Source organism: Pseudomonas sp. TMP9, assembly GCF_037943105.1.
In the GTDB taxonomy this organism is placed as follows: Bacteria; Pseudomonadota; Gammaproteobacteria; order Pseudomonadales; family Pseudomonadaceae; genus Aquipseudomonas.
In genome coordinates this window covers 2,832,478-2,888,912 of sequence record NZ_CP149803.1, presented here as the reverse complement: position 1 = coordinate 2,888,912, position 56,435 = coordinate 2,832,478, and the positions used below count along the sequence as shown (strand labels likewise).

Here is a 56,435-nt window from a genome sequence, read left to right as displayed (position 1 = left end):
TGGCAAAGTTGCGCTTGCAGTCAAAGGGCCATTATTAAAGTTTTATCGAACAATTTTTAAGCACCGTACTGGTGCAGATGGGGCTTAGCGTAACGCTCAACTAACACTTATCGGCGCAAGGTATGGCGGGCTTGAGTACCGTTGGGCAGTTATCAAGCGGCAGGTTTGGTTGCACTGCGGGCAGGTCACCTGCAAGTAAATACGCACTCAAGCTTAGTTGCCCAGCACCTTTAGCGGATCGCATCTGCGGTGTTTAGGTATGCAAAAGACCTATAGCAACAAACCCGGCACAAGGCCGGGTTTGTTGTGGGTTACGCAGTGTACTCAGGCGGCGTAGTTTTTCGCTACGAAATCCCAGTTAACCAGGTTCCAGAACGCCTCAACATACTTCGGACGCACGTTGCGGTAGTCGATGTAGTAGGCGTGTTCCCAGACGTCGCAGGTCAGTAGCGGGGTGTCGCCACTGGTCAGCGGGCAGCCGGCACCGATGGTGCTGGCCAGAGCCAGAGAGCCGTCAGCTTTCTTCACCAGCCAGCCCCAGCCGGAACCGAAGGTGCCGATGGTGACTTTGCTGAATTCTTCCTTGAACTTATCGAAGGAACCGAAGGCTGCATTAATTGCATCAGCCACCGCGCCAGTTGGTTGGCCGCCGGCATTAGGTGCCAGGCAGTTCCAATAGAAGGTGTGGTTCCAGACTTGGGCGGCGTTGTTGAAGATACCACCGCTGGAGGTCTTGACGATCTCTTCCAGGGTTTTACCTTCGAACTCGGTACCAGGGACCAGGTTGTTCAGGTTCACGACATAGGTGTTGTGGTGCTTGTCGTGGTGAAATTCCAAGGTTTCCTTGGAAATATGCGGCTGCAGGGCGTCATGAGCGTAAGGCAGCGGCGGTAATTCGAAAGCCATGGTTTATCTCCTAATCAGGTTTGGTGCGGTGTGCGCGAAGCCGATCACGGGCGGCTGTCTAAGCGGCGTGAGTTATCTCTATTCGCCGCAAGCGCTGAATCATAGCACCGGCACTGCGCCTTAAACACGCGGCAACTGTGTGGAGAACCGCTCTCGTGAGCGGCTTTGCTCTCGCCGTGGCGCTGTTTTAGAGCATTGCGGGGTTGCTGACTAACTGCCAAGCAATGCTAAACATCATCAGCGCCACCCCTAGATCGATAAAGCGCCAGGTGCTCGGACGTGCCAACCAAGGCGCAAGCCAAGCCGCACCCAGCGCCAGAGCGGAAAACCATATTAATGAAGCACTGGCGGCCCCCAAGGCGTAAGCGCCCGGGACCTTTTGCTGGGCGCCGAGTGAGCCGATTAGCAGCACGGTGTCGAGGTACACGTGCGGGTTGAGCAGGGTCACGGCCAAGGCGGCCAGCAGCACCGCACGGCGTGAACGCGGGCCGCTCTCGCTGAGTTGATTTAGCGCCTGCGGACGGCTGGCGCGCAGCAGTGCCTGAGCACCGTACCAGAGTAAAAAAGCCGCGCCGCCCCAGCGCGCCACCCCTAGCAAAAATGGGCTCTGCGCCAATACGGCGGCCAGGCCGAACACGCCAGCGGTAACCAGTAAGGCATCGCAGATCACGCAGAGCATGGCCACCGGCAGGTGATGCTCACGGCGCAGGCTTTGCGCCAAGACGAAGGCGTTTTGCGCGCCGAGGGCGATGATCAGTCCAGCGGCGATGAGTGAGCCGTTGCTATAGCTTTGCCACATGCTGATTACTCCGCGCCATCGGCCAGTTGCTGCAGTACCGCCAGTGCGCACGGACCATCGGTGTGGGCGACAAACAGGTGGTCGTGGTAATAGCCGGCGATCACATTGCAACTTATCCCCGCATTCGCCAGCGCACCTGCCACCGCGGCCGTAAGGCCCACGGCCGCCAGCGCCGAGTGCACTTCCAGGGTCAGCCAGGCGGCTACATAGTCGATTTCGAGTTGCAGGTGCTCGGCCTGATGATGCGGCAGGATCACGGTCAAACCTTCGCGCTCCTGAAAGCTACCCAGCGGCTGTACGCCTTGCAGTTGGGTCGCGTCGGTCAGGCTACAAAATACATAGGCACCCTCGTTCAGGGTCGGGGTCATGCTGCGTATTAAGGTGGTCAGTGACGTTTCGCCGGCCATGTGGGTGCTCCTGATTGCTGGAGAGAATGTGGCGATTTTGTGGCGCTAGGCTGTATAAGAGAAACCAATAGTGCTGATCCCTCATTAGGAAAACTGATTTGCTCGACTACAAATTATTGGCGGCCTTGGCCGCAGTTGTGGAGCAGGCAGGCTTCGAGCGTGCGGCGCAGGTGCTAGGTTTGTCGCAGTCTGCGGTGTCGCAACGGATCAAACTGCTGGAAGCACGTGTCGGTCAGCCGGTTTTGGTGCGCGCCCTACCGCCCGTACCGACGGAAATCGGCCGACGCTTACTCAACCACGTGCAGCAGGTGCGTTTGCTGGAGCGTGATATCCAAGCGCAGGTGCCGGGGCTGGATGAGGGCGGTCCGCCTGAACGCCTGCGTATCGCCTTGAATGCCGACAGCCTGGCCACCTGGTGGGCGCAGGCCGTGGGTGATTTTTGTACGGCGCAGGGCTTGCTGCTGGAGCTGGTGGTTGAGGATCAGGATGTCGGCCTTAAACGCATGCGTGCCGGTGAAGTGGCCGCCTGTGTCTGTGCCAGCGAGCGTCCAGTGGCCGGTGCACGGGCATTGTTGTTGGGCAGCATGCGTTATCGCGCCTTGGCCAGTCCGGCGTTTATTGCACGATATTTTCCCAGGGGAGTTACGGCGGCTGGGCTGGCCCAAGCGCCGGCCATTGTCTTTGGTCCGGATGATTTATTGCAGCATCGCTACTTGTCGGGGCTGGCGGCGGAGGGCGGGTTTGCCTATCACCTGTGTCCATCGTCCGAAGGGTTTGTGCGTTTAGCCGAGGCGGGTTTGGGGTGGGGCTTGATGCCTGAGTTACAGGTGAAGGCGGAGTTGGCGGCGGGGCGGTTGTGCGAGCTGCTACCTGAGCGGCCGTTGGATGTTCCGTTGTATTGGCATTACTGGCGCAATGGTGGCGAACTACTATGTGCACTGACCCAGCACGTACATCATCATGCGGCCACTTGGTTGGTGGCCGCAGCGCGATAAAGGTTTACAGCCGGAAGTGCGCTAAGAGTTGTTGCTGGCTGTCAGCGACACGTTGCAGGTGCTCACCACATTCTCGGGTATGCGCGGCGTTCTGACGGTTGTCAGCGGTCATGGCGTTGAGCTGGTGCATATGCTGGTTGACCTCCTGAGTGGTAGACGCCTGTTGCTCGGCAGCCGCGGCGATCTGGAAGGCCAAGCCATGCAGGGTCTGCAGCGATTCGTCGAGGTGGCTGAGGGAACCGAGCACCGCCTGGGTTTCATCTTCCAATGCGCGGGCCTGATCGGTAGAGCCTTGCATGCTCGCCAATGCCTGGTTAGAAGAGTCGCCGAGGGTGCCGATGATCTGCACGATTTCCTCGGTGGCGGTGCGCGTACGCATGGACAGGCTGCGCACCTCATCGGCGACCACCGCGAAGCCGCGGCCTTGTTCGCCAGCCCTTGCGGCCTCGATGGCGGCGTTCAGCGCGAGCAAGTTGGTCTGCTCGGCAATCCCCTGAATTACCACAAGCACCGAGGCGATCTGCTGGCTGTTGCCGGCGAGCGTCTGCACCACCTGGTCTGCCTCGCGCAAGTCTTCAAGCAATTGGTCCTGGCGGCCAATCATGCGCTGCAAGGTAGTCTGCATCGTGCTGAAGGCACCGCGTGCGTTCTCGCTGCTGTCGGCGCTCTGGCTGGCGTTGGTAGCGATTTTCTGCACCGTGGCGGCCATCTCATCGACCGCGCTGACCACCATTTCTAGGGCTTCCTGCTGCTGATCGAGGCGGCTGCTGGTTTGCCCGGCGGCGTCGAGAATATCGCCGCTGGCCTGTTCGACAGCACTGCTGGCTTGGCGAAGTTGTTCGATGACCACGCGCCACGCATTGGCCATGCCATGCAGTGCCAACATCAGGCCGTTAGCCGAGTTCACGTGTGCCGGCAGTTGCAGTTCGCCTGCCGTCAAACGCTCGGCTAAGGCCGCCATAGCGCTGGGCTCGCCGCCCAATGGGCGCATTACGCTGCGACTGACCAGCCAGGTAGCGAACACGATGCCCGCCACGGTCAGCACACCGAGGAGCAGCACTTGCCACATGAGTTCACGTACCGGGGCGAGTGCCTGTGCCTGATCCATTTCGGCTATCAGCGCCCATTGCTGACCATCGAACTCAAGTGGCACAAAGGCCTTCAGCGCGGGCTGATTGTCGAGTCCAGCTTCAGCCAGGCGTCCTTGCTTATTCTGCAGGGCGAGGGTAACAGCTTCGCCTGACAGGGCACTTGCTTGCTTAGCGGTGCGCAGAACCTGATGCTGGGCAAACCGAACGGAGTCGGAGCGCAGCAGGTTGTCGGCGCCCACCAGATAGGTTTCCCCTGCTTCTCCCAGACCTTGGCGGGTGTGCATTACCCTGTTGAGTGACGCTATAGGGAGCTCAAGCATTAAAAGCGCAATCAGCTCATCTTCGCTGATCACAGGGCTTAATAGAAACTGACTGGGTTCACCGGTTTGCGGGTTAATTGTCAGGTCGCTGATGGCGCTCTTTCTGGTGTCCAAGCCGGCGCTGGCCATGCGACCCATCGGCTGATCCCGCCAGTTACCTTGGCGCAAGTCCTGCTGATAGTCATCGCCGCGCAGAACGCTGAAGATAACCTTGCCCTCTGGTGAAATCAGCTTGAGGTCTCGGTAGTTGTAGGTCTGGATAAAGTTTTTGAAGATCGGCTGGTCATAGTTGGCCGCACTGATGAGGGCTACTTCGTTCAGGCCGCTGTAGCTCGTCCCCAGATTGTTAGCCAGGGTGCTGAGTTGGTCACGGCGTCCTTGCAAATTATCCAGCAGCTGTCTTTGTTTGATATTTGCAACGGCCTCAAGGGCGTTTAGTGTTTGTTCCTGCAGAGCTTGGCTGGCATGGAAGTAGACCGTGACAGCCATTGCCAGTACAGGAACGATTCCAATAAACAAATAGCTCAGGGCAAGCTTGAGGCGTAACGGCATGTCTGGTGTCTCCGCGGAGAGAGGGGTTACGGTTCGGCTGATGTTAAGCATTCAGCAAGAAGCGTGCGAGTTAATTGACGATTTGTAAATTAAATCGAGCGAGCAGCTATGTGACAGGCAGCACTAGGGTGTGCTGACTGTCAGGACAGAGATGGGCTGGCGTGGTGACTTTTGATCGGCGCCAGCCTGGAGCATCGCCAGGCATGCCTGCGTTGAAATAGAGCACACAGGGCTTGTCAGTCCCAGCGGGGTGACGCGGTCTACTTGATGGAAATAGTGGTTGAACCCGGCAGTTTTTCCACACAGCGCACACCGAACAGTTTGCTGGGGGTGAAATATCCGCCAGGGCCGCTGTAGTTCAGGAGGTGCTGCACGGCCAACAAAGTCCCATGGACGGTCACGTCGTAGCCGTTGGCGGTTTCAAGTCGAGCCGTTTTAACCACGCCTGCGGCATTGCGCGCCTCGCCCCACAGCCAGGTGCGCTGGCGGGCTCGAGTGGTTTCATTGGGGCCGGTGACACGCTTTTCGACCAGGCGTTTTAGCCAGTTTTGCACCGCCTCTAAACCCAGCAGGGCGCGCAGCGGGTCGATCAGGCGCATGACAATCGCAGCCACCGTCGGCGTTGGCAGGTACACCTCAATATTATCAATGCCGGTTGAGTGGTAGGCCGTCGACACATCGCCCCAAGGAATGGTGACGGCTGTTTTTTCGCCACGTCCAAAGTTGATGGTGCGACGTTTATAGCCCAGCGGTACATCGGTGATGATTCCGGCGCGGCGTACTTTGCCGCCAAATTTGAGGCCTTCTACTGAGGTTTTTGCGGTGCCTGGGGATAATCCACTGCCGGTGTCAAAGCCCAACGCTAAATGGGTGGCGTCGGGCAGCGCCTGATGCAGACAAGCGGCGAGGCAATCGCTGGGGATCACATCAAAGCCGACGCCAGGGCATACCACCACGCCCTTTTCGCGCGCCTGTTGATCACGCTGGTGAGCGGCTTCAAACACGCTGATCTCGCCAGTGATGTCGACGTAATGGGTGTTGCTGGCCAGGCAGGCATCAATCATCGGGGCACTGGTGGCCGAGAATGGCCCGGCGCAATGGGCAACCACGGCAACATCCGCCAAAGCTTCCATCGCACGCTGTGGTTGGTGGATATCGAATATCCGGCACTCCAGGCCAAGCAAGCTGCCGAGGGCATGCACCGCTGCCGGGTTACGCCCGGCCAGAATAGGCGTCAAGCCTTGACGCTTAGCCTCAGCGGCCAGCAGGTGGCCGGTGTAGCCGTTGGCGCCGTAGATCATCCAATGAGTGGCCATCCGCGGCTCCTTTAGTCAATGAGTGTGAAGGCACAGCTTAGCTGCTGTGCGCGTTTACCGTCGGCTTATCACTGGGCGTGCACAGTCGCTGTTGTGGCCTGCAGTGCCACGGCGGCGTTCAGTGCAGGCTGCTAGAGTGGCTTGGGATTAAGGCAGAGGGGCAGTAATGAAAATTCTGGTAACCGGCGCGAGCGGTTTTATTGGTGGGCGTTTTGCCAGCTTTGCTTTGGAGCAGGGCTTGAGCGTTAGGGTCAACGGGCGGCGCGCTGAAGGTGTTGAGCATCTGGTGGCGCGTGGTGCGGAGTTTATTCAGGGTGACTTAGCCGATCCGCAGCTTGCGCAGCAGTTGTGCCGTGATGTCGAGGCTGTGGTGCATTGCGCGGGTGCCGTCGGGGTATGGGGCCGTTATGAGCACTTTTATCAGGCCAACGTCAGTGTCACCGAAAACGTGGTGGATGCCTGCCTTAAACAGAAGGTACGGCGGCTGGTGCACCTGTCTTCACCCTCGGTGTACTTCGATGGCCAGGCGCATGTGGGCTTGCGTGAAGAGCAGTTGCCCAAGCGCTTTTCCGATCACTACGGCAAAACCAAGTTTCTAGCCGAGCAGCAGGTGTTTGCCGCCGAAGAGTTCGGCCTAGAAGTGCTGGCGCTGCGTCCACGGTTCGTCACTGGCGCGGGCGACACCAGCATCTTTCCACGTTTGATCAATATGCAGCGCAAAGGTCGTTTGTCGATTATCGGCAATGGCCTGAATAAGGTCGACTTCACCAGTGTGCACAACCTCAACCAAGCGTTGATGAGTGGCCTCTTGGCAACAGGACCGGCGCTTGGTCAGGTCTACAACATCAGCAATGGCGAACCTGTGCCGCTGTGGGATGTGATCAATTACGTGATGCGTAAACTTGACCTGCCGCCCGTGACCCGCCACATGCCCTATGGGCTGGCCTATGCAGCCGCTGCGTTAAATGAAGGTGTGTGCAAGCTGTTGCCGGGTCGGCCAGAACCCACGCTATTTCGCTTGGGTGTAGCGGTAATGGCCAAAGATTTTTCCTTGGACATTAGCCGCGCCCAGCAGTATCTGGACTACCAGCCCAAAACCAGCCTGTGGACTGCGCTGGATGAATTTTGCGCCTGGTGGCAGGCGCAGCATCCGCATTGATCAGGCATAGACGCGCTGGCCACGATACATCCGTACCGACTCGCTGGCTGGCCGCGGTGCGGGGTCTTCCACCAGCAGCGGATGCCCAGCTTGCATGCGCGGTACTGCACCGGCCTGAGCGAAGGGGCGGTCACTGCACTGGGCCAGCAATTGCCCCAGTTGCCGTGTTTGCTCATTGCTTGAGTTGAGGCAGGCGCTGAGCATGCAAGTGACCGCATCCGGCTGGCTTAAGCGGATGTCGATCGCTAGTTCCTCACGCAGTCGGCGGCGCAGGCTCATCATGCAATCCAACACTTCTCTGTTCAGTTCCATGGTGTTCCCCGCGAGTACAAGTGGACAGGGTGTCATTCATCCCCAACAGCCCGGCATAGTTTTATCTGAACGCGCCGTGTTTACGGCGGCCACAGTGGGCCTGCCGCACAGATCTGTTAGCAAAGTGCGTACCAGCTCGCAATTCGCGCGATTGTGCGGGTTAGAGCGCTTCGCGGCCTGCGCCGTGCCCTTCGTCGGTGCGTTTTGCCCACGCTTGGCGCAACACTGAAGCGCAGCGCGCGAACCGTTATACTGCGCGGCAATTTGCGAACCCTGTGCTTTCTTGAAGGTTGAATCATGCGTAACGATGCCAACGACGAACTCGATCACGTCCCCAGTCTGCGTGCGGAACAGCGCGATCATGATGACTTTGCGCCTGATCATCCGGAGCCTGCGCGTGGCAACGGCTATGGCCGCCCTCCGGCCACTGCAACAGCTAAAACAGCCAGCACTGGACCCCTCTGGGCTTTGGTTGGGGCGTTAATGATTGCCTTGGGCGGTCTGGGTTGGTGGAGCGTGCAGCAAGTGAGCCTGATGGAGCAGCAGTTGGTTGCGACGCAAGAAAGCTTCGCCCGTATTAGCGAGGAAGCGGCAGGCCGTATTCAGGATATTTCCGGCAAGGTAGTGGCCACTGAGTCGTCGGTGACCACTGGCAGCGAGGCGCTAAAGCTGCAAGTCAAACAGCTGGAAAGCAAACTGGCTGAGCTGAGCAAGCAACAGCAGGGCGCAACGGCTAAGCAGTCTGAGCAGGCCAAGCGTTTGGAGCAGTTGGCCGTGCAGCTGAAGGGGCAGGCGGGAGGGGGTGAAAAGCTTGAAGCCAGTGTTAAAAAGCTCAGCGCCGAGCAAACCGCGCTAAAAACTGAACAGGCTTCCTTGAAAAGCGCTCAGGCCGGTCAGGCTAAGTTGGATGAGAAAATTACTGGCTTGAGTGGCGATATTGCCGCCCTGCAGAAGCTCGGTAATCCAAACCAGGCCATTTCTCGTCTGGAGCAGGACCTGCTGGTACTCAAAGGCGACCTGGAAACCCGTTCGGCATCCAATAGCATCGCTGAGTTCGACGCCTTCCGCGCGCAGATGACCCGCAACATCAATGGTCTGCAAGCGCAGGTGCAAAATCTGCAGCAGCAACTCGACGCCCGTTGAGCTAGGCGCCCTCGCATAACTTCCTCGTGGCGCGATGGGGGTCACTAGCGCCCAGCTGCATGCGATCAGTCCCCTCTCCCACCGGTGGAAGAGGGTCAGGAAGTGGGTGCTTTTTCATCCCGTCTGCCATAAATCGCGGCGCGTTTGCGGCTTAATCTTCAGCTTTGCAGCGTTGGATAGTCGAGGTAACCGACCGGGCCTTTGCCGTAGAAGCTTTCAGGCCGCGGCGTATTCAGCTCGGCATCCTGTGCCAAACGGGCGGGCAGATCTGGGTTGGCGATAAATGGAATGCCGAATGCCACAGCATCGGCCTTACCGCTTTGCAGCCACTCATTGGCCTGGGTCTTGGTGAAACGCTCGTTGGCGATAAACATGCCGCCAAAGGCTTGCTTCAGGCTTGGCGACAGGCTGTCGTCAGCCTCTTTCTCGCGGGCGCAGATAAAGGCGATACCGCGCTTACCCAGCTCACGGGCGACGTAGGTAAAGGTCTCAGTGCGGTCAGCGTCGCCCATATCATGGGAGTCAGCGCGTGGCGCCAAATGCATGCCTACGCGGCCAGCACCCCACACCTCGATTGCGGCATCGGTCACTTCCAGCAGCAGGCGTGCACGGTTTGCCAGGCTGCCGCCATACCGGTCAGTGCGCTGGTTGGTGCTGCTTTGCAGGAATTGGTCGAGCAAGTAGCCGTTGGCACCGTGGATTTCTACACCATCGAAGCCGGCTGCTTTGGCGTTTTCCGCGCCCTGACGATAGGCGTCAACGATGTCAGCAATTTCTTCAGTTTCCAGCGCGCGCGGGGTCACGTAATCCTTCATCGGCCGGATCAAGCTGACGTGCCCGGCAGGCTGGAGGGCGCTCGGAGCCACCGGCAGTTGGCCATTCAAATAAACCGGGTCGGAAATACGGCCCACATGCCAGAGTTGCAAGACGATCTTGCTGCCGGCGGCATGCACCGCTTGGGTGATGGTGCTCCAGCCACGCACCTGTTCAGCCGACCAAATGCCGGGGGTGTCCGGGTAGCCGACACCCATTGGCGTGACGGCCGTGGCTTCGCTGATGATCAGCCCGGCGCTGGCGCGTTGCACGTAATACTCAGCCATCATCGCGTTGGGCACACGGCCTTCATCGGCACGGCAGCGAGTCAACGGGGCCATGATGATGCGGTTGTTCAGTTCAAGTTCACCGATTTTAATCGGGTCAAAAAGTGTGGCCATCAATAAGTCTCCTTGGTGTCTGGGGCGCGCCAAACGCGTTAAAGCGTTTGGCCGGTATGCCTGAGGAAGGCCTGGATTGCTCGTGCCCGCCTCATTTCAAGGGCTGAACCTTATATCGATCGTTGGCGATATACAGATTGTTCGAGGCGATAGTCATCATCGGTCATGCTGATGTGTAAGCTGTGGTGATGAACTACCTCGCACATTTACACCTTGGCGGTGACGCGCCGGCGCAACTACTGGGCAGCCTGTATGGCGATTTCGTCAAAGGGCCGCTGGTTGGGCAGTGGCCAGCGGATATCGAAGCGGCCATCCGCCTGCATCGGCGCATTGATGTATTTACTGACAGTCACCCGCTGCAGGCTCAGTCGCGGGCGCGCTTCCCCAGCGAACGGCGGCGTTATGCCGGGATTTTATTGGATGTATTTTTTGATCACTGCCTGGCGTGTAATTGGGCTGACTATGCCGCTATCCCTTTGGCGAGTTTTACTGATCGGGTTTATCAGGTCGTCAATAACGAGCCGCGGTTACCTGAACGCTTGGCATTTATCGCACCACGCATGGCTGCCCAAGATTGGCTAGGCAGTTATCGCGAATTTGCTGTGTTGGCGCAGGTGATCGAGGCAATTGATCGACGCCTGTCGCGCTCCGGTTTATTGGCGGGCGGTATAGCTGAGCTGGAGCGCCTTTATCAGCCACTGCTGGAAGACTTTCGCCAGTTCTACCCCGAGCTACAGGGCTTTGTCGCCCGCGAGCGCGGCTTGGCCGATTGTTAGGCGGCCTTGCCGTTAAGGCCAGCGGATTGCTCGGCGTCAGCTGCGCCGAACAGCGCCTCACGGATTGACTGCTGGGCTGCGCGCGCTAACGCATTGCGATTTAAGTCAGTGCTGGCAATCGGTGTGAGCAACTGAATTTGCACCTCGCCGATGTCACTGCCGAGCAGGCGCAGCAGGTGCGAGAGCATGTCGTCATCACCAATAAACGGCGCCACGCTGCACGGCTGGCCGTTACGCAGGTAGCGGATAGCCACCGGTTGCACCGCAACGCCGCACTCGATAGCGCTACTTAGCAGGCGACCGTGGAAGGTGCGCAGGCCAAGGCCGTCAGTGGTGGTACCTTCGGGAAATATCAGCACGTTGCACCCTTGCTGCAAGTGCCGGCCGAGTTGTTGATTGAGCAGGTTGCTGTCGGCCGAACCACGGCGGATAAACAGGGTGCCGGCCTTGAGCGCCAACCAGCCGGCCACCGGCCAAGTGCGCACCTCCGCCTTGGACAGAAAGGACAGCGGGGTGAGCATGCCGAGTAGCGGAATATCGGTCCATGACACATGGTTGCTGACCCACAGCATCGACTGACGGGGTAATTGCCCCTGCACGCTCAGGCGAAACGGCAGCGCGGCAGCTAGGCGTGCGAGAAACCAACGAGTCAGACGCTGACGGGTTGGCATCAGGTCATGCCGTACCCACCGTTCGAGCAACGTGATGCCGGCGGCCAGGAGCGTGCCGAAGCTGATCACGGCTATTAGGCGAAACAGGCGTATGTACAAACGCAGCTTCTTCATCGGTGGCTCCCGCATGCAAAGACAAAAACGCCGGCACTGTCTACAGCGTGCCGGCGACAAGAGCAACCCAATATGCTTAGCGGCGCTGCTTGGTAACAGGTGCGCCTGCCCTACACGGCGGCTTTGAAATGCCTGGCGTAGCGCGGGCAAAGCTCGTCGCGCTTGAGCAGGATAAATACGTCAGCCACTTGGAAGTCCTGATCCCAGCAAGGCTCACCACAAATTTTGGCGCCCAAGCGCATATAGGCCTTGAGCAGCGGCGGCATTTCGGCGATCACATTGCTCGGCACATCCAGCGTCGGCAGCGGCGTTTTTGGCTCGGCGCGCAGGTGTTCGGTGCACAAATAGCGTTCGCGCAGGCGCTGCATAATTACCTGAGCCTGGACACCGCCGTCCTGCATGGAGATGCTGGCGCAGCCCATTAGGTAGCGGTAGCCGCCTTCGTTAAGCACCTCGGCCAGTTCGCCCCAGAGTACGGCGATAGTCGCACCATTGCGGTAGGCCGCGTCGACACAGGTGCGGCCGATTTCCAGCACGGGGCCTTCGAGGTGTGGCAGGCCGTGCAGGCTGAATTCTTCTTCGCTGTAAAAGCGCCCAATACCTTTAGCTGCGTGATGGTCGAGCAGACGTGTGGTAGCCACCAGTTCACCGCTATTGAGGTCACGTACACCGATATGCTGGCAGTGAACATCGTAGTCATCCATGTCCAAGCCGAACTCGGCACCCTTAAGCTTGGCATCGAACTCGGCGCTAAAAACACGAAAGCGTAAGGTTTGAGCTTCACGCAGGGCCGCCGCGCCCAGTAAACGCTCAGCGTGCAGGCGACGTGCTGGAGTTGTGCGGTCGCGGGTGATTGCCAGTTGGGTCATGCCGTCATCTCCGTTAGCCGATTTTTGCCTTGCAGTCGGTCGATCTTGTTGGGCAAGCTCAGGCTAGGTAACGCCGATGTCACTTCCATAAAGGTTTAGTGATGCTTGTGTGACACTGAATGTATTAACCCGCTAAAGGAGTCATCCATGCCCTGGCAGCAGTTATTGAGCCCGCAGGCGCGTCTGCCGGTTGTTGGTTTGGAGGCGTGGTACGCCAGCCTGCTTGAGCGCATCGGCAACCCTGCACCGCTGCAGTTGGCGTTGCTTGGCGGGCGCTTGGCGGCGACGCCTGGGCTGGCCTTTCTTGCCGGTTATCAGGGCGCACTGCGCGCACTTTGGCCCTCTGCACCGTGGACATTGGGCGCGTTGTGCGTAACCGAAAATCGCAGCACCCGGCCGGCGGACATGCACATGCGCATGCAGGCGTTGAGCCTCGATGGCCGTAAGGACTTCGTCACCGCCGCCGATGCGGCCGACTGGTTGTTAGTGGCCGCCCGCGAGGAGGCTGTTGGGGCGCCGGTGCAACTGGCGCTGGGTGTGGTGCGCAATGGCGCGCCGGGTGTGCGTGTCGAGACGCTGCCTGCGCTGCCGTTGATGCCTGATGTCAGCCATGGCCGTCTGCATTTGCACGGCGCGCAATGCGAGCGCCTGCCCGGTGATGGCTGGGATGCCTATGTGAAACCCTTCCGCACCCTTGAAGACATCCACGTGCTGGCCGCACTTACGGCTTGGTTGTTCGGCGTGGGGCAAGAGTCGGCCTGGCCGCAGGCGTTGCAATTGCGCCTGCTCGGCCTGCTGGCCGGCTGCGCAGAAGTGGCGCGGCAATGCCCAAGCGCACCCGGTAGCCACCTGATGCTGGCCGGGTTGTTTGCCCAATTCGAGAGTTGCAGTGCCGAGTTGGACAGCGCCTTTGCTTCAGGTGATGCCCACTGGGCGCAGCTGTGGCAACGTGATAAAGGCCTGTTGTCGATGGCGGCTACTGCACGCAGTAAACGTCTACAAAAAGCTCAGGCGCTCCTCGGTATTCACCTGTAGGCCCATCCGTCGCCGGTAAACGTAACGCTCAGCTCGACCCATGCAGGCGTGGTTTGATCCAGATCAGTGAGCCCCGCACCTTGGGCCTTTAAGCTCGCCGGCTTTCGAGAGAGAGCCTGCCATGCGACGCGAGCCCATAGTGCTGTTTGATAACGGCGAGCATCAATGCATGATGTTCGATGACCTGGTCAGCGGGGAGGGCGTGCAGTCCAACCAATTTCTGATCACCGACAATGAGCAATACCTGCTGCTCGATCCGGGCGGCGATCTAACCTACACGCCGCTGTCGCTGGAATTGTCCAAGTACATTCCGGTGCAGGACCTGACCTATATCTTCGCCTCGCACCAAGACCCGGACATCATTGCCTCGCTGGATAAGTGGCTGCTGCACACCCGTGCGCAGGTCATTTGCTCAAAGCTATGGGCGCGTTTTTTGCCGCACCTGACGGCTAACTATTTGGCCCTCAGCCATGGCATCAATACCTTTGACCGGATCATCGCGCTGCCCGATCGCGGTCAGGCATTTGCCTTGGGTAAGTGCACGCTGAAAGCGGTGCCCGCACACTTTCTGCATTCGGTGGGCAACTTCCAACTGTATGACCCAGTCAGCAAAATTTTGTTTTCTGGCGACATGGGTGCCTCGCTGGTCGACGATGCTCACCCCGTAACGGACTTCGTCAACCACGTGCCGAACATGCTCGGTTTTCACCGCCGCTATATGGGCAGCAACAAAATCTGCCGCCTGTGGGCGGCGATGGTCCGCGACATGGATATAGCCATGATCGTGCCGCAGCACGGTCGGCCCTTTGTTGGCGCAGAAATGATCAACGCCTTTTTGTACTGGATCGAGAACCTCGAGTGCGGCATGGATTTGATGGGGCCAGACGACTACCGCTTGCCTAAATAGCTGAGGGTTTAGGGCACTGATCTTTCGCGCCGAATCGCTGGCCAATCAGGCGTGTTCGGCGCTTTTGGTTGCCCTCGGCAGCATGCTAGGGTGCCGCCTTCGATTTCAGCAAAGGCGGTCCCATGTCCTTCACGTTATTGACTGCACGGCGGCTGACGTTGGCGTGCGCATTCGGCTTGGCCAGCGCCGTGGTGCAGGCCGAAAGCTGGCCGCAGACCGACTGGACCCGCCAACTGGCAGCGCCCAGCGCAGCCCTTAGCGAGCTGGAAGCTTACGCCTTCCCAGCCCGTGATGAGGCCACTCGCAAGGGTGTGCGCAGCGATGCCGTGCTGGTGATTCGCGACGGCCAGGTGGTGTATGAGCGCTACGCCGCGCCCACTCATGCCGCCACGCCGCACCTCAGTTGGTCGATGGCCAAGAGCGTACTCGCCACCACCATGGGTGTGGCGTATGGCCAGGGCTTATTCAAGCTGGATGCGCCAGTGGCGGACTATTACCCGCCATTTGCGGCGCACCCCCAGGTCAAGGTCGGTCACCTACTTAACTGGGCGTCGGGTCTGGATTGGCAGGAAGACTATGAATACGCACCGCTGAAATCTTCAGTGGTCGCGATGCTCTATACCCGTGGTCGATCGGATATGGCCGCCTTCACTGCTGCGCACAGCGCCGCGGCTGAGCCGGGTACGCACTTTCGTTATTCCAGCGGGGACAGCAACGTGCTGTCGGCTGCGCTGAAAAGCATGGTCGGCACCGAGGCCTACGCTGATTACCCGTGGACTGCACTGTTCAGCCCTTTAGGCATCACCTCCGCTGTTTGGGAGCGCGATGCAGCGGGCACCTTTGTCGGTTCCTCTTACCTGTACATGACCGCCCGTGACCTGGCCCGCATCGGCCTGCTGATGCAGCGTGACGGGCGTTGGGGCGAGCAGCAATTACTGCCCAAGGCTTGGGTCGACTTCAACCGCACACCCTTTGCCAACTATCAGCCGCAGGCTGACAAACCTAATGCATCCGTGCCGGGTGGCCAGTGGTGGTTGAATGCGGCGGTTGGTGGCGCCCCCAAGCCATGGCCGGATGCCCCGAACAATATGCTAGCGGCCTCTGGGCACTGGGGGCAGGGCTTGTATGTGTTGCCTGATGAGAAGCTGGTGGTCGTGCGCTACGCCGATGATCGCGATGACAGTTTTGATCGTAACCACTTCCTCAAGCTGGTTCTGGCCGCATTGGCCCAAGAGGTACAGCCATGATCCGCCGTCGACCATTTAGCAGCCTACTTTTGCTGATTTTGCTGTTACTCGCCGCCTTGGGATGGCAAAACCGCAGCCACCTGCAAGCGTTCCCAGGCATTGTTGGGGCTTATTCGGCTAAGGAATATTGCTCATGTCGGTATGTGGCCAACAACCCGGCGGACTATTGCCAAGCTTATGTGGTGCAGTATGTTTCGCTCTCCGGTTTTTTTGATGACGCCGCCAATAAGCGCGTAACCGCTCGCGGCCTAGGCAGCACGCAGAGTGCACAGTGGTTGGGGTCGCGCGAGGGTTGTCAGTTGTTGCCGCAAGCGGCGGCCTTACCTGAGCCGTAAGCGTTTTGGCAGGTCTGCCAGGGTGTGCAACGCCGGGTCAGGCGGCTATGGTGGCGCCTCTCAATTCTCCTCGCGAGAGGCGCAATGCCCAGAGTAAGCGATCATGGTTGATAACGTCTTTCCCTGGCGGCGGGGCAACGCCTTAGCGCTGCTGATCGACGGCCCGCAGTTTTATGTGCAGATGTTGGCGCGCATTACTGCGGCCGGGCGGCAGGTCGATCTAGAACTTTATTTAGTTGAAAGTGGGGCCTGCAGCAGCGCCGTGCTCGACGCCCTTTGCAGTGCTGCGCAACGTGGCGTGGTGGTGCGTTGTTTGTTCGATGACTTTGGTGCGCAGGGTTTATCTGCGGCTGACCGGCAACGCCTGCAGGCCGCTGGCGTGCAGGTGCAGTATTACAACCCGGTGCGCTGGAAGCATGGCCTGCGCAACTTCCATCGTGATCACCGCAAACTGTTGCTGGTCGATGAGCAATTCGCCTACGTCGGCGGCACGGGTGCGACGGATGAGTTCTGGCAGCCCGAGCACACCAGCAGCCGTTGGCATGAAGTGATGGTGGAAATCAGCGGGCCGCTGGTGGCCGATTGGCAGCAGTTATTTGAGCGCCAATGGCAAGCAGGGCAAGCCTGGATTGCTTGGCGGCCGCGTATGCCGCTGCGCCTAAAAAAGCTGCCGCTATTACCTGCGCTGGGGCAGGGCTTGGGCCGTGTGGCCTTCGCCGACGCCACGCAACACCGCGATATTTTGCTCTCACTGGTGCGCGCCTTGCGTGGGGCAGAACGCCGTATTTGGCTGGCTACACCGTATTTTTTACCCACTTGGCGTGTGCGCCGTACCCTGCGCAAGGCCGCTAAAAATGGCGTCGAGGTGCGCTTGTTGTTGGCTGGGCATAACACCGACCACCCACCGGTGCGCTTTGCTGGCCAGCGTTATTACACCAGCTTGCTCAAAGCGGGCGTGCGCATCTTCGAATACCAGCCGCGTTTTCTGCATTTGAAGATGGTGCTGGTGGATGACTGGGTCAGCGTCGGCTCGTGTAACTTCGATCACTGGAACTTGCGCTTTAACCTGGACGCCAACCTCGAAGCACTCGACCCAGTATTTAGCGCCAGTGTGGCGGCCAGCTTTCAGGCAGATTTTGCCGTGAGCGAGGAAATTACCCTGGCCGACTGGCGCGCCCGGCCATGGTGGCGACGATTGCGCCAGTCTATTTGGGGCGCGCTTGATCAGTTGCTGGTCAAGTTGCTGGATCGTCGCCTCTAGCACGTTCCATCCGCTGACCTAAATCAGCTCAACCGCCACGGCCGTTGCTTCGCCGCCACCGATGCACAGCGAGGCGATACCGCGCGTGCCGCCGGTATTTTTCAGCGCGTTGATCAACGTCAGGATAATCCGCGAGCCCGTGGAGCCAATCGGATGGCCCTGAGCACACGCGCCGCCGTAGATATTGACTTTGCTGGGGTCGAGGTCGAGTTCGCGGATGGCCAGCATGGTCACCATGGCAAAGGCTTCGTTGATTTCAAACAGATCAACCTGAGCCTTATCCCATCCTGTTTTCTTGATCAGGGTGGTGATTGAACCAATCGGCGCGATGGTGAACTCGCTCGGGTCCTGGCTTTGCGTGGCGTGGGCGACAATTTTTGCCAGCGGCGTGAGGCCACGTTTGCTTGCTTCTTCAGCGGTCATCAGCAGCAAGGCAGACGCGCCATCGGAGATTGAGCTGGCGTTGGCGGCGGTGATGCTACCGTCCTTGCGAAAGGCTGGTTTCAGGTCTGGGATCTTTTGCGGGTTGGCGTTCAGCGGCTGCTCATCATCTTTAACCAGCACATCGCCTTTGCGGCTGCTGACGCTGACCGGCACGATTTCTGCCTCCAGCGCACCGCTGGCAATCGCCGCCTGAGCGCGCTTGAGTGATTCAATGGCGTAGGCGTCCATCTGCTCACGGGTGATGCCGTATTGGTCTGCAGTTTCCTGCGCGAAGGAGCCCATCAGCCGACCGCTGCGCGCATCTTCTAGCCCATCGAGGAACATGTGGTCCTTGATTTCGCCGTGGCCCATACGCAGCCCCGCGCGAGCTTTGCTTATGATGTAAGGCGCGTTGGACATGCTCTCCATGCCGCCGGCAATCATCACGTTGTTGCTGCCCGCCTTGAGCGAATCAAAGGCCAGCATCACCGCTTTCATGCCCGAACCGCAGAGCTTGTTAATGGTGGTGCAACCGGTGGCCGAGGGCAGGCCGGCATTCAGCGAGGCCTGGCGCGCGGGGCCTTGCTTAAGGCCGGCCGGCAGCACGCAGCCCATAATCACTTCCTGCACATCGGCTGGCGCTACACCGCCGCGCTCAACCGCTGCACGAATGGCCGCCGCACCCAAATCAACCGCTGCAACGCTCGACAGGCTGCCTTGAAAACCACCCATCGGCGTGCGTGCGCCGCTGACAATGACGATATCGGACATCGGATAACTCCTTAATGCTGTGGCAAAAAACCGAACAACCCGCGGTGGATTCTACTGTGTGACCAGAAATGGCCAAACAGTCACGCCCAAAATCATTCTTTGGGCTGATTTGAGCGGGCGACGAGGGCTCTAGATTGGCACCACTGATAAAAACCACAAACAGGTATCGCCATGCTGCAGACCCGTCTGATCGCTCCCGCAGAGAATGCTCACCCCGCGCCGCTGTTGATCAAGCGTCTGCTGTTGTCGGGCATCCGTTACGAAAAAACCCGCGAAATCGTCTATCGCGACCAGTTGCGCTACAGCTATGCCACCCTCAATGAGCGTGTCGCGCGTTTGGCCAATGTGCTTACTGAGGCGGGTGTGAAGGCCGGTGATACCGTGGCCGTGATGGAATGGGACAGCCACCGTTACTTGGAATGCATGTTCGCCGTGCCGATGATCGGCGCGGTGCTGCACACCATTAATATCCGGCTTTCGGCTGATCAGATTCTCTACACCATGAATCACGCCGACGATAAGTTCGTGCTGGTTAACAGCGAGTTTGTGCCGCTGTACAAAAGCATCGAGGGCCAGCTGACCACGGTGCAGAAAACCATTCTGCTGACCGATACCGCCGATAAAACCGCCGAGCTGGGCGGCCTGGTCGGCGAGTATGAAACGCTGCTAGCCGCTACCAGCCCGCGTTATGATTTCGCGGATTTTGACGAAAACTCGGTGGCCACTACTTTCTACACCACCGGCACCACCGGTAACCCCAAGGGCGTGTATTTCAGCCACCGTCAATTGGTGCTGCACACCCTGGCTGCTGCCAGCGTGTTGGGTAGCTTGGACAGCATTCGCCTGCTGGGCACCAACGATGTGTACATGCCCATCACCCCAATGTTCCACGTGCACGCCTGGGGCATGCCTTATGTGGCCACTATGTTGGGGGTTAAGCAGGTTTACCCCGGTCGATATGAGCCGGACATGCTCTGCCAGCTGATTAAAGATGAGAAGGTCACCTTCTCCCATTGCGTACCGACCATTTTGCAAATGGTGATGAGTGCGCCGAGTGCCCAAGGCCATGATTTCGGCGGCCTTAAAATGATCATCGGCGGCAGCGCGCTAAACCGCTCGCTGTACGAAGCGGCCAAAGCGCGCAATATCCAGCTAACCGCTGCCTACGGCATGTCAGAAACCTGCCCGCTGATCTCTTGTGCCCATATCAATGATGAGCTGATGGCCGGCAGCGAAGACGAACGCATCACCTATCGCATCAAAGCCGGCGTACCCGTGCCGTTGGTTGAAGCCGCAATCATGTCCGCCGATGGCACCTTGTTACCGGCCGATGGTGAAACCCAAGGTGAGTTGGTGTTGCGTGCGCCATGGCTGACCCAAGGCTACTACCGCGAGCCGGAGAAGGGCGCAGAGCTTTGGGAACACGGCTGGATGCACACCGGTGACGTAGCGACCATCGACGACTTTGGCTTTATCGACATTCGCGACCGTATTAAAGATGTCATCAAAACCGGCGGCGAATGGATCTCTTCTTTGGCACTGGAAGACCTCATCAGCCGTCATCCGGCGGTACGTGAAGTCGCGGTCGTCGGCGTGCCCGATCCGCAGTGGGGCGAGCGGCCGTTTGCGCTGCTCGTCATCCGCGACGGGCAAAGCCTGGACGTCAAAGGCTTAAAGGAACACCTCAAGCCATTTGTTGATCAGGGCAGCATCAATAAGTGGGCGATACCGTCGCAAATCGCGCTTGTTACCGAAGTTCCCAAGACCAGCGTCGGTAAGTTGGATAAGAAACGCATTCGCCTGGATATCGCCCAATGGCAGGCTGCAGGCAGTCCGTTTCTTTCCACCTTGTAAGGTTTTTTGCCTCGGGTGCGGCACACGCTTCGCCCGAGCGTTGGGTCCACGTGCAGTGTTGTGAACACGGCGCAATCAGAGGCTTTCAGCCAGTTTTAGAACGTATCAATGGGGCAGATTACAGTGTGTCGAGGGCGATGCAGTTCGCACCCAGCACCATCTTTTTTAGTGACTGCTCAGTCAAACAAGCGTTTGGCTTGCTAATTGCTCTCTCCAAGCCATTCTTGGCTCTGCCGGTCGTGCAACACAGGCCGAAACCAGCGAGCCAGAGTGCCTGGGGGCCAAAAATCACCCTTTCGAGGGATCAAGCAGAAGTACCCGCTGGCTATAGTCCGTATCGTCCATAACAAAAAAGCACATGGAGTAGCGTCGATGACAAAAGCAAAACAAATCTGGCGCCTGGCAAAACTGCCGTTGGCCGTCAGCCTCGCATCCACCCTCGCCGCACCTGCATTCGGCGTTACTTTTAATATCGGTGAAATCGAAGGCCAGCTCGATTCGGCTATGTCGGTTGGTTCCAGCTGGTCGGTGCGCGGCGCGGATCCAGATCTGATTGGTTCTAACAACGGTGGTGACGGTCTATCTCAAACCACCGATGATTCGCGTCAAAACTTCAAGAAAGGCGAAACCTTCTCGAAGATCTTCAAGGGTATTCATGACCTTGAGCTCAAATATGGCGACACCGGTGTGTTTGTGCGTGGTAAGTACTGGTACGACTTTGAGTTGAAAGACGAAAGCCGTCTGTTCAAAGATATCAGCGATAGCAACCGCAAAGAAGGTGCCCAGGCGTCTGGTGCACAAATTCTTGACGCATTTGTTTACCACAACTACGCCATTGGCGACCAGCCAGGCTCCGTTCGTTTGGGTAAGCAGGTAGTAAGTTGGGGTGAAAGTACCTTTATTCGTAATAGCATTAACGAAATCAATCCGGTTGATGTTTCAGCATTCCGTCGACCTGGTGCTGAGATTAAAGAGGGCTTGATTCCGGTTAATATGTTTTATGTGGCTCAAAGCCTGACCGAAAACCTTTCTATGGAGGCGTTCTACCAGCTTGAGTGGGATCAGACGGTCGTAGACAACTGCGGCACCTTCTTTGCTCAGCCAGACATTATTGCAGATGGCTGCACTGATAACTTAGCTGTACTGAGCAATAACCCAGCTGCTCGTGCCGGTATTAACAATACTGTCACTGCCCTGGGTCGCCGGGACCTTGCAATAACCCAAACTAATGAAGGTGTAGTTGTAAAACGCAGTGGCGACCGTGATGCTCGTGACAGCGGTCAGTTTGGTACGGCTTTCCGTTACTTCTCTCAGGCGCTCGATACAGAATTCGGCGCCTACTTTATGAACTATCACAGCCGTACACCTGCCTTTAGTGCAGCAGGCCCCGGCGCAGATGTTTATGCAATCGCAAATCGTGCGCCATTTACTACCAACGTTAATTTACAACCTTTACGTCCATTGGTTATTGCTGGTAACTCAAATTATTTCCTTGAGTACCCAGAAGATATCCAGCTTTATGGCTTGAGCTTCTCTACGACCCTGCCAACTGGTACATCAATGGCTGGCGAAATTAGCTATCGTCCCAATGCTCCAGTTCTGCTTAATACAACGGATATTCTTTTCGCTGGCGTAAACCCGTTGGGCGGTTTGTTCGGTAATGCCTCTTTGATCGATGGTCAGCCAGGTCAGGAAGTTAACGGCTACAAGCGCAAAGAAATCACTCAATTTCAAACAACGTTTACTCATTTCTTTGATCAGGTAATGGGCGCCAGTCGTCTTACGCTGGTGGGTGAAGTTGGTGTTGTGCATGTAGGTGGCTTAGAGAGCTCCAGCGATACCCGTTACGGCCGCGATCCGATTTATGGCCCAGGTCCGTTGCCAGCTACTCAGGTTGCTGCAAATACATTTATCAACACTTGCAATGCACTCAATGGAAGTACCCTCGGTACTGCGAGCAGAGAGAACCAGTCCAAGTACTGTGAAGACGATGGCTTTGTAACCAATACAGCTTGGGGCTATCGCGCTCGTGCTATCTGGGACTACCCGGATGTATTCGCCGGCATCAACCTTAAGCCAAGCGTTTCCTGGTCGCACGACGTAGACGGTTACGGTCCAAATGGCTTGTTCACTGAAGGTGCTAAGGCCGTAAGCCTAGGTCTGGATGCTGAATACCAGAACACCTACACCGCTAGCCTGGCGTACACCGACTTCTTCGGTGGTAAATACAACACTGCAATTGACCGTGACTTCGTAGCACTTAGCTTCGGCGTGAACTTCTAAGCGGACGAGATTTGAGGACGAATATGACTATGAAAATAACAAAAAGTCTGCTGCAAACCGGTGCCTTGGCCCTTACGTTGCTGGCTAGCAGCGTGATGGCAGCGGTATCGGCGGATGAAGCAGCCAAGCTGGGTACTTCGCTGACGCCAGTGGGCGCTGAGATGGCTGGTAATGCCGATGGCTCGATCCCAGCTTGGACTGGTGGTCTGCCAACCAACGCCGGCGCCGTCGATGCAGCGGGCTTCCTCGCCGATCCATTCCCTAGCGAGCAGCCGCTGTTCACCATCACGGCGCAGAACGTTGATCAGTACGCCAGCAAGCTGACCCCTGGCCAGCTGGCACTGTTCAAGCGTTACCCAGAAACCTACAAAATGCCGGTATTCCCAACGCATCGCTCGGCAAGCATGCCAGCAGAAATCTTGGCCGCTGCGAAAAATAACGCAGTGAACACCAAGCTGGTTGAGGGCGGTAATGGTCTGGAGAACTTCGAGCAAGCCATCCCCTTCCCCATTCCGAAGGACGGCCTGGAAGCCATCTGGAACCACATCACCCGTTACCGTGGCGGCAGCGTAAAGCGTCTGGTGACTCAGGCCACACCGCAAGCGAACGGCTCCTACAGCTTGGTTTACTTCCAAGATGAGTTCACCTTCCGTGGTGCGCTGCAGGACGTGGATAGCAGCAAAGAAAGCAACGTGCTGTTCTACTTCAAGCAACGTGTAACAGCACCTTCGCGTCTGGCGGGTAACGTGCTGCTGGTTCACGAAACCCTTAACCAGGTGAAAGAGCCGCGTCTGGCATGGTTGTACAACGCCGGTCAGCGTCGCGTTCGTCGTGCACCGCAGGTGTCGTATGACGGCCCAGGCACTGCAGCCGATGGTCTGCGTACCTCTGACAACTTCGACATGTTCAACGGTGCTCCAGATCGGTATGACTGGGTACTTAACGGTAAGAAGGAAATCTACATTCCTTACAACAGCTACCGTTTGGACTCGCCGAAGCTGAAATATGACGAGATCGTTAAGGCTGGCCATATCAACCAAGACCTGACCCGTTATGAACTGCACCGTGTATGGCATGTGACCGCCACCCTGAAATCAGGCGAGCGCCACATCTATGCTAAGCGTGACTTCTTCATCGACGAAGACACCTGGCAAGCGGCTCAGATCGACCACTACGACGGTCGCGGTACCCTGTGGCGTGTGGCTGAAGCCCATGCTATGTACTACTACGACAAGCAAGTACCTTGGTACAGCATCGAGACCCTGTATGACCTGCTGTCGGGTCGTTACTTGGCGCTGGGCATGAAGAACGAAGAGAAAAATTCCTACGAGTTCGGCTACCCAGCCAAGGAAAGCGACTACACCCCAGCGGCCCTGCGCCAGGCGGGCGTTCGCTAAACCTGTGTAACGTTGCATAAAAACCGGCCTGCGAAGGCCGGTTTTTTTATGGCTTCAATTCAGGGCGCCTCAAGTGTTAGGCAGTCCATGCGCCGGGTAAGTGGGTGCAAAGCGCAGCCACGCCAAGCTAATGCTCAAATGCGACCCCTGTAGGAGCGAGCTTGCTCGGGAAGCTTTTGTCGTTAGTGCTATTTTTCAAGTGACCTCAGTAAGCCCGTGCCCGCGAAGCATTTGCCATGCCGGATCGCCAGCCATTGGCGGCCATCACTATGCGGTCTATGCATAAGTAATCATTGCCACTTAAGGGCTGAGGCGCATCAATGCTTCAAATACGGGCATCAAGACGCTAGGCTGCGGGGCATTGGTAGTGCCTCTGCCTGACGACTACAAGAAACCGGCTGATGACTGATTTGCCCCCACTTCCTGGCTTAATTGCCGCGCCCAACCTTTTGGGCGGGCACTTCTATCGGCCGCCGTTGCCCGTCAGTTATGTGCCACGCCCAGGGCTATGCGAGCGCTTACTAAGTGGTTTGTCAGGTCGGCTGCTGCTGGTCAGTGCGCCGGCGGGCTTCGGTAAAAGTTCATTAGCCATCGAATTTTGTCAGCATTTACCTGAGCAGTGGCAAAGCCTGTGGTTGGGTTTGAGTTCGCGTGACAGTGATCCCGGGCGCTTTCTGGAACGATTACTCAGCGGCCTGCAACAGTTCTTTCCAGCCGTCGGGCAGGAGGCGCTGGGCTTGTTGCGCTTGCGCCAGCGGCATCAACCGTTCGCCTTCGAGGAGTGGCTTGATGGTTTGATCGATGAGTTGACGCTGCGTCTCGATCCTCTGCAACCGCTGCTGTTGGTGCTGGATGATTACCACTTAGCCCAAGGCGCGGTCCTTGATCGTTGCTTGCAGTCTCTCCTGAGCCATTTGCCAGCTGGCTTAGTGATATTGGTGACCAGTCGCCAGCGCCCGGATTGGCATTTGTCGCGTTTGCGCCTGTCGCGCCAACTGCTGGAGTTGCACGAGCAGGACTTACGCCTTAGCGAACGCGAAAGTACCGAGCTGCTGGCTTTACAGGGTTCGGTGTTGTCCGCTGAGGCGCTGACGGTTCTGCTGCAGCGCAGCGAAGGTTGGGTGGCCGGTTTGCGCTTGTGGTCGCTGGCCGCCAGCGAAATGCAGGAGCCGGGGGAGATCTCGACGCGGGCTCAAGGTGCTGATGGGCTAATCCATGACTACCTGCTGGAAGAGGTGATCGAACGCCAGCCAGCCGAGGTACAAGCCTTTCTCTATGACACCGCTAGCCAAGAACGTTTTTGCGCCGAGCTGTGTGACGCCCTGCGCGACGCCCATGACAGCGCCGCGATCCTTCGTCACCTGCAAGCGCATCAGGTGTTTCTGGTGCCGCTGGATGAGCAAAGCAAATGGTTTCGCTACCACCATCTGTTTTCCGATCTGCTGCGCAGCCGACCGCAACCCTCTGTGGGTTTACATCTGCGCGCGTGTCGCTGGTTCAGTGCCGAAGGTTTGTTGGATGAGGCCATTGAGCAGGCTCTGCGTGCCGGGCAACCGGATGTTGCCGCGAATTTGGTGCAGAACCTTTCTGAAGAACAACTGCTGGCTGAACAGAACGTCGCCACGTTGCTGCGTTGGAAGATGGATTTGCCGGACAGCCTGCTGACCAGCACGCCGCGCTTGATTCTGTTGTACGGCTGGGCCTTGGCCTTGGCTTGCCAGCTTGATGCGGCCGAAGAGCTGCTCGCTAAGCTCGGGCGATTTCTGCCAGCACGCAACCGTGCGGAGCAGGAAGGCCTGTTAGCGCAATGGCTGGCCCTAAATGGGGTGATGGCTCGTGGCCGCGGTGACAGTGCTAAGGCGCAGGCCTATTGCATTGAGGCGCTGAGTTGCTTGCCGCAGGACCGTTATGGTCAGCGCTTGATGTGCTTGTCCAGCCTCGCCAACCTCGCGGTTGTGCAGGGCGACCTGTGGCGCGCCCGAGGGCTGAATCGCGAGGCATTAGAATTAGCGCAACGGGTCGGTAATCCACTGTTTGAGGCTTTGGCTCACTATGATCGAGCGCGGGTTCTGCAGGCTCGGGGCGAAGTGGTGCGGGCGCTGGATGAAGTGCGTCAGGGTCAGCAGTGTCTAGCGGGTCTGTCGGCGCGGCGTCAGTACGCGGTACGGGGTCGATTGACTTTGTATGAAGGCTACTTGCTGAGCCTACGTTTAGAGCCGCAGCAAGCGCGGCACAAGCTGCTGGCCGGGATTGCAGAAGCGCGCGGTTGCCGTGATATCAGTGTGCTGATTGGCTACTGCGTGCTGGCCAGTCTGGAGGGCCGCAGCGGTCATTTACCTGAAGCTTTCGCCCAGCTGGCTGAAGCTGAGCGCTTGATGCACGTCTGGGATATCCCGCCGATCTACTACTTGGCGATGATCACCCTGACAAAATGTGAGCTGTGGCTGCGCCAAGGGCAGGGTGAGTTGGCCGGCGTCTGGTTGAGCCGTCTGCAGGATGCCTATGGCGGCGAGCATGCGGCTGCCGCTCCCGAGTTCCATCCGCAACTGCCGTTGCACATCCAATTGTACCTAGCCGCGTTTGAGCGCTTGCAGGGCGAAGAGGAAGCGGCTGAACGACGTTTGCGAGGTTTGATTCAGTTGGCGCAGAACGCTGGCGGGCAGTTGCTGGGCGCGATAGCGCAGATGAAACTGACGGCCTTGTTGCGCGAAGGTGGGCGGGAACCTGAGGCGAAACAACAGCTGCGCAGTGCTCTACAAGCGTCCGCTGGGGGTGGGTTGCTACCTTTTTACGATGTGTTGAACCGCCAAACCGAATGGCTGCGCGAGCAGTTACTGGCTCAGCCAGCCAGCCCGCTAGTTGAAGCCTTGCAACAGTATTTACCGCGCACAGCGCCAGCGGTGAACCAAGAAGAGCATGCGGTTTTAATTGATGCGCTAAGCACCCGCGAACGCGGTGTGTTGGAGCTGATCGCCCAAGGCTGCTCTAATCAGGAAATCAGCGAGCGGCTGTTTATCTCTTTGCACACCGTGAAAACCCATGCCAGGCACATCAACAGTAAGCTCGGCGTCGAGCGCCGTACTCAGGCTGTGGCACGGGCTAAAACGCTCGGGTTACTGGGCTGATTCATGCGTTATTAAAAGATCAAGTTAGGCGCATAGGGGTTTTGTAAGTTTGTATATGCCTATTAGAGGAACAACCATGACCACCGCCGCAACGCCACCGCCGACCCTTATCCGCGAAACCTTTCCCGTCGGGCCTTTGCAGTGCAACTGCACGATCATCGGTGACCCGGTGACGAAGAAGGCCATTGTGGTTGATCCGGGTGGCAATCCGGAGATGATCATGGCGCGTTTGGACGCCCATGGCCTCAAGGTGGTGAGCATCATCCATACCCACGCCCATCTGGATCATTTTCTCGCTTCCGGTCAGCTGAAGGAGATGACGGGCGCGACCCTACACCTGCATAAAGAGGATCAGTTCCTTTGGGACAATCTAGAAATGCAGTGCGGCATGTTTGGTGTGCCCTATGTGCCGGTGCCTGCGCCAGATCAGTGGTTGAGTGATGATCAGGCACTGGATTGCGGCTGCGGCGTAGCGCTGCATACGCCGGGGCATACGCCAGGCTCGATGAGTTTCTGGTTCCCACACGATAAGCTGTTGATCGCTGGCGATACGCTGTTTAAGGGGGGAATTGGCCGCACTGATTTATGGGGTGGGGATTACTCGACCATTGAGCGCTCGATCAAGCAGCGGCTGTATAGTTTGGATGAAGACGCCACGGTCGTGACCGGGCATGGGGCTGATACGCGGTTGGGTGATGAGATGCGCACTAATCCCTTTATTCGTGCCTAGCCAGCGCTGGGTTTAACGCGTGACGTTGCCCATAAATGAACTTTGCTCAGTTTTACGGTTCGAAAAATCCAGCGTAAGCCTGTATCTAATTGAAAAATAAGGAAGCACGTATGAACCTTTGGCGAAATCTTGCAGTGATAACCCTCGGTCTCGGCGTGCTCGCCGGCTGTACCACTAACCCCTATACCGGTGAGCGTGAAGCGGGCAAGGCGGGTATTTACGGTGGCGTCGGTGCTGTTACCGGCGCCGTGATCGGTGCCGCCACGTCTAGTAAGAAGGATCGCGGCAAAGGCGCCCTGATTGGCGCGGCAGTGGGCGGCGCCGCAGGCGGCGGCTACGGTTATTACGCAGACACTCAAGAAGCCAAACTGCGCCAGACGCTGCAAGGCACGGGCGTGCAGGTGCAGCGCAATGGCGATGACCTCAAGCTGATCATGCCGGGCAACATCACCTTTGCCAGCAATTCAGCAGATATTTCCAGCAGTTTCTACCCAACCCTTAACTCATTGGTCACGGTGTTTAAAGAGTTCAACAAAAATGGTGTCGATATAGTTGGGCATACCGACAGCACGGGCTCTTATGAGTTGAACCAGAACCTCTCCAACCGACGTGCCCAAAGCGTTGCTTCTTACCTGAGCGGCAATGGCGTACCAGCCTCGCGGTTGTCGTCCTATGGCGCCGGTTCGAGCCAAGCGATCGCCAGCAACAGCAGCGAAGCAGGCCGCGCACAGAACCGCCGGGTAGAAATCAACCTGCGTCCGCTGTAACCGCTAAGTATCAAACACGCCGCGTACCCGAAAGGGTGCGCGGCTTTTTTATGCCCAATGGTTGAGCGCTTAGGTTGTTTGCGTTTGCGCTTCTCCACCATTTATGGAGGAGAACGAACACTCACGAAGCTGATCCCATCCGCTGCAGCGGAGATAACTAAGGTCGCGGGTGAGGTGGCCTTTTTACCGCAGAACCGCTTCCGTCAGCGGGCTGGGAAACGCTGTTTCAGTTCATCCAACTGCGCATCTTTATCCAACCAGAGCTGATTGACCCACTGCTGAAATTGCAGGCGGTAGGCATCGTCTTGATCGTAATTGCCGCCAATAAATGCCTTAGGAATTGGCCGCTCCTCGACGCGCACCACCACCTGTTCGATCCTGCCGCACAGCAAGTCCCAGAAGCCCGGTGTGCCTTGTGGGTAGTGGATGGTGACGTTAACTACGCTGTGCAGTTGCTCGCCCATGGCATCCAGAACAAAGGCAATGCCGCCCGCCTTGGGTTTGAGCAGGTGCTTGAAGGGCGACTGCTGCTGGGCATGCTTGGCAGGTGACAGGCGTGTGCCTTCGAGGAAGTTGAACACCGACACCGGATTAGTTTTATAACGCTCGCAGGCTTTGCGCGTGGTGGCCAAGTCTTGACCACGTTTTTCCGGGTGTTTGACCAGGTATTCCTTGCTGAAGCGCTTCATAAAAGGAAACTCCAGCGCCCACCAACACAGGCCAATCACTGGCACCCAGATCAATTCCTGCTTGAGAAAAAACTTGAGAAACGGCGCGCGGCGGTTGAGCTGGTATTGCAGTACCAGAATATCGACCCAGCTCTGGTGGTTGCTGGTGACCAGATAGGAGTGCTGTTTGTCCAGGCTTTGCAGTCCGGCCACATCCCAGCGGGTGCGGCCAACCTGGTTCATCCAGAATTTGTTGGTAGAAATCCAGAACTCCGCGGTCGCATGCATGCCAGCACGCAGCGCGCGCTGCACCTTAGGGATCGGCAGGAGGAACTTCAGCAGGGCGCCGATAAACAGCGGCCAGCAGCAGATTAGGGTATTCAGGGCGAGCAGCAGGCCAGCAATTAGGCCGCGCAGTGGAGCAGGCAGAACATGCAGCATGGGGACTCGTGCCTCAAAAAGTGGGGCTTTGGCCCCGGCTTATCTATATGCCTGCGGTTTTCCACCACAGATCGGTCGGCGCACAGATTACCGCCTGTACCCCCAGCTGCAAACCTTTCAAAGCACGGCTAATCCCGGAGGTTCATGGCATTTCAGTGCTCTTAGCCGGCCATAGCAGTCCCTTGGCCGGCCTTGGTGCGGGTTATTGCGGCAGGTTGGCTGCTTGGATGGCGGTCAGGGCGATGGTGTAGACGATGTCGTCGACTAGTGCCCCGCGTGACAGGTCATTTACCGGCTTACGCAAGCCCTGCAGCATGGGGCCGACGCTGATGCAGTCGGCGCTGCGTTGCACGGCTTTGTAGGTGGTGTTGCCGGTGTTGAGATCGGGGAAGATAAACACCGTAGCGCGTCCGGCCACTGGGCTATTCGGCGCTTTTTGCCGACCGACGCTGGCGATCGCAGCGGCGTCGTATTGCAGCGGGCCATCAAGCAGCAGGTTGGGCTGCAGCGCGCGTGCTAGGCGGGTAGCCTCGCGGACTTTCTCGACCTCTTCGCCAGTGCCAGAGTCGCCCGTGGAGTAGCTGAGCAGCGCCACCCGCGGGATGATGCCAAAGGCGCTGGCCGAGGCCGCGCTTTGCAAGGCTATTTCCGCCAGTTCCACCGCCGTTGGGTCTGGGTTAACGGCGCAGTCGCCATACACCAGGACCTGGTCGGGCAGCAGCATAAAGAACACCGATGACACCAAGTTATACCCCGGAGCGGTTTTGATTAGCTGCAAGGCCGGGCGGATGGTGTTGGCGGTGGTGTTAATCGCACCGGAAACCAGACCGTCAACCTCATCAAGGGCGAGCATCATGGTGCCCAGCACCACCGTATCTTCCAGCTGAGCGGCGGCCATCGGCGCGTTCAGCCCTTTGCCTTTGCGCAGCTCGACCATGGGGCCAACATAGCGTTCACGGATCAGATCTGGGTCAAGAATTTCCAGCCCTTCTGGCAACTCAATGCCCTGCACGCGCGCCACCGCGTAGACGTCTTCTGGTTTGGCCAGCAGTACGCAACGGGCGATACCGCGCGCTTGGCAAATGGCCGCTGCTCTGACGGTGCGGGGTTCGCTGCCCTCTGGTAGGACAATACGTTTATTGGCAGCCTTGGCGCGCTGCACCAATTGATAGCGGAATGCTGGCGGCGACATGCGCAGCTCGCGCGGCCTGCCGCAGCGGGCAAACAGCCACTCATGGTCGATATGGCTGGCGACGAAGTCGGCGACATTTTCTGCGCGCTCTTTGTCGTCGACCGGGATTTCCTTGTTCAGGCGGTTCAGGTTAGTGGCGGTGTCGTAGGAGCCGGTGCTCACCGTCATCACCGGTAAGCCGCTCTGCAACGCACCCCGGCATAGCTCCATGATGCGTGGGTCGGGGGCGAAGTCGCTGCACAGCAACAAGCCCGCCAGCGGCATGCCGTTCATGGCTGCGAGGCTGGCGGCGAGAATGATGTCGTCACGATCCCCCGGCGTCACCACCAGCGTGCCGGGCTTGAGCAGTTGCACGGTGTTGGCCACGGCGCGGGCGCACAGCACGATTTTCAGCATGCGCCGCTGCTCGTATTCGCCGGCATTGAGAATGCGCGCGCCCAGCAGGTCGGCAATGTCGCGGGTGCGCGGGGCGTTCAGCTCCTCCTGCCAGGGGATGCAGCCGAGCAAACGAAAATCATCAGTTTTCAGCAGCGGTGAAAGTTCTTTCAGGCGGTTGGCGAAGGCCTCGATACCATCCTCGCTGCGCACCTTATTAAGGATTACGCCGAGCACTTTTTCATCTTGCGGGCCACCAAACAGCTGGGCCTGGATGTCCACGCGGTCACTCAGCTCACTGAGGCTTTCCTGCTCCGGCGCGGAAACCAGAATCACCTCGGCATCCAGGCTTTTGGCCAGGTGGAAGTTAACCCGCGCGGCATAGCTGGCTTGGCGCGTGGGCACCATGCCCTCAACGATGATCACGTCTTTGCCGGCAGAGGCCTCTTGAAAGAGGCTGATAATTTCCTCCAGCAACTCATCCAACTGACCATCGCCGAGCATGCGCTCAACATGTGCCAGGGCCAACGGTTTGGGCGAATACAGCCCGTGGGTGCGGGCGATCAGCTCACTGGAGCGCTCAGGGCCCATGTCACCTTGATGCGGTTGGGCGATTGGTTTGAAAAAGCCGACCTTAAGGCCTGTCCGCTCCAGAGCGCCAACTAAGCCGAGGCTGATTGAGGTCAGACCGACACCAAAACCGGTAGGGGCAATAAAAAAGGTGTGCATGCAGTCTCCATGTATAGGGTGTCGTTGAGCGTGCAGCCTTTTGGGCTGCTTAGCGCTCAGGCTGCAAGTAGCGCCAGGGTATCGAGGGCAATCTGTCGCTCTTCATTGGTCGGTATAACCAAAACGCGCGGGTGGCCGTGGGCGTTAATCGGCCCAGCCGCGCCGCGCACGGTGCTGGCGTTGGTTGTCTCGTCGAGGCGTAGATTAAATAATTGAAGGTGGCTGACTGTCTTGCTGCGGATCAGCGCTGAGTTTTCGCCAATGCCGCCGGTAAAAATCAGCCCGTCGAGTCGGGGCAGGGCGCAGGTCATGGCCGCGAGAGATTTGGCCAAGCGATAGCAGAACACCTCAATGGCCAGTGTCGCGCCGACATGGCCTTGTTCGCGGGCTTGCTCCAGGGTGCGCATGTCATTGGACAGCGCGGACAGCCCGAGCAAACCGCTCTCTTTATTGAGCAAGGTTTCAATCTGCTCCAGGCTCCAGCCCAGGGTGCGCGCCAGATGGCTGTGCAGGTTAGGGTCGACATCGCCGCTGCGCGTGCCCATCACCACGCCTTCCAGTGGCGTCAGGCCCATGCTGGTGTCGCGGCTCAGGCCATCGACAATCGCACAGGTTGAGCAGCCGTTACCCAAGTGCGCGACCAGCCAGCTGCTGGCATTCAATGCAAGGCCGCTCATCTCAGCGCCGCGTTGGCTGACAAAGCGGTGGCTGGTGCCGTGAAAGCCATAACGGCGCACACCATGTTCACGATAGAGCGGCTCGGGCAGGGCATAGCGGTAAGCGTGTTCGGGCAAGGTTTGGTGGAATGCGGTATCGAACACGGCCACGTGCGGCAGGCTCGGGAACAGACTCATGGCCGCCTCTATGCCCAGCAGGTTGGCCGGGTTATGCAGCGGCGCTAACGGCGCGGTGGCGCGGATGGCGGCGATGGTTGAATGATCCAGCGCGCAGGCGGCGGTGAAATGCTCGCCGCCATGCACCACACGGTGACCAATACCCTGCAGCTGACCGCCAGCCGCTGCCTCAACCAGGGGTAATAACTGGGCGAGGGCGACACTGTGGTCCGCATAAGGCAGCGGTAGGCTGTGTTTGTGGCCATCTTGTTGCCAGTGGACTTGCGCATCAGCATCACCGAGGCGCTCGGCCATACCGCTCAGGGCGAATGGCTCATGGTCTTCGTCAACCAGAGCAAATTTGATCGACGAGCTGCCGCAGTTGATCACCAGAATGTTGCGTGCGGGCATTTACCGCTCCTTAGTTAAGATCATGTTGTGCAGGCTGCATGGCCTTCTCATGGGCTTGATATTCGGCTGCGCACCAGCCGCAGACGAAAGGCTTACCTCGCTGCGCGTTGCGTTGTTTGGCGTTCAATACCCAGGCACGATTCTGCCAGGGCGGTTGGTGGCGAAGGTGCTGCGTATGGCCGCAGGACAATACTGCCACCCAATCGCCGTGTTCATCCTGACGAAAATCAAGCAGCCGGGCTGGCCGTCCGTCTGTGCTCGGTTCGCTTTCGCGCGTGCCCTTGGGTAAACTTGCCCGCTCTTTATTTCCAAGCAAAAGGTCCTGCCCCATGCTGATCGCCGCCAATAAGGCCGTCTCCATCGACTATACCCTGACTAACGATGCCGGTGAGGTGATCGATAGTTCCGCAGGCGGCGCGCCGCTGGTTTTTCTTCACGGTGCTGGAAACATCATCGGTGGCCTGGAAAAAGCCCTGTTGGGCAAGCAGGTTGGCGACGAAATGGACGTTTCCATCGAGCCTGAAGATGCCTATGGCGAGTACAGCGCCGAACTGGTCACGACCCTTAGCCGTTCAATGTTTGAAGGCGTGGATGAACTGGAAGTTGGCATGCAGTTTCATGCCTCGGGTCCAGACGGTGGTATGCAAATTGTCACTATCCGTGAGTTGGACGGTGATGATGTAATTGTTGACGGTAACCATCCGCTAGCCGGCCAGCGCCTGCACTTTAAAATCAAAATTGTTGACGTGCGTGATGCCAGTGAAGAAGAAGTGGCCCATGGGCATATTCATGGCGAAGGCGGTCACCATCATTAAGCAATAACCGTGTGTCGTAGCCGCGAGTCGACTTATGGTCGTATCTACTGCTGGCTCGACTGCTAAGCTGAAACAGTAGAAAGGCGCCTTCAACTAGGCGCTTTTTTTGTGACCCGCCATCCTTGGCGGTCACCTTGCGGGCCGTCGCGGTGCGACGTTAAAAATGGCTCCTGGCCATTTTTTGTCCGTTACACGTAACCTGTGTGTTCTCAAGGAGTTAACGATGAGTGCCTTTCACGACCTCAACCTGCGTGCACTGGATGGCCAAGAGTTGCCGCTGGCTCCTTTTAAGGGGCAGGTGGTGTTGGTGGTCAATGTGGCCTCCAAGTGCGGTTTGACGCCTCAATACGCCGGCTTAGAAGCGCTTTATCAGCAGTACAAAGACCAAGGCTTCAACGTATTGGGCTTGCCGTGCAACCAGTTTGCCGCGCAGGAACCGGACAGCGAGCAGGCCATAGCTGAGTTCTGCAGCCTTAATTACGGCGTCACGTTTGCGCTGGGCAGCAAGCTTGAAGTCAACGGGCCGGATCGTCACCCCTTGTACCGTCTACTGGCCGGCGAGGGGGCTGAGTTTCCGGGTGATATCACTTGGAATTTCGAGAAATTCTTGGTCGGCCCGGATGGTCGCGTGCTGGCGCGATTCTCCCCGCGCACCACGCCGGATGATCCAGCTCTGATCCAGGCGATCGAGAAAGCCCTGGCTTAAGGCCATTTACGCCAAGGCTGCGGACAAAGTGCGGTGAATGCTTGTTCGCAGGCTGGCTTGCCGGCTTAATCGGGCGACCTGCAGAGGACGCCCCCCATGACTCAGTTTGTTTCCGATAACGCCATAGCCTCCACCCCACCTGCCGCCCTGCGCGAACTGATCGAAAGTCGCCGCGCGGTGCGACGCTTTACTGCCGAAGCAGTGCCCGATGACGTGGTGCGCGACTGCTTGGAACTGGCCGTCTTAGCGCCTAACTCTTGCAACCTGCAGCCCTGGAGTTTTCAGGTAATTCGCGATCCGGCGTTGTTAGCGTTATTGCACCCCATCTGCATGAGCCAGAATGCCGCCAAAGCCCCGTTGATTATTGCTGTGCTGGCGCGCCCGGATACGTGGCAGCAGGCCTGCCAAAACGTCATTAAATATTGGCCGGAACCTGAAGTGCCGGCGCGCATTCGCAGTTTCTACAGCAAGACCGCACCGTTCCAATACAACCAAGGGCCATTCGGTTTGCTCGGTTTGTTCAAGCGCCAGTTGCTGCGCGTGGCCGCCTGGCGTAAGCCGCTGATGCGTGCGCCGAACAGCCGCGCGCAGATGCGTATCTGGGCGGTGAAGTCCACGGCACTGGCCGCGCAAAATCTGATGTTGGCCTTCCAAAGCCATGGTTATGCCACGTGCCCCATGGAAGGTTTTGATGAAGTGCGTTTGCGCAAGACGCTGAGTATTCCGCGCCAGGCCTTACCGATCATGCTGCTGGCGGTAGGCAAACAGGATGAGAAGGGCGTGTACAACCCGCGTCTGCGCTTTCCGCTGGAGCAGCACGTGACGTGGTTGTAGTCGTTGCTTAACGGTTATAACGCCGTATCGCCGACGCGCAGCAGATACGGGCCGGGCTCTTAGAGCAAGCCGGCTTTTTTCCAAGCCAGATAACTGCTCACCAACTGCGGCCCCAGCTCACTGGGGCGTGCATCCAGTACCGGTACTTTGTGGGCAATTAAGCGCTCATGCAGGCCGGCGCGGGCGTTGAGGTAGTCCAAGGTGCCGCAGTAATCCAAGGCGCTGGATAAATCCTCTACGGGGGTATGCCGCAGCGTATCGAGCACTTCTTCACGTAGGCTGGCGACCAGCACGCGGTGCTGGCGGCTTAGGCGTTTGGCCGCGCCGAGTAGGGCGTGATCGTCCTCATCGCGCAGGTTGGTCACAAGCACCACCAGCGCGCGGCGGCGTTGACGGCTGAGCAACTGCTCAACGGCCGCGCTGAAGTCAGCCGGTTGTTGCGTGCTGCGTAAGTCGTACAGGGCGTTGAGCAGCACATTCAGCTGCGCCTGGCCTTTAACCGGCGCGATAAAGCGTGGTTGTTCGCTGGCAAAGGTTGCCAAACCCACCGCGTCACCTTGGCGCAACGCCACATAGCTGAGCAGCAAGCACGCATTCAGGGCGTGGTCGAAGTGCGACAGCTCGCCGTCTTGGCTGCGCATGCGTCGGCCGCAGTCGAGCAAGAAGATAATCTGTTGGTCGCGCTCATCTTGATACTCGCGGGCAATCGGTGTGCGCTTGCGCGCCGTGGCTTTCCAGTCGATTTGCCGCATGGTGTCGCCGTCACGAAATTCGCGCAGTTGGTGAAACTCCTGACCGAGCCCGCGACGTTGCTGCTGGCGCACACCGAGTTGGCTGATCCAGTCATCCACGGCCATCAATTGCGCGCCATATAAACGCGCGAAGTCCGGATAGACGCGGGTGTCACCTGTCAGCGGCAGATAACGCCGCGCCCGCCAAAGGCCCATGGGGCTTGGCAGGCTGATTTCACACTGGGTAAATTGGAAGTGCCCACGTTGCAGCGGCCTTACCCGGTAGCTGATCTTGGTCTGTTCGCCGGGGCGTAAATCAGCCAGCAGGGGCAGATGCTCAAACGCCATCTCGCCCGGTAGATGGTCGAATACCTCAACCTGTACTGAGCGCAAGTAACTGTGTTGCAGGGTTAAGCGCACGTCGCTCCAGCGTCCCAGCGGCAGGTTGCCGGGCAACTGCCGCTGGATATGCGGTGATGTGAGCTGGCGCACGCGTACGCCGTCGATCACTGTCAGGCCGAGCAATACCAGCAGCAAACCCCAGTACATCGATGTGAAACTGCGCGGTACGTTGACGCCTAAGGCGCTGCAGATGCCTAGCGCTGTGCCAAAGACGAACAGACCCGCGAGCAGCGCCAGTAACGCGCGTGAGGGTTTCATGCCGTAGCGCCTTTCAATGCGTGCTTCATAAGCGCGGTGCCGGAACCTGGCTGAGCAGCTGTTGCAGCACTTGATCAACCGACAGCCCTTCGATATCCAGTTCCGGTGACAGGCGCACGCGGTGACGTAGCACGGCCAAGGCGCAGCCTTTAATGTCGTCCGGGACCACGAATTCGCCGCCGCGCAGCAGGGCGCGAGCACGGCCACAACGCACTAAGGCAATCGAGGCGCGTGGCCCGGCACCGATAGCCAGACCAGGCCAGGTTCGGGTGGCGCGGGCCAGGCGCACAGCGTAATCAAGCACTTGCTCGTCGATCGGCAGGTCACTGGCAATTTTCTGCAATGCCAATACATCGCGTGCTTGCAGCAACGTGCGCAGCGGGGTGACTTCGAGCATGTCAGCTTTACTGGAGCGCGCTACCTGGCGAACCATATTCAGCTCTTCATTCTGCTCGGGGTAGTCCATGCGCAGCTTGAGCATAAAGCGGTCAAGCTCAGCCTCGGGCAGCGGGTAAGTGCCTTCCTGCTCGATCGGGTTCTGCGTGGCCAGTACCATAAACGGCAGTGGCACATTGAGCGCGCGACCTTCTAGGGTCACTTGCCGCTCTTGCATCACTTCCAGCAGCGCTGCCTGGGTTTTAGCCGGGGCACGATTGATTTCATCCGCCAGGAGCAGGTTGGTGAACACGGGGCCCTTGCGCAGTTTGAATTGCTCGCTCTGCAAGTCGTACACCGCATGGCCGGTAACGTCGCTGGGCATTAAGTCCGGGGTGAATTGGATGCGTGAAAAATCGCCGCCAAAGCAGCGCGCCAAGGCACGCACCAACAAGGTTTTACCTAAGCCTGGAACCCCTTCGATGAGTACATGGCCGCCGGCGATCAATGCGCTGAGCACGTCATCGACCACGGCGGGTTGGCCGATCAGGGCTTTCTGCAATTCAGCGCGCAGTGTCTGAGCCATCTTGCTGGCGCGTTGGCGCTGAACATTCGGGTTGGCCACGGCGGCGGCTGGAGCGGCGGGCGCTTCGGGCGCAGGCGCAGGCACAATAACCGGCGCTTCAGGGGCAACGTGCTCGGCGCCTAAGGCAGTCGGCTCGAGTGCGTTATCTGGCTGTTCGGGTGTGTGTTCGCTCATAGGGCATTCCTGAGGGTTTGCAGGTTGGCGACCTGGCGGGTGAAGTCGGCGGCGGTCAGTCGTTGTGTAGGCGACGGCCGCATGGCTTGGCTGATAACGCGAGTAGGCTGGCGGGTCAGGCGGCTAAGGATCTGCCACTGCTCAGCCACGGCGAGGCGCTCGAAGCCGGGATGACGATGGCGGGCGCGACGCTGGATGTCCTGTTGCAAGCCTTGCAGCAGGCCGTGCTGGCCGTTATGGCGCAGGAGGAAGTCCGCACTGCCGCGCAGGTGTTCCTGCAACTGCCGGCGATGTCGGCTGGCAGGCAGCAGCAAGGGGCCCTGACGCATACCCAAATGCCAGAGGCCGAAGGCTAACAGCAGCGCCAGAGCAACCAGCGCGTGTGGGAAGTGTTCAAGCAACTGGCTTAACAGGTCATCGCGGTCAGCGCGGAAGAGCAAGGTGACGTTGCTGTCTTGGGTCATGTACCAGAGCAGCCAGGCGTTGTCGTATTCGCCAATACCTTGGTTCTGCCAGATCCAGCTGTCGCTGACCACGCTGATTAGGCCGTCGCCATGGTAAAGCTGCAGCAGATGGGTAGCTGCATCGCTGTTGGCCCAAGCATGGGCGCGATTCTCGACATCATAGAGGTGAAAGTCGGTGTCGAAGTTGAAGTAGGCCGGCGCGTCTTCGTTTTCTAGGTAGAGTTGGGTCAACTCTGGGTAAGCGCTGCCCTCATCAGCGGCAGGCGCATCTAACTCTGGCTCGGTCGGCTGCTCGGCGGAGGCGTGTTTGTCCGGCGCTGCGCTGGCGTCCTTATCGAGTGTTTCGCTCTCGTATTGCTGGATGCCCAGTGAGTCGAGCAGCAGGTCGCCGCTTTTGCCGTCTTGTTCATCCCACAACCGCTCGGCGACGAATAACAGATGACCGCCTTTGGCCGCCCAGGCCAATAGACGCTCAGCTTGCTTGGGCGTCATTCGGTTACGGTCACCCAGCAGCAGCAACGTTTGCCCGGCGCTCGGCAGGTCTTTGAGGACGGCCAGACCATCAGCGCGCTGCACGTTTAAGCCCTGCTTGCGCAGGAACTGCTCCGCCGCTAAGTAAGGGTTGGCGCGCGCTTCAGGAGTCGGGCCGTGTGCAATGGTTTCTTCATAGGGCGTGAGCATGCTGAGCAGGTAGATGCCGATCAAAGCAAAAATCAGCAGCAGGCTTGCGCCGAGTGCAAATTGCAAGCGCCGGCTCATGCCTGTGGCCCTTGTTCAAATAACTGTCGCCAGGCATTACACAGCCCTTGCTTGAGCGCGGGCGGCGGCAGCGTGTGGCCATAGGCGAGGTTCTGCCAATGCCGGGTTAACACCTGACTGAAGTGGTTGAGTTGCTTTTGCTGCAGCGTTTGCACCAGGTGCAGCACTTCAGCTTCGGTGTGCGCGCTTGTTAACGGCAGGCGTTGTTCATGCAGCAGGTGGCTGAGCAGTGCGCGATACAGCAGGCTAAGGGCTGCTCGCGGTTGTTCATCCCAGAGCCGTTCAACGTCACCGGGAATATCCGCAGGTAGACTTTGCGGCGCAACGTACAGACCAAACAGTTGTGGCGGTGGTGGCTGCCGGTCTGTGTGCGGCAAGCGCAGGCGCCCGGCAAAGGCACTGAACCAGTCGCGATAGCGCCACAGCAACCAGGCGATGAGGCTGAATAACGCCGCCCACAGCAACACTTCAAAAAATAGGGCTACGGCGTCGATGCTTTTCCACAGTTCGGTGAATTTGAATAAGTGTTGGAGCAGCTCTGCCAAGGCTTTGCCGTCCTCCTCGCTGGGCGCTTTGGGCTCGTCACCAAGGCGCCAGCGGGTCAGTGTTTCGCGGTGCTCGAAGGGCGGTTGATCGAGCAGTTGGGTGATACCTTGCTGCGCTTTGGAACTGCTCAGAGGTTGCTTGAGTAGGCGCTCGGCCTCTGGACCCATAGGGTCTTCAAGCGGCACAGCGCCATGGCTGGTGGCAGCCATGGCGTTGCTGGGGAGCTGCATAAGCAGCAGTGCGCAGCCGAGCAGCAATGCGTAAGCCACACCATTCAGTCGTTGGCGCAGGCGGCGAAATACCAGCTCGATATCCCACGCTTCCAGCGCCGTGCGCCGATTTAGGTACAGGGTGAAGCCGCAAGCCACGTAAATAGGCCCCCAGAGAATCAGCAACACCACATAGAGAAAGTTGGACAGGTGCTCCAGCCACAACCAGTCACCGCTGGCTGCATCAATCAGGCTTTCCCAGCTCCAGTTCAGCTCAATTTGGGCCGGTAACAGCAGGTAGAACAGGCTGATGATGCCGAACCACAGCGCCATTTCTAGGTGCACGCCAACGATGGTCAGCCAGCTGGCGCCGCCCGCATCGCGTTGGCCGAGCACAATCAGGCGCTGGCTGCGGACCTTGCCAGACAGACCTTCGAGTTGTTGCACGGGCAGGTCGAAGCTGCGCGTCGGGCTCAGCCGGCGCCACGTCAAGCTGGCCAATAGCTGTGGTTTGAGCAAGCCGGGCAGGGCTTTCAGCGCGTGCTTAAGGCTCGGTGTATCGCCAAATAAAGCGTGCGAGAGGATATACAGCGGCAGGCGTTCATAGGCCGGCTTGAGCCACCAGAAAATCAGCAGGGCGATGCTTGGGTAATCCCACAGCAGCAGGCTTAACAGGGCGAAAATGGGCACGGTCACCAGTGCCCAACTGAGCATCAACAGGCCGGCTTGTTGTTTGGCTAACAGCACGCCGAGGTCAACGGCTTCCCAGGCACTGCGCGGGCGAATCACCACGCTGGCGTCAGTCAGGCGCATGCGCACCTCGACCCGCTAACAGCAGATACGCCATGACCAGCAGCCAGAGTGCAGCGCCGACTGCATATTTGACGTGATGGCTGGCCAGGCTCATGGATGACCAGTAAGCCTCGATAAAGGCAGCCAACAGCAGAAACACAATGACGCCGCCGACTAACCGCACGCTGGTGGCGGCAGCGACCCGCAACGCTTCGCCGCGCGGCAGGCGGCCGGGCACCAACAGCGCCCAGCCAAGTTTCAGCCCCGCCGCGCCGGCCAGCGCAATGGCGGTGAGTTCGAATGCGCCATGCCCCACGACAAAAGACCAAAACGTTTCGCCGTAACCGATCTGCGTCAGATGGCCAGCCACAGCGCCAATCATCAACCCATTAAACAGCAAGAAGAACAGGCTGCCCAGGCCGAACAGCAGGCCGCTGGCAAAGGTCTGAAAGGCAATGCCGATGTTGTTCATGATGTAGTAGCCAAACATCATCCAATCATCGCCGGAATCGCGCTCACTGAAACGGCCGATGCGCCTAGCGTCGGGGTCGTACATCTTTTCCATCTCAGCGACTTGGTCCGGGCCCATCACCCCGTAGACCAGATCGGGGAAGTGGAACACCAGCGTGCCCATCAGCAGTAGGCTGCCGAAAAACAGCAAGCCGGCGGCGGCTACAAAACGCCATTCAGCCCTGACCAACCGCGGAAAACCAGCGAGGATAAAGCCCAGCAGTTGGCCGCCCAATGGGCTGCGGTGACGGTAGAACTGCTGATGTCCGCGCATGGCCAGTAGCTGCAACTGCTCGACGAGAAGGCTGCTATAACCCCGGCTCTGCGCCAGCGCAAGATGCTGGCACAGGCGCCGATATGCACTGTCAAAGTGTTTACATTGCTGACTGTCCGCTTTGCCGCGCTCAAGCGCTTCAATCTGCGCGCTGAACGCCTGCCAATCAGTCTTATGCTGACGTTCAAACAGGCTCTGTTTCATGTTGGGCCTAAAAGACCACGGGCGATGCCGTGGATCTGCTCTTCGGCCTGGGCGGCGGGCACATTTAATGGCTCGGCAATAAGGCTTGCCAGCTCTTGGCGACGTGCACTGGAAAGCCCCTGCGCGCGCTCGGCAAACCCGAGCACGGCGCGTTGTTCGTCTAAGCTCATGCTGAATGGCGCCCTGAGAGGCTCGGCGTGCGGCAGTTCGGGGGTTACCGGGGTGTTATCGCGGTAGACCACTAATGTGCCAGCGGCAATATCACCCAAGCGTTTAAATGCTGGATGATTGAGACACGTGAGAATGCCCAAGGTGTAGCCGAAAGGCAGAATATCAACGAAACGCAGCAGGTTGCGGGTCAGTGAAGCTGCCCAACCAACGGGGGTGCCGTCGTTATGGATAACCCGTAAGCCCATCAGTTGTTTGCCGGGTGAGCGGCCTTGGTTGAGCACCTCAAACAGCACCATGTACCACCACGTCACCAGAAACAGCAGGAGGGTGCCCAGGCCCATACCGAACTGGCCAAGCACTGCCAGCACAGTAAACAGCACGCCGAGCAGCACTCCACGAATCATCAGGTCGATAGCAAATGCCAGCGCGCGAGGTACCACGCCCGCCGGGCGCAGAATAAGGTCGATGCCTTCCGGCGTTTCCACCTTATAACGGGTGTCCAGTAGCGGGCGAAGGGCAACTGAGGCAGAGGGGGGTGTGAGCGACATCGGCAAGCTGCGTCGAAGAAACCACGATGCTAGCCAGCAGCAAGCCGCTACGCAACCGGCTCATTCACAAGAGTCGATGCAACCGGGCTTTTTATCGCCAATGAGTGGGGCATGCGCCCGCTAACAGTCAGCCAGATGAGCAAAGGGCTGCGCCTGTCTGCGCGTTGGCTGCAGGGTGCTAGACTGCCAGCGCCTCAGCATCAGGACGTTACTGTGACCGCTAGCCTTTTTTGGTACGACTACGAAACCACTGGGATTGACCCGCGCCGCGACCGACCGTTGCAAGTCGCTGGAATCCGCACCGATGAGCAGCTCAATGAAATTGCCGAGCCGCTGAATATTTACTGCCAGCCCAGCGACGATATTCTGCCGCACCCAGCGGCTTGCTTAGTGACGGGCATTACCCCGAGCCAGTTAGCTGAGCATGGCCTGGACGAAGCTGAGTTTATGCACCGCGTGCATGATCAGCTGTCGCAGCCGGGGACGTGCGGCGTGGGTTACAACAGCCTGCGCTTTGATGATGAAGTGACGCGTTACAGCCTGTATCGCAATTTCTATGACCCTTATGCTCGTGAATGGCAGGGCGGTAACAGCCGCTGGGATCTGATTGATCTGGTGCGGACCGCCTATGCCCTGCGTCCAGAAGGCATTGTCTGGCCTGAGGAAGACGGGCGGGTCACGCTTAAGCTGGAGCGCCTGACTGCTGCCAATGGCATCGAGCATGGCCAGGCCCATGATGCCTTGTCCGATGTGCGCGCCACTATTGCGCTGGCGCGGTTATTGCGCAGCAAGCAACCCAAGCTGTACGACTACCTGTATCAATTACGCAGCAAGCAGCGGGTGCAAGAGCATATAAATTTATTGCAGCCGCTGGTGCATATCTCTGGGCGCTATGCAGGAGCGCGCCATTATTTGGCGGTGGTGTTGCCCTTGGCTTGGCACCCGCGTAATCGCAATGCATTGATTGTCTGTGATTTGCATGCGGACAGCGCACCACTGCTCAATGAGTCGGCGCAAACATTGCGCGCACGGCTCTATACGCGTCGTGATCAATTGGCTGACGGTGAGTTGCCGGTGCCGTTGAAGTTGCTGCATATCAACCGTTGCCCGGTTATTGCGCCGATGAGCGTATTGCGCACACAGGACATTCAGCGACTGCAACTGGATATACCGGCTTATCAGATGCAGGCTGAGCAATTACAGGCCAACTCTGCGCTGTGGCAAGACAAGCTGATTGAGGTCTATGGCGAAGAGCAATTCGCGCCTAATCAAGATCCGGAACAACAACTCTATGATGGCTTTATCGGCGACCGTGATCGCCGCTTGTGCGAGCAAGTGCGGCGTGCTGAACCGCAGTGTTTGGGCGAGAGCGTTTGGCCTTTTGATGACAGCCGTTTGCCTGAGTTGTTGTTCCGTTATCGCGCGCGCAACTTTGCCGCGACCTTAAATGCACAGGAGCAACAGCGCTGGCGAACCTTCTGCCAACAGCGTTTGAGCCTGCCGGAATATGGCGCGCCCAATACCCTTGCGCAGTTTGAGCAGGCCTTGGCGGCGGTTTTCGCCAGCGCGGATGCAGGCCAACAGGCGATGTTGCAGCAATGGCGTGCTTACGCTGAGAAACTGCGCCAGCACTATGATTTATGAAAGGCTGGAGGCGCGTGGTGCCGTGTTGCCAGCGGGAGGGCGCCTGCGAATTTAACCCACAAAAAACGCCAGCATCGCTGGCGTTTTGATATAGAGCAGTCGTACAGATGCGGCAGGCTTAGTCCAGCAGGGTTACCCAGCTTTCAACAACATCACCGCCCCACTTGGCTTTCCACTCTTTCAGCGTTTTGTGGTTGCCACCTTTGGTTTCAATCACTTCGCCGGTATTCGGGTTTTTGTACTGCTTAACTTTGCGAGGGCGCTTGGTGCCAGTGGTTTTGCCGGCGCGGGTCGGTTTAATGCTTTTGGTATCTGGGTCGAGCATGGCAATGATGTCACGCAGCGATTTTTGGTACTCGCCCATCAGTGCGCGCAGTTTGCCTTCAAATTCCAATTCTTTTTTCAGCTTGTCGTCTTGTGACATGTTCTTCAGACGATCTTGCAGTTCTTTGATGGCTTCTTCTGTAGCGCGGTATTCATTAATCAAGGACATATGGGGTACCTGTGTTAGAAAGTGGCAATTAAGTGGCAGTAATAGTAGTCAGGCACTTTTCACAAGTAAACTGCTTTGTTGATAATTTTTTACAGGTTGTATTGTTCTATTACCGGATGATCATTTCTCTTGTAATGACAGGCGTCTATTTCATCGGCTAATTAGTCGGTTTGTCACGTCACTTTTCTTAACTATGAAGCGTAAGTGTCACAGCTAACCGCTGCTATTTAACCGTATTGCAGCTGTGGCAGGTCTGCATGAGTACTGCAGTTTTTTCCTTCTGTGACTAGAATGGCCGACTTTACTCTGAGAGCTGGAACCCTTGATGCGTACTTTTCGATTGGTCATTGCTTGCCCTGATCGGGTCGGGATCGTGGCTAAGGTCAGTAACTTTCTGGCCACCTATAACGGCTGGATTACCGAGGCCAGTCACCACTCGGATAATCAGAGTGGTTGGTTCTTTATGCGCCACGAGATCCGTGCCGACTCGCTGCCTTTTGACCTAGATGGTTTTCGTCAGGCATTTGCGCCAATTGCCCGTGAGTTTTCCATGGAGTGGCGGGTGACTGATTCAGCGCAGAAAAAGCGGGTGGTGCTCATGGCTAGCCGCGAGTCCCATTGTTTAGCTGATTTGCTGCACCGCTGGCACAGCAAGGAGTTGGATTGCGATATTCCCTGCGTCATCTCTAACCACGATGACCTGCGCAGCATGGTGGAGTGGCACGGTATTGCCTACTTTCATGTACCGGTTGACCCGCAGGATAAGCAACCTGCGTTTGACGAAGTGGCCCGCTTGGTAAAAGCCCATGCGGCTGATGTGATTGTATTGGCGCGTTATATGCAGATATTACCTGCGCCACTTTGCGCCGAATTTTCCCAACGGGTTATCAACATCCACCACAGTTTTTTGCCGTCGTTTATTGGCGCCAAACCCTATCATCAAGCCTCGTTGCGAGGGGTTAAGCTGATTGGCGCAACGTCGCACTACGTCACCGAGGAGCTGGATGCCGGGCCGATCATTGAGCAAGACGTGGTGCGCGTTAGCCACCGCGACAGCATTGAAGAGATGGTGCGGCTGGGTAAAGACGTCGAGAAGATGGTGCTCTCACGTGGTCTACGCTTCCACTTGGAGGATCGAGTGTTGGTGCACGATAACAAGACAGTGGTGTTCGACTAAGGTGCACGCTGCGGTTCAGGTCAATACAGGATTTTACTGATGCTCAAGTCAATCAAAGTACGTGATTACATGACCCGCAATTTGGTGACGTTTCGCCCTGAAATGAACTTGTTTACGGCGATTAATCGTTTGCTAGAACACCGAATATCCGGTGCCCCCGTAGTCGACGGGCAAGGTCATTTGGTGGGTTTGCTGTCGGAAGGCGACTGCTTGCGCGGCATTCTTTCCGGTGCCTATTACGAAACGGCGGGCGGTGATGTCAGTGCCTATATGACCACTGAGGTTGAGGTGATTTCGCCTGAGGCGGACATCATCGAAATCTCCGAGCGTTTTCTGCGCGGTCGACGTCGGCGTTTACCGGTTGTTGAGGCCGGTCGCCTGATTGGTCAAGTCAGCCGCAGTGATGTGTTGCGTGCGGTCAAAGAGTTTGCCCAGCATGACGAGGGCCATCCGGGCGCTTAGGTAAAACGCAGGCACTGCTTGGAGGTCTTATGAACGATCCGCTTGAGCGCGCAACCGCGACCGCACCTGCTGTTTTAGGTGAAGGCTGCACCCAGCGTTATGACCCGCAGGCGTTAACACCTGAGCACGGCACCGAGTTTGCCGAAGCGGCCGAACTGTGGCGGCAGCTGCAGCAAAGCCAGCAACCACCGCCCAGTGAGCACGATAAGCCGAAATAAAAACGGGGCGCTCATTGAGCGCCCTATTTGTTTGCCGCTGAGTTAAATACGGAAGCTATCAACCAACTGCTTAAGACGACTGGCCTGCTGCTCCAGATCGCCACAGGCGCGCAGGGTGGCGTTAAGATTTTCCACGCCTTCTTGGTTGAGGGTGTTGATTTCGGTGATATCAACGTTAAGCGACTCGATCACTGAGGTTTGCTCTTCAGTAGCGGTGGCCACCGACTGGTTCATGCCATCGATCTCGCCAATGCGCTCGGTCACGCTGGTTAGGCGTGAGCCGGCTTGGTTGGCAATCTCCACGCTTTCTTCGCTGTAACGCTGGCTTTCGGTCATGGTGATAACCGACTCACGGGAGCCTACTTGCAACTCCTCAATCATTTTCTCAATTTCTTGCGCCGATTCTTGGGTTCGATGGGCCAAGTTACGCACCTCATCGGCAACTACGGCAAAGCCACGACCGGCTTCCCCGGCGCGCGCGGCTTCAATAGCCGCGTTGAGCGCCAGCAGGTTGGTTTGCTGGGAAATGCTTTTGATCACCTCAAGAATCTGCCCGATGTTCACCGTTTTACTGTTGAGGGTTTCGATGTTGCTGCAAGAGGCGCTGATCTTGCCCGACAGCTCATTCATTGCGCGGATGGTTTTTTCCACGACCTGACGGCCGTCTTCAGCCAGGTGACGGGCATCGGAAGCCTGGTTTGAAGCATCGGCTGCGTTGCGTGCAATCTCCTGAGCGGCAGCGCCCAGTTCGTTAATGGCCGCGGCCACGCTATTAGTGCGGTTGGCCTGCTCGTCGGAGTTGATCATCGAGGAGTTGGAGGCACCCACTACCAGCTTGGCCACCTCGTTAACTTGACTGGTGGCCGACGACACTTCGCGGATGGAGCTGTGGATACGCTCGACAAACTGGTTGAAGGCTTTACCCAGGCGACCGAACTCGTCATCGGATTGAATGGCCAAACGCTTGGTCAGATCACCCTCGCCCTGGGCGATGTCTTCCATGGCTTTGCCCATCACATTCAGCGGTTGCATCAGCACGCTGATGAGCATGCTCAGCAGCAGTATGATCAGCGCCACGGCAATGATGGTGGCCACAATCGCTGAGGTGCGAAACTCGCTGAGCGCCGCGTAGGCCTTGGCTTTGTCGATAGACAGGCCGATATGCCAATTCACCGAAGGCAGGCCTTTTACTGGGGCGAAGGTGAGGATGCGTGCCTCGCCATTGAGTTCCGCTTCGGTAAAGTCGCCGCTGATTCGTGGGGTATTTTCTGGGTAAACCTCGCTGATATTTTTCATCACCAGAGATTTATCTGGGTGCACCAAAATTTTGCCATCAGCACTGACTAGAAAGGCATAGCCCATGCCAGAAAAATCCAACGAGTTAATGATATCGACCAACGTGTTGAGGCTCAGGTCGCCGCCGACTACACCGGCAGCTTTAGCGGGCGTGGCGATGGTGATGATCAATTCGTTGGTGGCGGCATCGACATAGGGCTCAGTCAGGGTGCTGCCACCTGCTGTCATGGCATCCTTGTACCAAGGGCGAGTGCGTGGGTCGTAACCTTCCGGCATGCCGCTGTCAGGGCGCATGGTGAAGCTGCCATCCGCGCTGCCTAGGTAAGTGAAGGCAAACGTGGAAGCCAACACGTTCTGCTCCAGCAAGCCGGCAAGGGGCTCAGGGGAAGCGTCGCGGGCCACCGATTGCGCAACGTTTTCCACCAGCAGGATGCGCCCGGACAGCCAGTTAGAAATGTTGCTGGCCGTGACATTACCCATTTCCTGCAGATAACCTTCTAGATCACTCTGAATGGCTTTGCGCTGCAGGTAATCGTTGTACAAGGTGAACAGCGAGAATGCTGCGATCACCACCAGCGAGGCAGCCAGCAGAATCTTGTGGCTGAATTTTAGGTTTTTAGTCATGGTTTCTACTTCCGGTAGGTTCGGGTATCAGTCATATGCTGATCAAGACACTTATGCTGGTGAAGACGGTAGTGGGTGTCGCCTGTGTGCGGCATGGTTTCTGTGTCGGCATTTTAGTAGTAAAGCTTTAACCACGGAGATAACAAGATGGCGCAAACCGATCAATTTATTGTGGGTGCGGGTGCTGATGGGCTGCCAGTGGGGCAGGCGTTACGCCTGGCTAATCGACACGGGTTGATCGCAGGCGCTACTGGCACAGGTAAAACCGTGACCTTGCAACGGCTGATCGAAACCTTCAGCGATGCCGGCGTGGCCGTGTTTGCGGCTGATGTAAAAGGTGATCTGTGCGGGCTAGGTGCAGCAGGTGCGCCGCAGGGTAAAGTGGCTGAGCGGATTGCCAGCATGCCCTGGCTTAACCACCAGCCGATGGCCTATCCGGTTACTCTGTGGGATGTACACGGCAAGAGTGGTCATCCGCTGCGTACCACGCTCAGTGAAATGGGGCCTTTGCTGCTGGGCGCGCTGCTGGAGCTGACGGACAGTCAGCAGGCCGCACTCTATGCGGCGTTCAAAGTGGCAGATCGCGAAGGCTTGTTGTTGCTTGATCTGAAAGACCTCAAAGCTCTACTCGCTCACCTGAAAAGCCACCCCGAAGTGCTGGGTGATGACAGCGCGCTGTTTACCTCCACCTCATCACAAGCCCTGCTGCGCAAATTGGCCGGTCTTGAGCAGCAGGGCGCCGACGCGCTGTTTGGTGAGCCGGCGCTGCAACTGGAAGATATCCTGCACCCTGACCGTGATGGCCGTGGGCGCATTCACCTGCTGGATGCCAGCCGTCTGGTGCATGAAGCGCCCAAGGTGTATGCGACTTTTCTGCTCTGGCTGCTGGCCGAGTTGTTTGAGCAACTGCCGGAGCGTGGCGATGCCGATAAACCATTGCTGGCGCTGTTCTTCGATGAGGCGCACCTGTTGTTTGCCGATACCCCCAAGGCATTGCAGGCACGACTGGAGCAAGTGGTGCGGTTGATCCGCTCTAAGGGAGTGGGGGTGTATTTCGTCACCCAGTCGCCGGGTGATTTGCCAGACGATGTGCTGGCCCAGCTAGGTTTGCGTATTCAGCATGGCCTGCGCGCTTTTACTGCAAAAGAGCAGAAAGCCCTGCGTGCAGTGGCTGACGGCTTCCGGCCTAACCCTGCCATCGACACCTTGGCGGTATTGACCGAGCTGGGTATCGGTGAAGCCTTGGTAGGTACGATGGAAGCTAAAGGCACACCCGCCATGGTCCAGCGTGTGGCGGTTGCGCCGCCGCAATCACGCATCGGCCCGTTGAGCGAGGCTGAGCGCGCAGCGTTGGTTGCACAATCGCCGTTGCGTGGCCGCTACGATAAACCCATTGATCGCGAGTCGGCCTATGAGTTGTTGACCGCCCGAGCAGAGCAAGCCGCTCAGCAGGCCGCACCAAGTACGTCGGGCAAAGCGGCTAAACCAGCGGATGCAAATGGCGGTTTTGCCGGTGCTGCCGGTGATTTGCTCGGCGGCTTGGCCAGCCAAGTGATGAAAACAGCCATGCGTCAGGCGGCCAATCAGCTTGGTCGGCAACTGGTACGCGGTTTGTTAGGGTCGTTAATGGGAGGCAAGGGGCGTTAAGACAGCGGCCATCGTCAATTAGGCTGGCCGCCTACTCTGCAACCACGCAGCAAGGGGTCAGCCTGAAGCTGCGTCGGCTTTGCTTTGCAATTCTTTTTCGATTCTTTCCAGTTCTTTGTCAAACGCTTGGTCGAGAAGGTTAGCCTTCTTACGCCATGGCTTGCGCTCGGGGTCCGGTTGAGCGGCGTAGGTCATTACTTCCCCGCCGTATACATCCTTGTAACGCTGCGCCTGGCGCTCAAGTTCGGCGCGCAGTTCGTCTTTCGTCACGTAGTTACCTTAGATCTCAAAAAATGTAGGCTGACTATCAGGCAATCAGTCTAAACACCTGATAAAGGGCCAACAGGTTTAGCGTGCACACTTATGGGGCGGCGCGAATAGTTTGCAGGCTATTCCTTTGCCCATGTGCCCTTTAGTTGAAGTGACCTGAGCGAATAGTCAGGTGTGTGATCGGGTTGATTGCCCTGCACCGGGCAATTATGGCGATACCGAGTCAAATGTCTAGGCGCTTAATTGGCAGGTTGTAGACCATAGCGTTGCAGGATGGTTGCAAGCTGACCGTTATTGCGCAGTGTACCCAGCCCTCGATTAAACGCCTGAAACTGCGCTGAGCTGACTTTTTTGCGGGAAAAACCAATGCCGTATTCGATTGACGTCAAGTACCCAGCTTGGCGCACGGCATACAGGTATTCATGTTCGATCAAGTGCTTTGCTACATCATGATTAAGTACCACCACGCCTTCCTCGCCAAAGCGTCCAGCATTGAGCATCAATAACAAGCGTTGATTATTGGTCACCAGTTTGATCACGACATTCGGGGTTCTCCGCACGCTTTTCTGCAGGACAAATGAGGTGCCCGATGGGCCGTATACGCCGACTTGGCGACCGCTTAAATCGCTGGACTGGGTGTATTGGAAGTTGCTGGAGCGCTGGGTGTAAAAATCGTAGCCGGAACTCACTAGCATCGGGGTAATAAAGAAAGCAGCCTGCCGTGCGGGCGACTGAATAACCGTAAAAATACCGTCCACCACACCTTCCTCGGCTTGCTGCAAGGCACGTCGCCAAGGCAATACCTCAATAGTGCAGCGCCACTGCAAGAGTGCGCAGGTGGCCTCTACTATCTCTGGGAAGGCGCCGCTGGCTGTTGCGCCACGGGAATAACTGAAAGGCGGAAACTCTTCGGTTACAAAGTGCAATTGCGCAGCCCAAACCCCATTTGAGGCTAATGTAGCCATTGCTAATAGTAGGTTGCGTATCAGCACGACTTAATCCTTTAGGTAGGCGATAAATACACGCAGGCAGCGGCTTATAGTAATAGCGTTATGCGGGCGTTTATAACAGAGCGGTGCTTTCTGTGGATGAAGCCAAGGCGCGTTCACGGTTGTTCAGGGAAAGTCATCAGCTTGAGTCATCGCCGGAGCAGGGTGCTTTCTCAGCGGGTTTGTGAGTGCGTGTGCAGACACACCTTGTAACCTGTGGGTGATGGATTTAAAACACGCGCCTCTCTACATTCGCCGCCACAACGCCGGGCCCCTCTGACAGTTACTGCTGCCATGTCGGAGTTGTAGTTTGTACAACTTCGACACTATAGGAGGGGCTCATGACTGCCCTAGAACCGTTTTTAATGGCCGAGTTTCTCGGCACCGCAACCTGGTTGTGGCTGGCTTTTATCGGCATCGTTATCGGTCTGTTGGTCTTCGACCTCGGCGTTTTACACCGTGAGCACCGTGAAATTGGTGTTCGCGAGAGCTTGTTGCTGTCTGCGGGTTACATCACTGCTGGCTTGTTGTTCGGCCTTTGGGTTTGGCAGGTCAAGGGCGGTGATGCCGGGATGGATTACTACACCGGCTTTCTGATCGAAAAATCGCTGTCGATGGACAACGTGTTCGTCATGGCGATGATCTTCAGCTTCCTGGCCATCCCGCGTAAGTACCAGCATGAGGTGTTGTTCTGGGGCATCCTCGGGGTGATTGTGCTGCGCGCGATCATGATTGGCCTTGGCGCTACCTTGGTCAGTGAATACAGCTGGATTCTTTACGTGTTTGGCGCGTTCCTGCTGCTGACTGGCGTGAAGATGCTGTTCAGTAAACTCGATGACCACCCCGACCTCAGTGAAAACGTGTTGGTGAAGTTCCTGCGTAAGCACATGCGGGTCACTGAGCGCCTGCACGAAGGGCGCTTCTTTGTACGCCAGCCGGATGCCAATGGTAAATCGCTGGTCTGGGCAACCCCGCTATTTCTGGCGCTGGTGCTAATCGAATGTGCAGACTTGGTGTTCGCGGTGGACAGTGTGCCGGCAATTTTCGCCATCACCCAAGACCCGTTTATCGTCTACACCTCAAATATCTTCGCCATCCTCGGCTTGCGTGCCCTGTACTTTGCTCTGGCCGCGATGATCCATCGCTTCGCCTACCTTAAGTACGCCTTGGCATTGGTGTTGGTGTTTGTCGGCAGCAAGATTTTCTTGGTCGGCATCATCGGCAAAATCCCATCTGTTATTTCCTTAAGCGTAACGCTGACGTTGTTACTGGGCGGCGTGTTGCTGTCGTTATGGAAAACCCGTGGGCAAGTCCCACCGGCGGATCAGCCTGCTTAAACAACTATCCGCAGCGGCTGTTAAAGGTCGCTGCGGTGTTTATTTTTAATAACCGACGTGAGGTGTGGGATGAGTAAATCGCTGAAAATGGGTGCCCTTGGCCTGGTGCTGATCGGTCTTGCGGGCTGCGATATGGTTGAGAAGTCGGCGCAGCAACTGGCCGAACAGGCTGAGCAGACCTTGAAAGATGCCGCTCGCGAGACGCTCGACGGTACGGTCGATGCTTTCAATAAACAGGTGGATGAGTTGCAGCAGTCGACTAATGAGTGGCTGCCACCTGCCAAAACCGAAGAAGAGCCGCAGCCAACGCCTGAGCAGCCAGAGGTTGACCCTGCTGCGCCGCTTACAGATCAATCTGTTGAGACCTGAGGTTCAGGGCTTTTGCTTGAGCGCCGCGCAACTGGGCGCATAGTTTTGTTGGCAGGCGCTCAAGAACAACGCGTGAGCTTGGTAGGCATCTTTCGGCACACCGTGCTCACCCTCAAGGTAGAAGTTGCCAAGGACGTGCTGAGCCATCGGGTTATTGCCTGCGGCAGACTGGCTTAAGTACTTAAGCATCAGCGCGGGGTTGTTGAGCGCTGGGTTGTCACGGCCGGTGTAGAGAAAAGCCAGGCTGACCGCTGCCAGCGCATGGCCTTTGTCGGCGGCCTGTTTCCACCAGTACTCGGCGTTTTTGAGGTCCTTGGGTTGGCGCACGAAATACCAGCTACCCAGCTGGAATTGGCTGTCGAGGTCGCCACGGTTAGCCTGCAGCTGCATGTCAGCGGGCACAGCGCCTTGCGTAATTGTTGCCGTCTCAACCGTGTCGGCTGCGGCAGGCGGGGTGCTGGGTGATGAACCGGCGCAGCCGCCGAGTATCAGCAACATAACCAACACTGCCGCGTGTGAATAACCAATAAGCATGCGTGCCTCTCTCCTGTTGCAAGTGCGGGTAGGTCGTTTGCCGCAATTCAGCCGCCTGGGCAAGCGCTGCTGCGTCGTGCCCACTGAGTTTGCTAAATGTGATCGCGCAGGGGCGATTCCATATAACTTTGTCGCCTCTGGCGTTTCGCCGGTCGGCCAGAGCTGCGACTCTAATGCCTAACGGCCTATCAGTAGCCTTAGAGGTACTTATGCAGATCAGTTCCAACTTCGACAGCGGCAATATCGTGGTCATCGACGCCAGTAATGTGCGGCAGGTGCAATTAGCGATTCGCCCTGACCTTAACAGTAACCACTTCCAATGGTTTCACTTTAAGGCCGAAGGTCTGCAGCTAGGCCAGCCGCACTGCTTTAGTCTGACTAATGCCGGGCAATCGTCTTATGCGCGTGCTTGGGCGGGTTATCACGCGGTGGCGTCATATGATCAGCGTAACTGGTTTCGTGTGCCCAGCCGTTATGCCGACGGCGCGCTGATGTTCGACATAACCCCCGAGCAGCCGCAGGTCTGGTTTGCCTACTTCGAGCCTTACAGCCGTGAGCGTCATGCACAGCTGATCGAAGACGCACAGCGCTTGAGCGGTGCCGAACTGGTTGCCACCGGCCGCAGCATTGAGGGGCGCGCCATCGAGTTGCTGCGCATCAGCCGCAACCCGCAGGCACCGCGCAACATATGGGTCATCGCCCAGCAGCACCCAGGCGAACACATGGCCGAATGGTTTATGGAGGGGCTACTGGAACGTGTGCAGCGATCGGATGACGCTGAACTGAATGCGTTGCTGCAACAGGCGGATCTGTACCTGGTGCCGAATATGAACCCGGACGGCGCTTTTCGCGGTCATCTGCGCACTAACTTCGCCGGTCGCGACCTTAACCGTGCTTGGCAGTCAGCCGACGAGGCGGATAGCCCCGAGGTGGTTTTCGTCCAGCAGCAGATGCGTGCCGTCGGCGTTGACTTGTTTTTGGATATCCATGGCGACGAGGAAATCCCTCACGTGTTTGCCGCCGGTTGCGAAGGTAATCCGGGTTATAGCCCGCGCCTCGATCGTCTGGAGCAGCAGTTCCGCCAGTTGCTGATTGATCAGGGGGCTGAGTTTCAAAGCACCTTTGGCTACCCGCGCAACAACCCTGGCCAAGCCAATACCACCTTGGCCTGCAACGCGGTGGGGCTGGAGTTTGACTGCCTGGCGTTTACCATTGAAATGCCGTTTAAAGATCACGACGACCGGCCCAACCCGCACACCGGCTGGAACGGTGTGCGCTCCAAGCAGTTGGGTAAGGACGTGCTCAGCGTAGCGGCGGTGATGGTTGGGCAACTGCGCGATTAGGCTGAGCGAGCCAAAACGATTAGCCATTGGGCTCACTCACCTAGCAATGGCTGGGGCATATAAGCGCTGCGATGTTCGCCATAAAAGCCGTCTGCGGTGGACAAGGCTGCGCCATGTCCACCCTACAACAGCCGCTTTTGGCCGCTGTCAGCCGCGGTAGTAGCGCTGGGGCACGAACGGAGTTTTAGCCACTTTCATAGCCACACGCTTGCCGCGCACCATGGCCCATAGTTCGGTCCCCAGGGCGATATGGCTGCTTTGCACATAACCCATGGCCACCGGTGCCCCTAAGGTTGGGCCAAAGCCGCCGCTGCTGACGGTGCCGATCATATTGCCGTCGGCATCGACAATTTCTGCGCCTTCACGTACCGGCACACGTTCTTGCGGCAGCAGGCCGACGCGTTTGCTGGCAACGCCTTGTTGTTGCTGGGCGAAGATGCGCGCAGCACCCGGAAAGCCGCCAGCGCGTGCGCCACCGTCGCGGCGTGATTTGGAGATCGCCCACAGCAGGCTGGCTTCGATCGGCGTGACGCCTGTACTCATGTCGTGGCCATACAGGCACAGGCCCGCTTCGAGGCGCAGCGAGTCTCGCGCGCCGAGGCCAATGGCGTGTACTTCGGGTTCGGCCAGCAGGCTGCGGGCCAGCATTTCAGCGTGTTCAGCGGGCACCGAAATCTCGAAGCCGTCTTCGCCGGTGTAGCCGGAGCGGCTGACGTAGCAATCCACACCGAGCAAGCGCACGGGGGCGAATTGCATAAACGTCATGTGTGCCACTTCTGGGGCCAGGCGTGCCAACACATCAACCGCTTTCGGGCCTTGTAACGCCAACAGTGCGCGGGCTTCAAACAAGCTCTCAACCGCACACTGACTGCCGATATGCTGTTGCAAGTGAGCCAAGTCTTGATGCTTACAGCCTGCGTTGACCACCAAAAACAAGGTGCCATCGCCCAAGTTGGCCACCATCAAGTCATCCAGGATGCCGCCGTTCTCATCGGTGAACATGGCGTAACGCTGCATGCCCACTGGCAGGTCGATGATGTCCACCGGCAGCAGACTTTCCAGTGCTTTAGCGGCGCTGGCACCGCGCAAAATGATCTGGCCCATGTGCGAGACGTCGAACAGGCCGGCGTGTTCGCGGGTGTGCAGGTGCTCTTTCATTACGCCGAGCGGGTACTGCACCGGCATGTCATAGCCGGCGAAAGGCACCATGCGTGCGCCGAGTTCAACATGCAGGGTGTGGAGTGGG

General features: G+C 57.9%; 52 protein-coding genes (1 of these 52 running past the window's edge). 26 read left to right on the top strand and 26 right to left on the bottom strand.

Going from position 1 to position 56,435, the window contains the following annotated elements; genetic code table 11:
- Positions 1 to 324 precede the first annotated feature (324 nt).
- The 3 genes from WF513_RS13755 to WF513_RS13745 form a co-directional block, all read right to left on the bottom strand.
- Entirely contained in the window at positions 325 to 906 is a 582-nt protein-coding gene (locus tag WF513_RS13755) for a Fe-Mn family superoxide dismutase (protein WP_339079954.1), read from the bottom strand.
- A 187-nt stretch (positions 907 to 1,093) separates the two neighbouring features.
- On the bottom strand, positions 1,094 to 1,705 hold the full coding sequence (locus WF513_RS13750) for a LysE/ArgO family amino acid transporter (protein WP_339079953.1): 612 nt from the start codon (positions 1,703 to 1,705) through the stop codon (positions 1,094 to 1,096).
- 5 nt (positions 1,706 to 1,710) lie between these two features.
- The gene (locus WF513_RS13745; protein WP_339079952.1) at positions 1,711 to 2,112 is read right to left on the bottom strand and encodes an ACT domain-containing protein; all 402 of its coding nucleotides are present in this window, start codon (positions 2,110 to 2,112) and stop codon (positions 1,711 to 1,713) included.
- A 98-nt stretch (positions 2,113 to 2,210) separates the two neighbouring features.
- Between WF513_RS13745 and WF513_RS13740 the strand changes: the two genes are divergently transcribed.
- Positions 2,211 to 3,107: a LysR family transcriptional regulator ArgP gene (locus WF513_RS13740; RefSeq protein WP_339079951.1), complete on the top strand. Its 897-nt coding sequence runs from the start codon at positions 2,211 to 2,213 to the stop codon at positions 3,105 to 3,107.
- A 4-nt stretch (positions 3,108 to 3,111) separates the two neighbouring features.
- Here the strand turns inward: WF513_RS13740 and WF513_RS13735 are convergent, their stop codons facing one another.
- Together WF513_RS13735 and WF513_RS13730 are read right to left on the bottom strand one after the other, a co-directional pair.
- Complete coding sequence (locus WF513_RS13735; protein ID WP_339079950.1) at positions 3,112 to 5,070, bottom strand: methyl-accepting chemotaxis protein; 1,959 nt, start codon at positions 5,068 to 5,070, stop codon at positions 3,112 to 3,114.
- A gap of 260 nt (positions 5,071 to 5,330) precedes the next feature.
- The gene (locus WF513_RS13730; protein WP_339079949.1) at positions 5,331 to 6,386 is read right to left on the bottom strand and encodes a saccharopine dehydrogenase NADP-binding domain-containing protein; all 1,056 of its coding nucleotides are present in this window, start codon (positions 6,384 to 6,386) and stop codon (positions 5,331 to 5,333) included.
- A 166-nt stretch (positions 6,387 to 6,552) separates the two neighbouring features.
- Here WF513_RS13730 and WF513_RS13725 point away from each other — a divergent pair, with 166 nt between their 5' ends.
- Positions 6,553 to 7,545 carry an NAD(P)-dependent oxidoreductase gene (locus WF513_RS13725; protein WP_339079948.1) on the top strand — a complete coding sequence of 331 codons (993 nt, stop codon included), beginning with the start codon at positions 6,553 to 6,555 and terminating at the stop codon, positions 7,543 to 7,545.
- Here WF513_RS13725 and WF513_RS13720 read toward each other — a convergent pair whose 3' ends face one another.
- Positions 7,546 to 7,857, bottom strand: a complete 312-nt coding sequence (locus WF513_RS13720; protein ID WP_339079947.1) for a hypothetical protein — start codon at positions 7,855 to 7,857, stop codon at positions 7,546 to 7,548.
- Positions 7,858 to 8,154: 297 nt separating this feature from the next.
- Here WF513_RS13720 and WF513_RS13715 point away from each other — a divergent pair, with 297 nt between their 5' ends.
- The gene (locus WF513_RS13715; protein WP_339079946.1) at positions 8,155 to 9,000 is read left to right on the top strand and encodes an ATPase; all 846 of its coding nucleotides are present in this window, start codon (positions 8,155 to 8,157) and stop codon (positions 8,998 to 9,000) included.
- Positions 9,001 to 9,158: 158 nt separating this feature from the next.
- Here WF513_RS13715 and WF513_RS13710 read toward each other — a convergent pair whose 3' ends face one another.
- Positions 9,159 to 10,214, bottom strand: coding sequence for an alkene reductase (locus WF513_RS13710; protein WP_339079945.1), 1,056 nt, complete (start codon positions 10,212 to 10,214; stop codon positions 9,159 to 9,161).
- A gap of 188 nt (positions 10,215 to 10,402) precedes the next feature.
- On the opposite strand from WF513_RS13710, the gene WF513_RS13705 reads away from it, so the two are divergent.
- Positions 10,403 to 10,990: an ACP phosphodiesterase gene (locus WF513_RS13705; RefSeq protein ID WP_339079944.1), complete on the top strand. Its 588-nt coding sequence runs from the start codon at positions 10,403 to 10,405 to the stop codon at positions 10,988 to 10,990.
- On the opposite strand, the gene WF513_RS13700 is transcribed toward WF513_RS13705, so the two are convergent.
- Together WF513_RS13700 and olsB are read right to left on the bottom strand one after the other, a co-directional pair.
- Positions 10,987 to 11,775 (bottom strand): lysophospholipid acyltransferase family protein, encoded by a 789-nt coding sequence (locus tag WF513_RS13700; protein ID WP_339079943.1) that lies wholly within the window; start codon positions 11,773 to 11,775, stop codon positions 10,987 to 10,989. The genes WF513_RS13705 and WF513_RS13700 overlap by 4 nt on opposite strands.
- Positions 11,776 to 11,885: 110 nt before the next feature.
- Complete coding sequence (gene olsB, locus WF513_RS13695) at positions 11,886 to 12,644, bottom strand: L-ornithine N(alpha)-acyltransferase (protein WP_339079942.1); 759 nt, start codon at positions 12,642 to 12,644, stop codon at positions 11,886 to 11,888.
- Positions 12,645 to 12,791: 147 nt separating this feature from the next.
- Between olsB and WF513_RS13690 the strand changes: the two genes are divergently transcribed.
- From WF513_RS13690 to WF513_RS13670, 5 genes are all read left to right on the top strand, one after another.
- Entirely contained in the window at positions 12,792 to 13,679 is an 888-nt protein-coding gene (locus tag WF513_RS13690; protein ID WP_339079941.1) for an acyl-CoA dehydrogenase, read from the top strand.
- 121 nt (positions 13,680 to 13,800) lie between these two features.
- A complete protein-coding gene (locus tag WF513_RS13685; protein WP_339079940.1) occupies positions 13,801 to 14,586 on the top strand; it encodes an MBL fold metallo-hydrolase in 786 nt (261 codons plus the stop codon).
- Between the two features lie 122 nt (positions 14,587 to 14,708).
- Positions 14,709 to 15,833 (top strand): serine hydrolase, encoded by a 1,125-nt coding sequence (locus tag WF513_RS13680; protein WP_339079938.1) that lies wholly within the window; start codon positions 14,709 to 14,711, stop codon positions 15,831 to 15,833.
- On the top strand, positions 15,830 to 16,168 hold the full coding sequence (locus WF513_RS13675; protein ID WP_339079936.1) for an amidase: 339 nt from the start codon (positions 15,830 to 15,832) through the stop codon (positions 16,166 to 16,168). Before WF513_RS13680 ends, WF513_RS13675 begins: the two co-directional genes overlap by 4 nt.
- 103 nt (positions 16,169 to 16,271) lie before the next feature.
- Positions 16,272 to 17,429, top strand: a complete 1,158-nt coding sequence (locus WF513_RS13670; RefSeq protein WP_339079935.1) for a phosphatidylserine/phosphatidylglycerophosphate/cardiolipin synthase family protein — start codon at positions 16,272 to 16,274, stop codon at positions 17,427 to 17,429.
- A gap of 18 nt (positions 17,430 to 17,447) precedes the next feature.
- On the opposite strand, the gene WF513_RS13665 is transcribed toward WF513_RS13670, so the two are convergent.
- On the bottom strand, positions 17,448 to 18,623 hold the full coding sequence (locus WF513_RS13665) for an acetyl-CoA C-acyltransferase (protein ID WP_339079934.1): 1,176 nt from the start codon (positions 18,621 to 18,623) through the stop codon (positions 17,448 to 17,450).
- A gap of 171 nt (positions 18,624 to 18,794) precedes the next feature.
- On the opposite strand from WF513_RS13665, the gene WF513_RS13660 reads away from it, so the two are divergent.
- From WF513_RS13660 to WF513_RS13635, 6 genes are all read left to right on the top strand, one after another.
- On the top strand, positions 18,795 to 20,477 hold the full coding sequence (locus WF513_RS13660; RefSeq protein WP_339079933.1) for a fatty acid--CoA ligase: 1,683 nt from the start codon (positions 18,795 to 18,797) through the stop codon (positions 20,475 to 20,477).
- Between the two features lie 372 nt (positions 20,478 to 20,849).
- A complete protein-coding gene (locus WF513_RS13655; RefSeq protein WP_339079932.1) occupies positions 20,850 to 22,760 on the top strand; it encodes a DUF1302 domain-containing protein in 1,911 nt (636 codons plus the stop codon).
- Between the two features lie 29 nt (positions 22,761 to 22,789).
- A complete protein-coding gene (locus tag WF513_RS13650) occupies positions 22,790 to 24,157 on the top strand; it encodes a DUF1329 domain-containing protein (protein WP_339083585.1) in 1,368 nt (455 codons plus the stop codon).
- 401 nt (positions 24,158 to 24,558) lie between these two features.
- Positions 24,559 to 27,282 (top strand): LuxR C-terminal-related transcriptional regulator, encoded by a 2,724-nt coding sequence (locus WF513_RS13645; RefSeq protein WP_339079931.1) that lies wholly within the window; start codon positions 24,559 to 24,561, stop codon positions 27,280 to 27,282.
- A gap of 76 nt (positions 27,283 to 27,358) precedes the next feature.
- A complete protein-coding gene (locus WF513_RS13640; protein ID WP_339079930.1) occupies positions 27,359 to 28,012 on the top strand; it encodes an MBL fold metallo-hydrolase in 654 nt (217 codons plus the stop codon).
- Between the two features lie 110 nt (positions 28,013 to 28,122).
- Complete coding sequence (locus WF513_RS13635; protein WP_339079929.1) at positions 28,123 to 28,779, top strand: OmpA family protein; 657 nt, start codon at positions 28,123 to 28,125, stop codon at positions 28,777 to 28,779.
- A gap of 203 nt (positions 28,780 to 28,982) precedes the next feature.
- Here WF513_RS13635 and WF513_RS13630 read toward each other — a convergent pair whose 3' ends face one another.
- The 4 genes from WF513_RS13630 to WF513_RS13615 all read right to left on the bottom strand — a co-directional run bounded on the left by WF513_RS13630 (position 28,983) and on the right by WF513_RS13615 (position 33,789).
- Positions 28,983 to 29,888 (bottom strand): acyltransferase, encoded by a 906-nt coding sequence (locus WF513_RS13630; protein ID WP_339079928.1) that lies wholly within the window; start codon positions 29,886 to 29,888, stop codon positions 28,983 to 28,985.
- A gap of 202 nt (positions 29,889 to 30,090) precedes the next feature.
- A complete protein-coding gene (pta, locus tag WF513_RS13625) occupies positions 30,091 to 32,184 on the bottom strand; it encodes a phosphate acetyltransferase (protein ID WP_339079927.1) in 2,094 nt (697 codons plus the stop codon).
- A 56-nt stretch (positions 32,185 to 32,240) separates the two neighbouring features.
- Complete coding sequence (locus WF513_RS13620) at positions 32,241 to 33,428, bottom strand: acetate kinase (protein WP_339079926.1); 1,188 nt, start codon at positions 33,426 to 33,428, stop codon at positions 32,241 to 32,243.
- 10 nt (positions 33,429 to 33,438) lie between these two features.
- Positions 33,439 to 33,789: a DUF3565 domain-containing protein gene (locus WF513_RS13615; protein ID WP_339079925.1), complete on the bottom strand. Its 351-nt coding sequence runs from the start codon at positions 33,787 to 33,789 to the stop codon at positions 33,439 to 33,441.
- Here WF513_RS13615 and WF513_RS13610 point away from each other — a divergent pair.
- The 3 genes from WF513_RS13610 to WF513_RS13600 all read left to right on the top strand — a co-directional run bounded on the left by WF513_RS13610 (position 33,758) and on the right by WF513_RS13600 (position 35,783).
- Positions 33,758 to 34,243, top strand: a complete 486-nt coding sequence (locus tag WF513_RS13610) for a peptidylprolyl isomerase (RefSeq protein ID WP_339079924.1) — start codon at positions 33,758 to 33,760, stop codon at positions 34,241 to 34,243. The two genes, WF513_RS13615 and WF513_RS13610, sit on opposite strands and share 32 nt — an antisense overlap.
- Before the next feature lie 223 nt (positions 34,244 to 34,466).
- Positions 34,467 to 34,949, top strand: a complete 483-nt coding sequence (locus WF513_RS13605) for a glutathione peroxidase (protein ID WP_339079922.1) — start codon at positions 34,467 to 34,469, stop codon at positions 34,947 to 34,949.
- Positions 34,950 to 35,045: 96 nt separating this feature from the next.
- Positions 35,046 to 35,783, top strand: a complete 738-nt coding sequence (locus tag WF513_RS13600; RefSeq protein WP_339079920.1) for a nitroreductase family protein — start codon at positions 35,046 to 35,048, stop codon at positions 35,781 to 35,783.
- A gap of 59 nt (positions 35,784 to 35,842) precedes the next feature.
- Here the strand turns inward: WF513_RS13600 and WF513_RS13595 are convergent, their stop codons facing one another.
- The 6 genes from WF513_RS13595 to WF513_RS13570 are packed head-to-tail and all read right to left on the bottom strand — an operon-like array spanning position 35,843 to position 42,786.
- Positions 35,843 to 37,174, bottom strand: coding sequence for a DUF58 domain-containing protein (locus WF513_RS13595; RefSeq protein WP_339079919.1), 1,332 nt, complete (start codon positions 37,172 to 37,174; stop codon positions 35,843 to 35,845).
- Positions 37,175 to 37,199: 25 nt separating this feature from the next.
- Positions 37,200 to 38,309, bottom strand: a complete 1,110-nt coding sequence (locus WF513_RS13590; RefSeq protein ID WP_339079918.1) for a MoxR family ATPase — start codon at positions 38,307 to 38,309, stop codon at positions 37,200 to 37,202.
- A complete protein-coding gene (locus WF513_RS13585) occupies positions 38,306 to 39,532 on the bottom strand; it encodes a DUF4350 domain-containing protein (RefSeq protein WP_339079917.1) in 1,227 nt (408 codons plus the stop codon). Before WF513_RS13585 ends, WF513_RS13590 begins: the two co-directional genes overlap by 4 nt.
- Positions 39,529 to 41,100, bottom strand: a complete 1,572-nt coding sequence (locus WF513_RS13580; RefSeq protein WP_339079916.1) for a DUF4129 domain-containing protein — start codon at positions 41,098 to 41,100, stop codon at positions 39,529 to 39,531. Before WF513_RS13580 ends, WF513_RS13585 begins: the two co-directional genes overlap by 4 nt.
- A complete protein-coding gene (locus WF513_RS13575; RefSeq protein ID WP_339079915.1) occupies positions 41,087 to 42,067 on the bottom strand; it encodes a stage II sporulation protein M in 981 nt (326 codons plus the stop codon). The genes WF513_RS13580 and WF513_RS13575 overlap by 14 nt, the downstream gene beginning before the upstream one ends.
- Positions 42,064 to 42,786 carry an RDD family protein gene (locus WF513_RS13570; RefSeq protein ID WP_339079913.1) on the bottom strand — a complete coding sequence of 241 codons (723 nt, stop codon included), beginning with the start codon at positions 42,784 to 42,786 and terminating at the stop codon, positions 42,064 to 42,066. Before WF513_RS13570 ends, WF513_RS13575 begins: the two co-directional genes overlap by 4 nt.
- A 213-nt stretch (positions 42,787 to 42,999) precedes the next feature.
- Between WF513_RS13570 and sbcB the strand changes: the two genes are divergently transcribed.
- On the top strand, positions 43,000 to 44,430 hold the full coding sequence (sbcB, locus tag WF513_RS13565; RefSeq protein ID WP_339083583.1) for an exodeoxyribonuclease I: 1,431 nt from the start codon (positions 43,000 to 43,002) through the stop codon (positions 44,428 to 44,430).
- Between the two features lie 118 nt (positions 44,431 to 44,548).
- On the opposite strand, the gene mvaT is transcribed toward sbcB, so the two are convergent.
- On the bottom strand, positions 44,549 to 44,923 hold the full coding sequence (gene mvaT / locus WF513_RS13560) for a histone-like nucleoid-structuring protein MvaT (RefSeq protein WP_339079912.1): 375 nt from the start codon (positions 44,921 to 44,923) through the stop codon (positions 44,549 to 44,551).
- A gap of 325 nt (positions 44,924 to 45,248) precedes the next feature.
- Here mvaT and purU point away from each other — a divergent pair, with 325 nt between their 5' ends.
- Genes purU through WF513_RS13545 form a run of 3 tightly spaced genes read left to right on the top strand, consistent with a single transcriptional unit; the run spans position 45,249 to position 46,780 of the window.
- Complete coding sequence (gene purU, locus WF513_RS13555) at positions 45,249 to 46,100, top strand: formyltetrahydrofolate deformylase (RefSeq protein ID WP_339079911.1); 852 nt, start codon at positions 45,249 to 45,251, stop codon at positions 46,098 to 46,100.
- 39 nt (positions 46,101 to 46,139) lie between these two features.
- Entirely contained in the window at positions 46,140 to 46,562 is a 423-nt protein-coding gene (locus WF513_RS13550) for a CBS domain-containing protein (protein ID WP_339079910.1), read from the top strand.
- Between the two features lie 29 nt (positions 46,563 to 46,591).
- Positions 46,592 to 46,780 carry a hypothetical protein gene (locus WF513_RS13545; protein ID WP_339079909.1) on the top strand — a complete coding sequence of 63 codons (189 nt, stop codon included), beginning with the start codon at positions 46,592 to 46,594 and terminating at the stop codon, positions 46,778 to 46,780.
- 42 nt (positions 46,781 to 46,822) lie between these two features.
- Here WF513_RS13545 and WF513_RS13540 read toward each other — a convergent pair whose 3' ends face one another.
- Complete coding sequence (locus tag WF513_RS13540) at positions 46,823 to 48,700, bottom strand: methyl-accepting chemotaxis protein (protein WP_339079908.1); 1,878 nt, start codon at positions 48,698 to 48,700, stop codon at positions 46,823 to 46,825.
- Between the two features lie 147 nt (positions 48,701 to 48,847).
- Here WF513_RS13540 and WF513_RS13535 point away from each other — a divergent pair, with 147 nt between their 5' ends.
- Entirely contained in the window at positions 48,848 to 50,347 is a 1,500-nt protein-coding gene (locus WF513_RS13535; protein ID WP_339079907.1) for a helicase HerA-like domain-containing protein, read from the top strand.
- Positions 50,348 to 50,404: 57 nt separating this feature from the next.
- Here WF513_RS13535 and WF513_RS13530 read toward each other — a convergent pair whose 3' ends face one another.
- On the bottom strand, positions 50,405 to 50,617 hold the full coding sequence (locus WF513_RS13530; RefSeq protein WP_339079906.1) for a hypothetical protein: 213 nt from the start codon (positions 50,615 to 50,617) through the stop codon (positions 50,405 to 50,407).
- Positions 50,618 to 50,856: 239 nt separating this feature from the next.
- A complete protein-coding gene (locus tag WF513_RS13525) occupies positions 50,857 to 51,609 on the bottom strand; it encodes a transporter substrate-binding domain-containing protein (RefSeq protein WP_339079905.1) in 753 nt (250 codons plus the stop codon).
- Positions 51,610 to 51,947: 338 nt separating this feature from the next.
- Between WF513_RS13525 and WF513_RS13520 the strand changes: the two genes are divergently transcribed.
- Entirely contained in the window at positions 51,948 to 52,943 is a 996-nt protein-coding gene (locus WF513_RS13520; RefSeq protein WP_339079904.1) for a TerC family protein, read from the top strand.
- Between the two features lie 69 nt (positions 52,944 to 53,012).
- Positions 53,013 to 53,312, top strand: coding sequence for a hypothetical protein (locus tag WF513_RS13515; RefSeq protein WP_339079903.1), 300 nt, complete (start codon positions 53,013 to 53,015; stop codon positions 53,310 to 53,312).
- A 3-nt stretch (positions 53,313 to 53,315) separates the two neighbouring features.
- Here the strand turns inward: WF513_RS13515 and WF513_RS13510 are convergent, their stop codons facing one another.
- Positions 53,316 to 53,846, bottom strand: coding sequence for a tetratricopeptide repeat protein (locus WF513_RS13510; protein WP_339079902.1), 531 nt, complete (start codon positions 53,844 to 53,846; stop codon positions 53,316 to 53,318).
- A gap of 209 nt (positions 53,847 to 54,055) precedes the next feature.
- Between WF513_RS13510 and WF513_RS13505 the strand changes: the two genes are divergently transcribed.
- Positions 54,056 to 55,189, top strand: coding sequence for a M14-type cytosolic carboxypeptidase (locus WF513_RS13505; RefSeq protein ID WP_339079901.1), 1,134 nt, complete (start codon positions 54,056 to 54,058; stop codon positions 55,187 to 55,189).
- 147 nt (positions 55,190 to 55,336) lie between these two features.
- Here the strand turns inward: WF513_RS13505 and gcvT are convergent, their stop codons facing one another.
- A protein-coding gene (gene gcvT, locus WF513_RS13500; RefSeq protein WP_339079900.1) for a glycine cleavage system aminomethyltransferase GcvT crosses the window boundary here: on the bottom strand, positions 55,337 to 56,435 show its 3' portion. 26 nt of this gene lie beyond the right edge of the window; 1,099 of the gene's 1,125 nt are visible here — the last part of the coding sequence; its start codon lies beyond the right edge, outside the window; the stop codon is at positions 55,337 to 55,339.

Coding starts and splice junctions, on each gene's coding strand:
- WF513_RS13755 (WP_339079954.1), bottom strand. CDS start 906: ATGGCTTTCGAATTACCGCCGCTGCCTTACGCTCATGACGCCCTGCAG.
- WF513_RS13750 (WP_339079953.1), bottom strand. CDS start 1,705: ATGTGGCAAAGCTATAGCAACGGCTCACTCATCGCCGCTGGACTGATC.
- WF513_RS13745 (WP_339079952.1), bottom strand. CDS start 2,112: ATGGCCGGCGAAACGTCACTGACCACCTTAATACGCAGCATGACCCCG.
- WF513_RS13735 (WP_339079950.1), bottom strand. CDS start 5,070: ATGCCGTTACGCCTCAAGCTTGCCCTGAGCTATTTGTTTATTGGAATC.
- WF513_RS13730 (WP_339079949.1), bottom strand. CDS start 6,386: ATGGCCACTCATTGGATGATCTACGGCGCCAACGGCTACACCGGCCAC.
- WF513_RS13725 (WP_339079948.1), top strand. CDS start 6,553: ATGAAAATTCTGGTAACCGGCGCGAGCGGTTTTATTGGTGGGCGTTTT.
- WF513_RS13720 (WP_339079947.1), bottom strand. CDS start 7,857: ATGGAACTGAACAGAGAAGTGTTGGATTGCATGATGAGCCTGCGCCGC.
- WF513_RS13715 (WP_339079946.1), top strand. CDS start 8,155: ATGCGTAACGATGCCAACGACGAACTCGATCACGTCCCCAGTCTGCGT.
- WF513_RS13710 (WP_339079945.1), bottom strand. CDS start 10,214: ATGGCCACACTTTTTGACCCGATTAAAATCGGTGAACTTGAACTGAAC.
- WF513_RS13705 (WP_339079944.1), top strand. CDS start 10,403: ATGAACTACCTCGCACATTTACACCTTGGCGGTGACGCGCCGGCGCAA.
- WF513_RS13700 (WP_339079943.1), bottom strand. CDS start 11,775: ATGAAGAAGCTGCGTTTGTACATACGCCTGTTTCGCCTAATAGCCGTG.
- olsB (WP_339079942.1), bottom strand. CDS start 12,644: ATGACCCAACTGGCAATCACCCGCGACCGCACAACTCCAGCACGTCGC.
- WF513_RS13690 (WP_339079941.1), top strand. CDS start 12,792: ATGCCCTGGCAGCAGTTATTGAGCCCGCAGGCGCGTCTGCCGGTTGTT.
- WF513_RS13685 (WP_339079940.1), top strand. CDS start 13,801: ATGCGACGCGAGCCCATAGTGCTGTTTGATAACGGCGAGCATCAATGC.
- WF513_RS13680 (WP_339079938.1), top strand. CDS start 14,709: ATGTCCTTCACGTTATTGACTGCACGGCGGCTGACGTTGGCGTGCGCA.
- WF513_RS13675 (WP_339079936.1), top strand. CDS start 15,830: ATGATCCGCCGTCGACCATTTAGCAGCCTACTTTTGCTGATTTTGCTG.
- WF513_RS13670 (WP_339079935.1), top strand. CDS start 16,272: ATGGTTGATAACGTCTTTCCCTGGCGGCGGGGCAACGCCTTAGCGCTG.
- WF513_RS13665 (WP_339079934.1), bottom strand. CDS start 18,623: ATGTCCGATATCGTCATTGTCAGCGGCGCACGCACGCCGATGGGTGGT.
- WF513_RS13660 (WP_339079933.1), top strand. CDS start 18,795: ATGCTGCAGACCCGTCTGATCGCTCCCGCAGAGAATGCTCACCCCGCG.
- WF513_RS13655 (WP_339079932.1), top strand. CDS start 20,850: ATGACAAAAGCAAAACAAATCTGGCGCCTGGCAAAACTGCCGTTGGCC.
- WF513_RS13650 (WP_339083585.1), top strand. CDS start 22,790: ATGAAAATAACAAAAAGTCTGCTGCAAACCGGTGCCTTGGCCCTTACG.
- WF513_RS13645 (WP_339079931.1), top strand. CDS start 24,559: ATGACTGATTTGCCCCCACTTCCTGGCTTAATTGCCGCGCCCAACCTT.
- WF513_RS13640 (WP_339079930.1), top strand. CDS start 27,359: ATGACCACCGCCGCAACGCCACCGCCGACCCTTATCCGCGAAACCTTT.
- WF513_RS13635 (WP_339079929.1), top strand. CDS start 28,123: ATGAACCTTTGGCGAAATCTTGCAGTGATAACCCTCGGTCTCGGCGTG.
- WF513_RS13630 (WP_339079928.1), bottom strand. CDS start 29,888: ATGCTGCATGTTCTGCCTGCTCCACTGCGCGGCCTAATTGCTGGCCTG.
- pta (WP_339079927.1), bottom strand. CDS start 32,184: ATGCACACCTTTTTTATTGCCCCTACCGGTTTTGGTGTCGGTCTGACC.
- WF513_RS13620 (WP_339079926.1), bottom strand. CDS start 33,428: ATGCCCGCACGCAACATTCTGGTGATCAACTGCGGCAGCTCGTCGATC.
- WF513_RS13610 (WP_339079924.1), top strand. CDS start 33,758: ATGCTGATCGCCGCCAATAAGGCCGTCTCCATCGACTATACCCTGACT.
- WF513_RS13615 (WP_339079925.1), bottom strand. CDS start 33,789: ATGGAGACGGCCTTATTGGCGGCGATCAGCATGGGGCAGGACCTTTTG.
- WF513_RS13605 (WP_339079922.1), top strand. CDS start 34,467: ATGAGTGCCTTTCACGACCTCAACCTGCGTGCACTGGATGGCCAAGAG.
- WF513_RS13600 (WP_339079920.1), top strand. CDS start 35,046: ATGACTCAGTTTGTTTCCGATAACGCCATAGCCTCCACCCCACCTGCC.
- WF513_RS13595 (WP_339079919.1), bottom strand. CDS start 37,174: ATGAAACCCTCACGCGCGTTACTGGCGCTGCTCGCGGGTCTGTTCGTC.
- WF513_RS13590 (WP_339079918.1), bottom strand. CDS start 38,309: ATGAGCGAACACACACCCGAACAGCCAGATAACGCACTCGAGCCGACT.
- WF513_RS13585 (WP_339079917.1), bottom strand. CDS start 39,532: ATGAGCCGGCGCTTGCAATTTGCACTCGGCGCAAGCCTGCTGCTGATT.
- WF513_RS13580 (WP_339079916.1), bottom strand. CDS start 41,100: ATGCGCCTGACTGACGCCAGCGTGGTGATTCGCCCGCGCAGTGCCTGG.
- WF513_RS13575 (WP_339079915.1), bottom strand. CDS start 42,067: ATGAAACAGAGCCTGTTTGAACGTCAGCATAAGACTGATTGGCAGGCG.
- WF513_RS13570 (WP_339079913.1), bottom strand. CDS start 42,786: ATGTCGCTCACACCCCCCTCTGCCTCAGTTGCCCTTCGCCCGCTACTG.
- mvaT (WP_339079912.1), bottom strand. CDS start 44,923: ATGTCCTTGATTAATGAATACCGCGCTACAGAAGAAGCCATCAAAGAA.
- purU (WP_339079911.1), top strand. CDS start 45,249: ATGCGTACTTTTCGATTGGTCATTGCTTGCCCTGATCGGGTCGGGATC.
- WF513_RS13550 (WP_339079910.1), top strand. CDS start 46,140: ATGCTCAAGTCAATCAAAGTACGTGATTACATGACCCGCAATTTGGTG.
- WF513_RS13545 (WP_339079909.1), top strand. CDS start 46,592: ATGAACGATCCGCTTGAGCGCGCAACCGCGACCGCACCTGCTGTTTTA.
- WF513_RS13540 (WP_339079908.1), bottom strand. CDS start 48,700: ATGACTAAAAACCTAAAATTCAGCCACAAGATTCTGCTGGCTGCCTCG.
- WF513_RS13535 (WP_339079907.1), top strand. CDS start 48,848: ATGGCGCAAACCGATCAATTTATTGTGGGTGCGGGTGCTGATGGGCTG.
- WF513_RS13520 (WP_339079904.1), top strand. CDS start 51,948: ATGACTGCCCTAGAACCGTTTTTAATGGCCGAGTTTCTCGGCACCGCA.
- WF513_RS13515 (WP_339079903.1), top strand. CDS start 53,013: ATGAGTAAATCGCTGAAAATGGGTGCCCTTGGCCTGGTGCTGATCGGT.
- WF513_RS13510 (WP_339079902.1), bottom strand. CDS start 53,846: ATGCTTATTGGTTATTCACACGCGGCAGTGTTGGTTATGTTGCTGATA.
- WF513_RS13505 (WP_339079901.1), top strand. CDS start 54,056: ATGCAGATCAGTTCCAACTTCGACAGCGGCAATATCGTGGTCATCGAC.